A 53,874-nucleotide genomic window follows, 5' to 3' on the forward strand; every position below is an offset into this window, starting at 1 on the left:
GCAGCCAAAGGGTCTCCAGCGAGGGGTGGTACATCGTGACCTCCCTCGAAGGCGCCTTAGTAACGATGCGCATGCCCAGTGAGAAGTCCTGCAAGGCCGACTTAGCCCACACCTGCGTGCCGGGCTACGAGCTGAGAGCACAGCAACGTTGAGCGTAATGAGCGCGATGGCGGTGGGTAATCCAAAGATGAGATTGCGAAATGGAACTCACCGACGTCGGCTCATAAAAACCACTTTAGAAAATTAGGAGACCACATGAGCTCAGTGATGCTGAGCAGCGTATTCGGGCTTGTGATGGGTAAGTTTTTTACAGGATCAGTCTATGAATTCGCCGTGCTGTTCATCGTAAGCATTGGCGTGTCGTTGCTGACCTTTCATCTGCTCAATCAAAGGCGGGCCAGGCTACAAGCCCAGACTGCGTACTGCTGCTCCGTGATGGTTGCGTCAAACCAAATGCTGGAGCTTTTCCAGATGGCAAAGGAAGGGCAGTTCATGCCCTTGGTGGGAGAGATTCCTGAACTAATTATTGGAGGCTTCTTGGTTCCCGCAATTGCGGTGTCGGCAGTGCAGCTGTTCAGGATACTCATGGAGAGCTGACGTCCGACATAGAGGTCTCTCAACGGATTCACGTGGTTAATGACGTTCCCGAATCGTTCCTTGGAGAAGATCAATGAAAACGCAAATCCAGGCTATTCATGCACGTGAAATTCTCGATTCACGCGGTAACCCTACCGTTGAAGTCGACGTCACCTTGGAGTGCGGAGCCCTGGGCCGGGCTTCTGTACCGTCCGGTGCATCTACAGGCGCTCACGAAGCAGTTGAGTTGCGTGACCAAGATATACAGCGGTATTCCGGCAAAGGAGTTTTAAAGGCCGTTAGCAATGTAAATACCGAAATACTTGAGTCTTTGAAAGGCCTGGATGCGGCTGACCAGGAACAGATTGATCATCTGATGATTAAGCTGGATGGAACCTCTGATAAATCCAGGCTTGGAGGAAACGCGATCTTGGGCGTGAGCCTCGCCGTTGCCAGAGCGGCGGCTTCTGCGCTGAACTTGCCCTTGTTCCAATATCTGGGCGGCGAGCAAGCAGCAAGAATGCCCGTCCCGATGTTCAATATTCTCAATGGCGGTGTTCACGCCAACTGGCAAGGCCCTGACTTTCAGGAGTTCATGATTGCACCTACAGGAGCTGGCAATTTCAAGGAGGCCTTGCGATGGGGTGCTGAGGTGTACCACGAGCTAAAAGCGGTGCTTAAGGACGCCGGCTACTCGACAGCGGTTGGAGATGAGGGCGGCTTTGCGCCGGCACTCAAGAAAAACTCAGATGCTATTGAGCTGATCATTCAAGCCATCGAAAGGGCCGGTTACAAACCTGGATCTCAGATCGAGATCGCTATCGATCCAGCATCCAGCGGTTTCTATGAAAACGGCCTTTACCATCTGCGTTCGGAAGGTCGCAAGGTAGATGCCCAAGAGTTGATTAGCCTCTATTCCTCCTGGGTCGACAAGTACCCGATTGCGGTACTAGAAGATGGACTCGCGGAAGACGATTGGTCGGGCTGGAAGCTATTAAATACTGCGCTGGGTGACCGGATCGAGTTGGTGGGAGATGACCTGTTTGTCACCAACGTCGAACGGATTCAGCGAGGCATCACAGAAAACGTCGCCAATGCCGTACTGATCAAACCCAATCAAATCGGAACCCTGACTGAGACCAAAGCCGCCATCGAAATGGCCTACGGGGCAAATTGGGGGGCGATGGTTTCTCATCGTAGCGGGGAAACTGTAGACAGCTTCATCGCAGATCTGACCGTCGCGATGGGAACTGGCCATCTCAAAACCGGAGCTCCATGCCGAGGGGAGCGGGTCGAGAAATACAATCAGTTTCTGCGAATAGAAGAGCATCTGGGAAGCCGTGCCATTTATGCAGGACATGATGCGTTGGTGCGGTGATATCCACCGATTTGAGGCCAACCAGTTTGAAACGAGAGATACGTAATGACCCCGTCAGAGAAGCTAGTCGACTGGAACAAGAGATGGAGAATCCAGAGCGGCATTGTCATTTGTCGAAAGTGCGCGGCGCAGCAGCCCGAGACATTGAGTCATCAACCGTTCGCCCACGGCTCAGGCTGTGGTGAGGTCAGCTCGCAATTTTTGCAACCTTGGACTGACTTGGATGCGATCAGAAAGTCATTCGTCTTATAGCCGGTAAATCTGTTGGTTTGGTCAGCGAAAAAAATCGAATCACGTGTATCCGTTGGCAAAAACGTCAGCGGCCTTAGCCTTTCATAGAAGCTTGGAGATATGAGCATGAGCTACACGGACATTCCAGCTGGTAACGCCATCCCCGATGACTTTTTCACCGTTATCGAGATTCCCGCAAACCACTCTCCGATCAAGTACGAGGTGGACAAGCCAAGCGGGCAGATTTTCGTCGACCGCTTCCTCAGTACGCCGATGTTCTACCCGGCCAACTACGGGTTCATTCCAAATACGCTGAGCGATGACGGCGATCCTCTCGACGTTCTGGTGATTTGCCCTTACCCGGTATCGCCTGGCGTTGTCATCCGCAGTCGCCCGGTTGGTGTGATGTACATGACTGACGAAGCCGGAGCGGATGCCAAAGTGATCGCAGTACCTCATGAAAAACTCAGCTCGATGTACAGCGACGTCAAGGAATGCTCAGACCTCCCTGCGTTACTCCTCGCACAGATCCAGCACTTCTTCGAAAACTACAAGGCATTGGAGCCGGGCAAGTGGGTGAAGATGGGCCGTTGGGGGAGCGCGGACGAAGCGCGGGAAGAGATTCGCAAGTCGGTCGCGGCGTACATTCCGAAATAAGTCATCCGCCAAATTGACTGCGTCAGCCGGGAGTAGGTACTGAGGGGCAAGTGATTTGCGATTGGCCTCTCAGTCGCTCGCAACATCAAATGTTCAGGGAAACACTCGCATGGAAAAATGGGTGGCTTATGCCTTCATCTCAATGTTTTTTGCCGGGTTTACTTCTGTGATCGCCAAGATGGGACTCGCAGGGATTTCAGCTGAGCTTGGTCTAACAGTTCGCACCCTGTTCGTGTGTGCCTTTGTACTCGTATTCGCAGCCTGGGCTGTTCCGACACAGGAAGTGACCAGCATCACAAGCCGAAATCTGTATTGGCTAGGACTGTCTGGCGTTACCACTGCCTTGTCGTGGATCTTCTACTACAAGGCACTCAAGGTCGGGGATGTCGCCACCGTGGCACTGATCGATAAAGGTAGCGTGGTCGTTGCCATGCTGCTCGCCGGTCTGGTGCTTCGAGAGGTCATCACAGTTCGCATGATCGCCGGTGCAGGTCTGATCGTAGCAGGGCTGCTGGTCATCGCCAAAAAGCCGTAGGTTCTCAAGCATTCAATTTTGGGCTGTCAGACACAGCGCGCGCTCCAGTCACGCGAGATCCCAAGCGCTGAGGATGGAAACCATCCATACGAAGTCCAGCGAGTAAAAAATTTGGGTAATGAGTCGCAGGTGTCACGGCTCTGTGGGCGGGTGTACCGCCATGGATCACTCATCAATTTTGAATCGGTACTAGTTTCGTACGCCTCGGAATGACTGCTTCTGGCCGATTTTTGCCTGTCGCCACCGTTTGCTTTAGGTCGAGTCTAGCCAGTCATGGAGCTCATGTGCACTGGTCAAGTCGAATGCAAACGACTGGTCAAGTCGAATGCAAATGGGTGGTCAAGTCCATGCAATTACTCAGGGCCGCTGTTCGGTGTGCCTAGCTGATCATAAGTGGCAAATTCGAGTCTCTCCACTGCCAAAGTTCGCACCTGGCAGGCTTGGTTGAGAGGCTTTCAGCGAACAGCAGCGTTGTTGATATTGTTTGCAAGCCAATCAATCGCGGACAGCAGCGTGACCCCGTCTGCCGGCCCCTCAAGCTTCACTGACTTGCCAGTTGTGTTGTCTCTGATCATCAAACTCGGGGTCGCTTCCACACCAAGTGAGCTTGCTTCTCGGGCTTGCTGGTCAATGTGCAAGGCGACCTGCATGTCATTGACCGAACAGGACTCCAGCTCGCTGCTGTTGATACCGGCGACGTCAAGATGGCCATCGAGTCCCTGGCCATTGCTGCGTGTCCGCTCGAAGGTCTGATCCACGGCCTGCCAGAATGCTGCCGGCCCGCCCAGTTTTCCGGCGCATTCGACACGTCGTGCCTCGCGTAAAGCAGCAGGGCCGTGAAACCCCAGTGGCAGGTGGTGCCACTTGAGGTTTACGTCTTTTTGCTGTTGCACCCATGACTTCAGGCTTGGGGTGTAAGTTTTGCAGTAAGGACACTCCAGATCTGCAAACTCTGTAATGGTCCACCGGGCCTCCGCAGGGCCGTAAACCCACGGCCCTTCATGAGTTGGTGTCTGCACCAGGTTCCTGATTAAGGGGACGCTCGCGACCATCAGCCCTGCAAGAACAGCGACCGGAATGATTATGCGGGAGGGAAGCTGCCTCATGCCGGCGCCCTGACGCATTTCGTCGGCGGTAGCAGTGCGTGTTTGCGCAAAGCTTCAATCAGCGAGGTCTCTGCCAGTTCGGGCTGGGGGTGGTGTCTGAACCATTCGTCCAGCACGAGCTTGAGTTGAGATTCGATATCACGCCGGTCCACGGCCCTCACCAATACCTGCTCCAGCTGCTCGATCAGCACAGGCGCACACACTTTAAGGGTCTGCAGAGCGTCCTCCCCAGGCGTTTGAAGCAACTGGGTCAGGTTTTCAATCAAGTTCTGAGTCAGGGTATTCAGTGTTCTCATACTTGGCGCTCCATGGCCGTCGTTTGCTCGGGGAAAGTGATGGTGTACGGCTCGATTCCGCGCATCCGATCGAGGTCGGCTGCGATCTTGATGGCGGCGCCCAACTCGTCGACGCCCAGCTCTTGCATCACGTCGTATCGTTGTTTTTTCTCTTCGGGCTCGGTCATGGCCAGGGCGAGATACAGGCTCGGAGGAACTGCTCGGAACAGCACTTCCATGCTCTTCGATAGGATCACTCCCTCGGTGTATTTGCCGCTCTCCTTGCGGGCCGACAACATCAAGGACTTCTGAGCGGGTGTCAGTTCGCGGAACTTGGCAATTTTCTCCACTTCATCTGGAGGCATGTTCAAACAGATCCACCACTCGATCATGTTCAGCATCGGCGCCGCGGCCGGCGGAAGGTCGTCGACGTTCTGCGTGGCCAACCAGAACCACGCACCGAGCTTTCGCCACATCTTGGTGATCTTGACTGCGTAGGGTGATAGCAGTGGGTTCTTGGTGATGATGTGTCCTTCGTCAGTGAGCTTGACGATCGGACGCCCCTTGTACTGATCACGTTCGGCGATGTTATTCACTGTATTCAGCAGTGAGATGTAGGCGATCGACAACTGCGCGTTGTAGCCCTCTCGGGCATAGGTGGCCAGGTCAACAATGGTGATATCGGCCTCGGGCCACGGCGTGCCCTCTCGGTTGAAAATTTCACCATCGGCGCCCATACAGAACATTTCCATGGCTTCGGCCATTTCCAACATGCGGTTCCGACGCGCTTCAGGCATCCCCTCTGTCATACCCGCCGCCTGCAGCGCATCGCGAATATCTTGCGTTAAAACCGTACGCTCAGCCGCCACACAAGTTTTCGCAGCCGCGAGGATGCAGTGGCGGATAGCACTTCGATCCGCTCGGGTGAGGCGTGCCTCTTCCTTTTCTTCGCCGCCAGTAATCATCAGGCGCGCAGCGATCTCCAGTTCGCCCAGGATGTCGCGTTGATCATCCTCCTGGCTCCCGTCTTGACTGGTGGTGTGCGCGTCTGAGGAGTCCACATCATCCGCGTCGAGGACTTTGATCTGATCCGGTGCTTGAACCAGGCGCGCTGCGTCCGCAAAAGGAGCCAGGCTGACGCCCGAGCCGGGTGAGAGCTTGATGCGATTGACTGTCAGGCCCAGGCGCTGCGCGAACTCACCGGTCAATCCGAAGCTGTTGCCGGCTTCAACGATGAAAAGGCGCGGCCGGTAAATAGCGATCAATTGGTTGATCAAATTATTCAAACTGGCGGACTTGCCAGAACCGGTCGGGCCGAACACGAATAGGTGTGCGTTCATCTGCCGATCCAGCTTGTTCAGTGGGTCGAAAGTCAGTGGGGCTCCGCCGCGGTTGAAAAAGGTGAGTCCTGGATGTCCCGTTCCTGTCGATCGTCCCCATACCGGCGCCAGGTTGGCGATATGCTGGGCAAACATCAGCTGGGTATACCACTGAAGTGCTCGGCGTTCATTGGGGTCAAAATTTCCTGGAAGCCACCGCAGATAGGAGTTCAGGGGGGCGACTTCATTGATCGGGTCCACTGGCTCCATACCTGCACCCAGTAGTGCGTTGGCGAGCTGCAAGCTCCGTTCTTGCAGTTGAGCGTGATCCTGCCCCCGCAGATAGAAGGCTACGCTGCCCCGGTACAGCTTGTGCTTTCGCCCAAGGAACTCTCGTGCGGTCTTCACGTCTTCGCGGGTCAGGCTCGATGCTTGAGTATCACCGACGGCCTTGCGCGCCAAATTTTCCAGATGGCTCTCCAGTGTGTCCTGGGGGGTGATGATCAGTGTGATGCAGAGGATGGTGTCTTCCGGCATCTTGTCGAACAGCGCATTGAGTGCATCCCCACCCTTGCGGGTCTCTCCGGTGATGTGCCCGGTCTTGGGGGGCTCTCTCAATCGATCAAGCATGACTACCCGGTGTGGGAGACCGTCGAAGTACCAGAGCCCCGTGTCGGTGTCCGACAGTGGTTCGCGGTAGCACAGGTTTTGCGAGAAGTCTGTGCCGCTGGCCAGCGGCAGTTCGCCTTCCTCTGTCGCCGGGGCCTCTTTGCATACTGTCTCGTAGAACCGACGGATGTCTGCGTCTGAGGGGCCAAGATGGTCTGGACGAGGGTTGAACCAGTGGATAAGCCAATGGCGGATGGCATGACCATCCATGCGTTTGGTCCTGATGCCGGCGTTCGCCAGGCCGCCCACCAGGCGATCGCAAATTACCTTCAGGTAAGGACCTGGAGCCTGGCCGCGAACGTCTGCGTTATTGCCCTTGGTGCGTCGATAGACGACGAGTCGCACGCGGCGCTGCTGGCCTCTCCAGGGGAGCTGACTGACCTTTGTGTCTTCGAACAGACCACCAGGTTTGGAAATGGCCTCCAGGTGCTGTTTCATCAGCTTCAAGTAGAGCTCAGTAAATGCGCTGCCCCTGGCCCGTGGATGAATGTAGTTGTGCAATTGCTGCAGGTAATCGTCCCAACTGGTCTCGTCCTGGGCGTAGAGTTGCACGACCCACGGTGAGGTCTCCAGCTCATCACATGAGTCCTGCAGGGCGTTCTCCAACGCATCGCGGGCCTTGCGTAACCAGGCGGGATCTCGTCCTTCGGTCCCGATGGGTGTCAGCTCGAAGAATGCGGCGCGGGAAACACCGTCCTCGAGGAGCATGGCTTTTTCCTCGGGTAGGTAGTCTACCCAGGGCAGCAGGTCCACGAACGAGGGATTGACCTCATACATCCGAGCCACATCGGCGGTCGTCGCCGGCTTTTTTTTCGGATTCCGCCAGTCATCTGGAGATGGGATGCCCAGGGCGGAGAGACGCTTAAAGTAGCGTTCGGTGATGGCTTCAAACGACTCCGCCGCTGGCGTCTCGTGAGCCGCCTCTTCATTGGTGGCGAATGGGATCTCATGGCTGTCGGTTTCACCCGATTGAAGGCCAGGCTCTACTCGGTTTTGGCCCCGGTGTGCTTTGTAGCGTTCGAACAGCCCCATTCAGTATTCCTCCGTCCGTTCGCCTGGCATGGCGTACTGCACGCGTTGGTAAAGTGGAAATACGGTGGTGTATCCCGGCACGGGGGCAGGGTCTGAACCTGCGAGGTGGGGAAAGATGTACATCACCAGGTCTGGATTGGGCAGGCGCTTGAACTGGCTGTAGATCTCGTTCTGCGCCGTGCGGGTGAATGTGGCGTTCTCTTCCATCGGACGCGCCTGGCTGGGCTCCAGTGGCCTGCGTAGGGATTGCCGAGCGTCTAGCAGTTGGCGACTGCTGGCACTACCTGCCGATCCGCTACTACCCTGATTCCAGACGTCCATCATGTTGTTGTCCCCGTGAGGGAGCATTTCTTCCTTGCTTGTGGAGCACCCTGTGGCCAAGACAAAGGCCAGGCAGGCGCCAACCCTCAGACAGCACTCAGTCGAGATTTTCAGAGGCATGACTGGCTCCAGTGTTGTAGTTGACCTTGCGGCCCTTGAGTTCGTAGTCGATGGTCAGTTGCTGATCCAGATGCACCGCGACCTTTGCCCCGGGCTGGACGTACACGGCGGCGAAGGCTTGGCCATAGAGTTTGTTCACCCAGCTGGAGACGTCGTTGACACCCTGGCCAATGATCTTGCCCATGGCTTCACCGCCCGACAGCCCAACGGTCCCTACTGCGCCGGTTTGTGTGTTCGTGAACGAGCTGCCATTCGGGTCCGACTTGATCAGAGACGCGGCGCCGGCGCCGGCGGCGGTGATCAGGACTTGAGAGCCGATGTACTGGGTGGCGTTGCTTTTACGTTCACCGCTGATGCAGGGAATGCCATACGCATCGCTGATCCAGCCGAGGCCCCCCTGGATTGATTGCTGATTGTTGTTCTGGTTGCTCTGGCCGTTCTGGTTACCATTGGTTTCTTCGGGCGGTGCCGGCAGCGTGCGGATGGTGCCGTCGTTGAAAACGAAGGTCAGGCTCCGGATCTGCCCGCGCACGCAAGAGAGTGTCCAGTCGCCAGAGGCGGTACCACTTGCCACGGCACCGGCGACATCGGGCAGGTCGATGCCGTTGGCTGTCAGGTTGTCCGGGCCGATCAGCACCTTGAATGGATACGGATCGTTGACGGTGCCATCAATCGGCACCCGGCCGATCAAGGCGGACATGGCCACCGACCCCATCAATGTTGAGTTCTGGGGCAGGGTGTAGACCTTGCGGACTTGCTTACGGGCATCCTGAGGCGAGATCTCGTTCGCCACGTTCTGTGCTCCGGTGCTCAGGGCATTCTGACCACGGTCCAGGGTTGGGCCGAAGGACGTGGGGAAGTTGAATCCATTTGCGGTCTGATTTGACCCCGCTGGAATCGGTTTGCCGCTGACGTCGACCGGGGTTGCGTCCTGAGGTTCAATCCAGACGATGTCGAGACTGTGCGCTCCTTGAAAGTTTTGGCCATCACCAGGTTGTACCCCAAAACCGATGGGCAGGTCCGAGGCGCCCCCGGGAGTACCTTCGGTGTTTTGCTTGTTGCTGAGTGCGTTGAGTTGCTTTTGCAACGTTTCCACGATGCTTTGGTTTTGCCGCTGCGACTCCTGTTTGAGCGACTCTCGTGCGCTATCCAGCTTGCTGTCCATGTTTTTGTCGATGTTTTGCAGGCGTTTTTGCAGTTCATCGTTTTGTTGTTTTAAATCATTATTGTTCGTGAGGGACTTGGCGACCTCAGCTTTAAGCTGCTTGCTCTCGGCAACAATTGTCCGCAGCGTGTCAGTTGGGGTGTCCCCGTCGACACCCAGCGTCTTGCCCTGGCCTTGGGTCAGCGGTGCTGGACCCACTGGACCTTCCTGTTTCGAGCTTCCGCCACTGAACATCTTGACCAGGATGATAATGGCGAGAATTGAGAATGGGATGACCAGGTACTTGAGAACCGGATTATTCTTCACGGCGCCCTCCTTTTGGGTCGATCTGTCCGACGGCCGATGGCAGCAACGACTCTGCTAACCCATGCCCACGGGTGACCAGGTAGACCGTCGTCGTATCACTTGCATCGCCCATTGCTCCGAGGTAAGGATGCTGGAATGTGGCGGTCACGAAGTTGCCCATGAGATCTCTGGGGTCCATCGTCATGTGCTGGGCGCTGGTGTTGCGCAGTTTCACTGCCGTGACCCAGTAGCCGTCCAACCGCCATGCGCCCAAGGCTGTCGCTTCTACGGGAAGTGTGGGTAATAAGGTGGCGAGATCCAGGCGGTGGTTGATGTTGACCTGGGATATACCCTCCACGGCTTCTACCGTGCGCAGTGGGGCGTACAGCATCTGGGCTGCATATCGAGTGATCACCACGGGTATTGGCGTCTCACGTCGAGCAGGTGGAGGATCCTCGCTCGTATCCTGTTCGCTGGCGGTAGGAGATGGGGCGGTGCGGTTGCCTGCAGCCTTGACCGGGGTGTTGCCTTGTCCATACCGCGTGGCTGGACTCTCGCCGGCGACGATCTTGGCCGGTTCCAGAACCGGTTGATTTGCGCCTCCCGCTGTCGCGGCGATATCGACCAGCATGATCTCTCCAGAGGTCATGTTCTGCAGTTGCAGGCGGGTGGGCTCGATCGGCTCCTTGGCAAGTAGATACACGGCTCCTCCGGTACTTTGCACCCGCAGTTTGTCGGCCAGGCTGCGCGGGATTCCCACGCGAACATTCTGATCGACGAAGACGATCCGTTCTTGACCGACTATCAATGGCACGGCCAGTGGGATGCGCTCCCAGCGCAGAATTTCCACCGCCGAGGCTGGCTGCGCATATCCAGCAATGAGTACGCCGGCAATCAATAAGGCTCGGATAATCACTTGCGGCCCCCTGGAGCTGGTTCGGCGGAGGTTTCGATGCGTTGCGGGTTGCTGCTGTAGCAGTCCCAGGCCAGGCCGAAGGGGTTCTTCTCGGGATCGACGTCCGACCGGATGATATGCAGGGGGTAACGTGCTACGGCACGCTTCACCAGCTCGCCGCCGTAATGTTCATCTGCGCTGATATCGAGATTTATCGTCCAGTCGTTGAAACTGTTCTGCATAACATGCTGTTCTTGTTTGTCGTCGAGACCGCGACCAGGGATCTCGAAGACACCGCGCTCGCGTTTTCGCAGCTCCCCGCTATTACGGCGCAACTCGAAGTCCTTCTGCAGATAGGCCTTGCAACTAGGCGTCAGATAGCCTGTCAGACGAGCGATGTTGTCCTCGTAGTCCGTTTCACCGTCCGTTGGCCAACGGTTCATCTGCTGAAAGATGTACAGCCCAAACGAGTACACCGACTCCGGCGGGATATCCCACCATTTACGGGTGCTACCCGATCGGAGATCAGGCGGGACGTGGATTGTCAGGTCGTGCGGTGCGCTCTGCCATCCGTACGCCATCCACAAGCCGAGTACGATCTGCAGGCCAATGACCAGGCGCAGGCTGTAGATGTGAGCCTGTTGCGAATCAACTTTCTTACGATAGCTCATGCACCTGCACCCTCCGTGCGATGGCAGGTCCACGTGCCATCGCGTGTGATGAGTCGGGAGGCATTCAAGGTTGGGAAGTGTCGGGCGATGTTCAGTTCGAACTGGCGATATACCCAGGTCTCAGGTCGACCGCGCTTTATGTTGCGCAGGAAGCGACTGGCAACGGTCAGCCCGAGGACACCGCCAATCAGAGCCCCAGCGATGATGAGTGCCCAAATATGGGTCAGGATCGTCAGGGGAATACCTAGGATGAATCCGGCAATGCCACTGAAGAAAACGGTTGCCCACATTTCGTCGGCTGTGAGGCCACCCATCACCACTGGCTGGTTGTTGAGCCTGCCGGGCAGGAAACTCAAAGTGCCATCATCAAGTATGTCTGCCATATCCAGCTCCCGTTACAAGATGCTGGTGGCTTGGGTGACTAGGTAGACACCTATTCCTAGGATCGCAGCCCCGACGCAGGCGGTGGCCCCGAGGTCCCGCCACTTCTTCTTGCCGTCGTGAATATCGTGATAAACACCGAATGCATGCCATGCAACACCGAGGAACATCACGCCTAGGAGTGCCAAACCGATCAGCATGAAACCGTCAAAACCATAGTTCTGCATTGTTTGTAGAATGCTGCCGCCTTGGCCGCGGGTGGGTGGCTGAGCTTGCGGCAGGGCCGCTAGGGCCAGTTGTGGGAGCGTAATCAACCCTGCAACGGCATAGAGTGTTTGTTTGAGTCGAGACATGGTTGAACTCCAATAGGGTTAGCTGAGTAGAAAAAAAGTGATGATCATGCAGAGCAGCAGGATGCGAACAACTGAGGCGGCGGCGATGGATTTATCAAGGTTGTTTGTTGCCCAGCCCCGATAGCAGCTATAGATCGCCCAGGCGCCCCAAAGAAACGTTACGGCCACGGCACATCCAACGAAGAACACGTAGCTGACAGACGCAGGGAATCCTCCAGCAGCCAGAAAGGCCGTGGTTTGGGCTCCGCTCATGCTCACGGTTTACGTCCTTGCTTCAGGGTGTAATCGCCAGAAATCTCGGCGGGGTCGCGTGGCTGGGCTCGACTCGGGGTCAAGTAGCCCTCCAGGCCGTGGCGGATGTGTTCGATGTCACCGGCGAAGCGCTGATAATCGAAGAAGTAGCGCTTTCCTGGTTCATCGGCGACTGCCGCGCTGCGGCGGGCGGTGTCCTCCAGCGCGTTCAACTGGCGGATCATCACTTCCAAGTTCGCCTGTTCGGATGCCGAGGCTGCCGACGCATGGGGGACGTGCAAGCCGCAGCCAAGCAGTGCGATCAGGCCTGTTCGGGCAAGGCGGTAAGTGAGTGCAGTGAGGGACTGATACGGGTTCACGGCTAGGCTCTGGTAATTCCTGTTACCAACAGCTTGCCGGGTTCAGCCAGGCGCTCGCCGCAAGAAATCCATAATCGGCTCGTTATGGATTTCTTCCGGCTCCGTCGAGTCCATCAATCGCTGGGGATTAGACGTTTGAAGAACAGCAGGTAGCCGGTGGGCAGAGCGATCCCATACGCCCACCCTTGTGCATTGTGGTTGCCGATCTTGATTTCGCCCTTGACCACCGGCTGGACGCTGACGAGCTCCCAGCCCTCGCGGCCCAGTCGGGCAAGACGTTCCTTGTGCTCCGAGTCTTGCAGAAAGGCCTGAATGTCCGGCTCGGTTGTCGGCTCTTCAGTTTTGAACACCAGGTAGTTTTTGGTATTCACGCGGTAGAGAAGGGGGGCGAATTCAGAGTGGTATTCGAATGCCTGCTGGCTCATGTCAACAACCTCGATGTTCGGAGTTGACAGACTTTCAGTTCGGCGCGCGCGTGGGCAATCGAAAATAGGTGGTCTCTATGCGCGGGATTTCTGCGGAGTAGTACGAGCATCGACGTAGCGCTGCAGGATCGACAAGACCATGGAGTTCAATGCCAGGATCTTCATTGCCCGGGTGACCCCCACGTAGAGTAGGTTCAATTCGTCGTCACGACGGCCCCGATCGAGGTCAGGGGAGAGCGGGTCAGCGGTGAAGTCGTCATAGAGGCTAACGAAGTCCCATTCCAGGCCCTTGGCCTTGTGCCCAGTAGTCAGCGTGACAGTGGCGTCCAGCTCGTTGCTCACAGAGCGGGAGCGCAGCGTCTGGATGCGTTCAGGCAAGTCAGGATAAGCCGCGATGATCTTGATCGATCGGAGCATCTCGCTGTCCTGGCTGACTTCCGCGATCTCTTCGTACTGGGCGAAGTCCCGGTAATCGCGCAACAGTTTCCGATTCTGGACTTCCTGATTGCTGCCTCGGCTGAAGAAGTACAGGTCCTCGAGGTCGCGTATCGAGTAACTGTCGATTCCCCCGACCCAAAAGATTTTCGGCTGGTTGGTGACCAGCCGTAACGCGTTCTCGATCACACCTGTGACCGTGCGATGGATGAAAGTGCGGTGGGGGAGATCCTCCGGAAGTGCACGTTTGATCCGCGTGTTGGGGCCAAGGCCCTCCAGTTTTCGGGTTTCCCCCTTGTAAGAGAGGATGACGTTGGCCACGTGGGCAACCCCAGGGCCGAAGCGGAAACTCTGGGTCAGGTAATGGCGTTCAGCACCGGCCATCCAGTCACTGTTGAGCGCGTCTTCGGCGCCGCGGAAACGGTAGATCTGCTGATGAGGATCTCCGACCGTCACTTTGCGGATGCGCTGCGTTTTTACCAGGTCTGCAATCACCGGGTTCACGTCCTGCCCTTCGTCCAGGAGCACTGCCTGAAAGCGTTCACTCAGGTCTGGCCGGCTCAACTGGTATAGCTTCAGGTAGCCGTCGTGTGTGATCGAGACGCTGGTGTCCTGCAGGTCAATCATCCGGCTCCAGATTGACTGGGCAACGCCCAGAGCGCTGGTCAGAAAACGCTGCTGGGCGCTGGTCAGCATTCGCTGTCCCTGGAATCGAGGGAAGTGTGCGCTGCTCAGTTCCATGTCGGCGCTGGCCATAAAGTTGTTCAGCGTGCTGAGCACATCGCGAACCAATTCCCAGTCCTGGCTGTTGATTGCCCGGGCAATATCGGTGAGGCGCAGGTTATTCGCCTGTTTGGCCGCGTATTGGCTGCCATAGACTGCATAGGCCAGACCATGGGCGGTCTTGCAGACGACGTTGCGTGGAAAACGCCCCTTAGCTGCGAGCTCGACGGACTTGTTGTAGCAGAGGTACAGCATTTTCACTGACGCATGGTGATTGGCATAACCCACCAGTGTGGTGGTTTTCCCGGTGCCCGCAAATGCCTGGACCAGCAGCTTGTCGCTGTTCGAATGAATGATGGGCTGCTGCTCTTGAGTCCACTGCATTTGCAACTCCTAAAGGTATTTCTTGAAGCTTGAAACAGTGATGTAGATGGACACGCCCAGAAGGACGGCGCATGGCAATAAGACCAGCAGTGGGCTGATGCTAACGGGGATGGCCAAGTAGATCGTCCATGGCACGATGGCCATCGGAATGATCGTTCCCCGTGCTTTGTGATAGAGGTAGCTGGACTCTCGCCCTGAGCCGAATTTACGTAGGTCCCGCCTGACCAGTCCGTCTACCAGGCCGGTAAATGCTGCCATTAAAAAGAGCGGGATCGTGAGCGTCAGGATCACCATGCGAACGCAGAATGTCAGCACGGTATAAAGCGCTGCGAGGCCGTAGTCTTGGAACTTGATCATCGCCCAGCCGATTTCGTAGCGGAGATTGAAGTAGCCTACCTTCTGCGGAGAAGTGGTGCGGGCATACTGTGTCAGCGCATTGATGCTGTCCTGCAGGCCAGTTTTCACCATCAGCCAGTCATACACCCGCTGAGCCAGCCAGGTTGCTGTTCGGCCAGGCTCTTGGACGACGACGCTGTGCAGCAAGTCCTGGGACAGCCAGCTCAGTTCATGCTCGAACATCTGCTGTGCATGCTGCCAGCCGGCATCTGGCCAGAACAGGTAGAGGCATATCCATTCGACCAGGATCGCGCCGATCAGTGAGCCGAACATGACCCCGATGAACTGGAAGGGCAACGAGAACAACATGCCCAGGAGGGTTTTCTGACCTTCCTGCTGCTGTTGGGCTTTCTCGGCGATGTCGGCCATGGCTTTTCCTATCTACTTCCGACTGGCTTTGAAGATGGCCCACAGCCCGAGGCAAACAGCGCACAACAGCACCCATGCTCCTTCCTGTTTGGCAACCACATCAAGGGCAACTCCGTGGTACAGATTCCGTCCTCCAACGCTCAGTGTTGCGAACACACATGCGAACACAACATCCCAAAACGTCAATTTCATCGCGTTACTCCTAGAGTCGTTTGCTTGCTTATGCGGCTCGCTCGCCGTTGGCCATATGCCGGAAGTCGTCCAACAGGTCATCGGGTAGCGACTCGTTCAGCGACTGAAACCCTGGCGCCTGCCACCAGTCGCTATTGGTTCCAGCTCCTTTGTTGCGCATGCCTTCGACCAAGGCCTGGAGGTCCTTGGGCATGACTTCATCAGGGTCGTTCGCAGGCAACGGCATGCGGATTTTCCAAAGGTTGCCACCTTCGATAAGCGCAAAGCATTGCCCCTTGGGCAGCCCCACGACGTGCGCGGGTTCGAGCATCGGGACGCTGACGCTCTGGACCTGGTCGTGTGTATTTGAAGTGAAGGCCGCCTTCCCGTTGATCGCGTCGTTGGCGCTGCTTGCCAGCGTGCTGGTGAACACCTGAACTTTCGGCAACTGATTGGTCAGCAGCTCGGCGGTGGCGGTCTCCCTAACCCTGAGCATGAACAGGTTGTTGAAGTTACCGATCACCTGGCCTGCCTTCGCGCGGCTGCCGATCTTCGCCTCGATGTCGCTCATGGTCTGTGTATACGCAGTGACCTGCATGCCAGCACCACCGCCCTTGTTGATCATCGGGATGAATTCCTCGCCCATGAGCTCGTTGAACTCGTCTGCATGGACGTTGATCGCCACCTTGCCGCTTTTGGCCCCGGGCAGGCCGTCGTCAATACCGAATTTGTAGATGTGACCGGCGACCGACACCAGGTCACTGAACATTGAGTTGCCCACGGCAGCGGCCACCTCGGTGTCGGAGAGAGCGTCCAGGCCGATATAGACCACTGCGCGTTTGCGGATGACTTGCATCCAATCGAAGATCGGTCGCGGATCCTCCAGGTCCATGTAGTCGGGAGACAGCAGTTCCGCAATACGGCCAGTGGTCAGCTTCTCTAGTAGAGGCAGCAGACTCGCGACGATCTTGTCGAAGTAGGTCTTGTCGTACCGAACTGCCGAGCGCAGGCCTTCCATGACAGGGTCGGCGATACGCTTTTGCGTGATGTACATGTCGATTGCGATCACGCGAAACGGCCGATCTTTCATTGCGAAGCTGAGTTGCTTGCGATCGATCTTTCCCTCAAGCGCAACAATGGTTTCCCAGGCCTTGGGATCGTGCTCAGCGAAGTATTGCTGGGCGTACTCTTCGAACAACGCGTCGATATTGATTACGTGCTGGCGGATCTGCTCGTAGTCCGGCCGGCGCCCGAGGGCCACCAAGGCGCGGGCGATGATGTTCACGAACCGCCATGCGAATTCGCGGAAAGCTGCAGAGTTACCTTCGCCCGAGAGCTGACCTGCGATCCGTGTCGCAACCTCGGAAATCCGACCGAAGCGGCCGACGGCGTTGTAGCGCGCGGAGTGATCCGGCCATCCGAGGTGGAACACGTAGAACTCGTCAAGTCGGCCAGCGCGCTTGCACTCGATGTACATGCGTTTCAGGAGATCGGCATCGCCCTTGGGGTCGAAGACAATCACCACCTCGCGATCGAGGTTCATTTCCGTGCTCTGCTTCGTTCTTCGATGAACAGGCTGTACGCGGCGTCCCATCCGGACGCGTGGTCTTGATCGCTGCCGAGTGCGTCGAATGTCCTGGGTGATGAAGAGTTCCGCTAGACGGGTTTTACCCACCCTTGTAGTACCCAGCACGAGGGAATGCCCGACACGCTCGCCCAGAGGCAGGCTGACGTCTGCTTCGTAGGGTTCAATACCGTGCAGGCGGGGCAGTCCGCCAACCGGCGGGAGCGGGCGGACAGGGTTCAGCGCAACATCCCACGCGGTGGCCTTGGTCAGCAGCTTGAGTGGGAAGGGCGCGAACTCAAGCCGCTCTTCAATACGACGAGCCATCTGGTACAGCGGTGTCGGTTCTACGTACTCGGCGTATTTGGGCAGATAGGTGTCCATCAACCGCTGGGTATGTTTCTGTGTCCAGCGGAAGCCCTTACCTATGAACAGGCGCTCGTTGCTGACCGGTATGTCTTTGCTTGTCATCGTGTAGTGCGGCAGGCGACGGATGTTTCTTCTATAGCGCAGCACAAGCAGGGCCTGTCTCAGACGGACGTAGCCCAGCATCAGAAACCCCGCGGCGGCGATCGCACCGAACAAAGGCGTCAGGGCGATCGCCCAGGGCGCAAAGACGCACAGTAGGGCCGCAGTAACACAGACCAGTACCGTGTAGAGCTCAACGGCAGGTCTAAGCAGCGCTTCGATGGTGAAGGTGCTGGCCATGGTTCTACATCCTTACGGCTGTCGAATTCGTTTAGGGAACTGGTTGGCCAGCTCCTGCCTGGCCTGTTCGGCCTCATGGGCTGGTAGCTTCTCAGTCAGCTTCAGACGTAGCGCGATGGCATCTCCGTGCTCTGTCGAGGTCACACGACCACCGTAGAGCCAGACCACGTGAGCCACCTGCTCTAGGAGAAGCTGGCAGGCTCGCGGATCTTCCGGTTGTCTGATCACCAGGGTGAGAGACTGGGGGGGCATCTCGTCCTCCCTTAACTTGCGGCCGGCTGCCGGGACAGTTCGTAACCGTCGAAGTAACCGGTGGTAGCTCCCATTGCTCTCCATTCAGCGAAGGGCAGGTGCAAATCAGCCAGTTGCTCGTTCGCCGCCAGGTCGTCAGCGAAAATCGCGAACTCTTCGGCAGGCATGAAGGCGGTGAGCAAAGGGCGACCCTCAGAGTCATTGGCCATGCTTTGAAGCGTTTCCTCGATCCGTGCACTCCATTTATGGTTTGCCCTTAGCCAGCTCAAAATCAACTCAACTTTTACAGGATCATCAATCACCACAGGAGGTGCACCGTCCAAGGGAACATCGCACATGAGGAAATTGGGCATCTGCATACGCTCTGCCAAGGCAACCATTTCTGGGTCAGTGATTGTCTCGTTGACGCAGGCATAGAAGTTAAGAGGCATTTTGGTATCGATCTGGCTGAGTTTGCTCATGTCGTCTTCCTACTGTTGAATGGCTGTGGCAGTAATCAGGAGCGGGTAATGACGGATACCGAGGCGTCCAGCCAGGTCATCCGCCGGCGTCGGTACCACCTGGAGATCGCCTGCCCAGCGGCGTACCTCGGCAAAGCGCTCGGCGCTCTCTACGTTGACCACAAGTCCCACGGCCTGCATTTGCTGCAGTTGATTGTGTCGCTGCGAGAGCCAGGCCTTGGAGCGCTCGTCGTCACCCACAACAAACATGGGTTGAAGCCCCGGGGCATTGATCACGCGTCCCTGCGCTACGCCGGGGAGCAGTTGAGGGGAGCGCACGGGAAAGGCACCGGCACCTCGGATGCCAGGGTTTGGTGGTGGCGCGGATTGGGTATCGGGCTCTGGTACCAGGTCCTGGTAGTAGGGCAGGGCGGAAACACCGCCTCGATCTTCGACAACGGTCAGAGAGCCCGCATTTGCCGCCAAGGGCGAGGCCAGGCATAGCAAAATTGTGAGGTTCAGCAGTCGCTTCATCATGGGTTGTTCGCCATAAGGTTGATGCCGGTAACGCGGCTGAGGTGTTTGGCAAATTCACGGCGGTACCGTGCTGCAGGTTCGCCGCCGGCAGGGCGGTGATAGCGCCCGGCCGCAGTGATCCAGTCGCCGCCTTTGGATTTTTGCTCGGCGAGGATCTGCGCGGTTACGGAGAGGTTTTTGTATGGATCGAGCCCCTCGCAGGGGCTGCTATAGCGGTGGCCGTTGGCTCCTACGTTGGTTTGCCCGAGGCCGACGTCGACCCGGGCAGGGCCGGCGGTCTGGATGGCAATGATTAGCGCTCGGCAGGCGTCACTCCGGGTGGCGAAGCGGTAGCCGGCGCCGGCGACGTTCAGTGTCCAAGGCCAGGGGACGATCTGGCCACGGATGCGAGTACCGCTTTCCTGGAGTGCAACCGAGTACAGAACCTCAGAAGGCACGCCAGCCGGCCGGGCAATCAGCTGATAGGCCGGTGGCGGAATCTCGGACGCACTGGCGAGTGCGCTGGCCAGCAGCAGACTGCCGGCCATTGCCGCCCGGGCTACTGTCGTTGCCATTGCCCATTCACCTCGCGAACTACTGCAGGAAGATCGCCGCCGAGGCCGAGGCCGAGCCAACGACCGGCATCATGATTCAGGGTGATCTGTCGATTACGGACGTTGGTCGGTTCGACGCCGGCGAGGATCGCCCAGCGACGAATCCGCTCGTCATCTCCCTGGCTGCCGACGAAGTAGAGGTCGAAAGTCTGCTTCTGTGTCTGGAGATCTTTTACTCGTGCGATACATGCCGTGCAGTTGTCTTGGACAAAGACGGCAAGGCGGCCATCGCTCTTCAGCGTCTGTTGGCCACCAGCAGGAGCTGTTTTTGGAGATGAGGAGATTTGGATGACCTTCTCGCTGGGGTACAGCCGTGCGAATGCTTGGTCATAGGCCCGCTGGTAGGCCAACTCCTTGTCGATCCGCTGGCGCTCTGCCCGTACCTGCAGCTCTGCATATCGTCGACGCTCTTCAGCGCTGGTGGCTTCTATACCGAGAGCTGTCAGCGGGTCGAGGCCGGGCGAGTAAATACCGCGCGGGCCATCCATCACGGTCTGGTAACGGGTCCACTCCTGAGGTGTCAGGCCCCACTCGCGGGCCAGCTCGGTCTGGTTACTGCTTTCGGATGTGCTCTTGGACTCGACGGAGGCCTGCACAGTGGACGTTGTAGGGGCTGGAGCAGCAAGGCAGCCATAGGTAAATGCAAGCGTGACCAAGCCGGTAAAGAACCGTGTCGCGGTCAGGTGATTCATCTTTCTGTGGGCAGTGGGGGAGGTGTGCATGTCGAGGTCCTATTGCGCAACGGTTACGGTTTGCGGAGTGCCGGCGACGTCGAAGCGCGCGGATGTGCCGTCCAGGGCGTTGAGCCGCCATGCAGTGCCCGCCACGGCATCGCCTGGCCGAATCAGATAGATCTGACTCAACTGCGTGCTACCTGGTGGGGCAACGGACAGAAAGCGTTCGCCCCCCCGGTATTCGATGCCGACAACGGTGAAAGGCGGAGCCTGTGGCGTGATGGCGCTGGAGCTAGGCTTTGGCGCTGGAGGTGCTTTCCGAGCAACGGCCTTCGGTTTAGGGGCTGCTTCGAGGGACGGCTTGACCTGGGACTTGCTCAGTTCCTGAAGGCGACTGTCGACGGTTTCGATACTGGCCTTGAGCATGACCAGCTCGCCCACAGATGCCGTGTTCCGGGATAGATCCTGGGTGGTCTCGACCGCTTGTTTTGCATAAGCCTGAACGGCGTCGAGGCGGTTGGAGAGCGCCTGTTGACCGGAACGGAAATCATCGTTGGAGACCAGGTGCTTGCCGTCAACGGTGTCCAGTCGTTCATCGACCTTGCCCAGTCGCGTCAGGATGGCATCGAGCGAATCCTTGTCGGCGGTGGCGGCCAGGCTGTGGCTGAGGTTGGAAAGCTGATGATGCTCGTAGCCCAGCAAGCCCGCCAGGACAACAAGGCAGAGGCTGAGAGTCAGGGTCGTACGAGTGGGGCGTGGTAGGTTCATGGGGGTCCTCGCGCGGAAACGGGGACACCCTCTCAAACCCTTTTAAATGATGCAGTAGGAAATACTTTTTCCAGTCGGTCTGCTTTTTTATCCGGCCGTCGAGGCCATTGCGATGGGGATGCGAGCATCCCGAAGAAGCCGTTCTGGAACGACACCTACTGACAGGAAACTGACCTCCAGTGCCCTGGAAGCCAGCCTCCTGTACTACTTATTCGTTGAAAGTTGAGGCTTGTATGTTTTTTGCCCAAGTTACCACTTTGAACATTCCCTTCAACTGCTCATTGCCTGCATCGACAAGATGGTTGTCATCAAAATATAGAGATACCCCATTTTTTGATCCCATGCATTCCCCTGCCGGACAAAGGTATGGGGTAGGGTCGATAATCTGAACATTGCATTGTTTGGCTGAGGCTTCGATGGCATTGTTGGCGATTCGGTTTCGCTTCAGATAATCTGCCAGAGGGATCGTAATATCAGATGTGCTCTGGAAAATTCGCTTGTGTAGATTCAAACCTTTGTAAATGCTGAATGGCATCTCTGGAATTGGTTTAACGATATAGACCGGGTGGTTGACGGCGATAGCGCACACTGTATTGACGTACTCGGTCGTATAGTTTTCCTCTAGCGAGCGTTGGTTTTGATTTGGATCGCTATTGAAAGATACTTGATATTTATTGTCTCTATTCGAATCTGAGTACATTGCAGCTCGGCTGAATAGGATGACTGGTACACCATGGTATGCTGTTCTTAGTGTTTCTAGTTTCTCTTTGTTAAAGTCGCGGCATGTCCGTTCCAATTCTTTATCCTTCATTTCGAAGTTTTTCAGGGTTGGACATCCGCCTCGAGCCCACTCTAAAGCTGCTTGCTGGTTTTCCAATTGCACAGCTGCGGCTGTTGACTGTGCATGACTATCTCCGAAGAGAATCGCCGAGACCTCGCCAGTGCCGAGCTTGCAGTCAGCCGCACCATATGGATTGGCGAAGCACTCCTGCTTGTACAGTTTGCTGGTGTACTCAGGTTGTCCCAATTCCACGAAGGCAAATCGTATGCCGGGATGGTCTTTAACTACTGCTGCAATAATTGCTGATGCGCCGACTGATAGAATGACAATGGATGAGTAATTGAAGATGACTCGCGAAGCTGAAGGAACTTGTTTGGATCTTTTTTCAAACAGATAAAATGATAGTGTGCCGAGTAAAAGTGTGCCGAAAATTGCTGCTGTGACATATGGCCAGCTATTCAATAGTCCGCACATGTAAAGGAGTACCACTAGCGGCCAATGCCAGAGGTAAACTGAATAGGATACCTTGCCCGTGAACTGAAAGACCTTATTAACGCTGAAGGCCGACAGCGTATTACCATAAATAACCAATGCGGTGCCAAGTACTGGTAAGAGCGCTAGGTACCCTGGCCAGAGGTCCTGCTCGGAAAAGCAGAAAATGCTTGCCAGGATGGCAAACAGTCCAAGGCTCTCGCTTGCATAGCCGACACGCTTATTGAGTGATAGAGGAAACAGAAATACTAACCCGCCGGCGAACAGCTCCCATGCCCTTGTAGGCAACATATAGAAAGCGAACACTGGGTTGGTTTTTGTCAGGTAGATGGATGCTCCCAGTGAGATGAAAGTCAGCAGTATTAGGGCGATTTTTGTTCGTTGCTCTCCAAGGGATTTATAAAAGGCTATTAATAATACCGGATAAAGCATGTAGAATTGCCACTCTACCGAAAGCGACCAAGTGTGTAATAGCCAGTTTTCGTGCAGGGGGGCATCGAAATAATTACCGCTCGTTGCAAAAAAGAAATTTGAACTGAATACTAGAGTGCTCTTGATTGTTTTTATCGAGTCTCTAAAGTCATCTAAAGGTAGGAAGATGAAGCCAAAAACCATGATGGCGACACAAAGAGCCAGAAGCGCGGGAATGATTCGGCGCGCTCTCGATGCATAAAATTCAAGTAAAGAGAAGTGTTTCTCCCGCAGGCCTTTGAAAATAATTCCCGTCATCAGATAGCCTGATATCACGAAGAAAATGTCAACGCCAGCAAACCCACCGGAAAAACCTGCTACTTTGAAGTGAAAGAGCACTACTGATATGACCGCAAGGGCCCGTAATGCGTTTATATTTTTCCTGAAAGTCATCAAGTGTCCCTAATTAAAACCCAAGCATGTGTTCGCGGATAGTCAGCTTCTAAGCGCGGATGTGGTTGATGCCCTGATTTGTCGTTGCTGATGGCCGCTACCAAAATTTTTGGATCCACAGGTTTTTCGGCAGGGGAGGCGAAATCTCTAGCTGCTTTGATGAAATTTGTTGGGCACAAAAAAAGGCCACCCGTAAGTGGCCTGGTTGTCATGCAGTCATGAGTTGTCTTGCCAGCGCCATCTCAACCGAATCCCCATCCTGGTTCAACGAATCAAGCCCAGATTCCGGCACGTCTCCTGACGTGCTTTGAGCCACGGCGATCTTCTTGGCCATCAGCTGCAGGCAGGTAATCTGCGAACTGCCGGCATAGCCAAAGAACACCACCCGAACCGGTTGCTTCTGCCCGATCCGCCACGACCGCCGCGCTGCTTGCTGAAGGGTGTAAACGTTGTACCCCGTCTGCAGGAATGCAATGGTCGGAAAGTCGAGCAGATCCAAGCCGGTCTTTACCAGCTCCGGGTTGGTGATCAGCACGTCGATCCCACGATCAACCTGGTCGAGAATCCAATCCTCGCGCCGTTGGGTGTCCACTGAAGCCCTCAACACCGCCACCTTCAAACCGGCCTGGTCCAGCAACCGTTTCAAGCGTGAGGTGGTGTCGCGGGTTCCGCTGTAGACGGTGTAGGCCAGTACCTTGCGACCTTTGGCTTTCTCCGCTAGGCACAGTTCAACCAGCGCCTGTTCTTTGGGCATCAGATCGTCATCTCCGAAAATCGGAGGGACGAGCGCCAATGTTTCCCTGGAGCGCGGGTGCTTGACCATCTCCGGTCGGAAGCAGCAATCCGGCCAGGCCAGCAGCACATTGAGCACCACGCCCATCAGCGTGGTGTCTCGCCGCGCCAGAGCCTGGCGCAGCGCCTGTGTCAGTTTCCCGGCCAGTTGCTGATAGGCCGAGGCCTGTTCAGCAGACATGGCGATGTCGACGAACTCTTCCTGGTACGCCGGCAGCACGTTGCCGCCGATATCCTTGAGTTTGAGGAACACGGTGTAGGGCAGCACGAAACGATGAATGCCTTTCGGGCCGAAGCCCGGGGCCTTTACCGTCCGTACCGAGAGCTTCTTGCCCTTGGCGGTTTTGTGCGACTCGTTGTCCCTCTCGGTGTAGATGTCCTTCAGTACGCCGTGATCGCGCATGAACGACATGGCCGCCGGAGCCATGCTGCCCCGGGCGTTCGGTCGGTAGCCATCCTCGATCATGCTTCGAGTGAGGATCCGGAACAGGAGGTAAAACAGATCATCGGCGTAGCCGCCCATCAAGGTGCCGGTCAGCAGCACGGTTTTCCGCGCCTTCGCTGCCAACACCCCCATGGCCTGGCCCTGGGCCGATCCACTGTTCTTGTACTCATGCCCTTCGTCCACCACCAGCAGGTCGAAAAAACCATCAGGCAGGTAGCGTTTGATGAACTCGGTGGGTTGATAGCCACCTTCGCCAAAGCCAAACTCGATGTTGGCAGTGGCGCGCTCCATGCGCTTGGCTTGGCGGTCGGTGAAGATGAAGTTGCCCGTGGCGTCCATAAGGTTGATGAACTCGCTGACGTTATCCATCAGCATCGATGCGAGGAAGTCCTCCCCGAAGTCGCTCAGCAACCGTTCTGCACGGACTGGGCCGATGGTCGGGATCCGACACATGGACTTCAGGATAGTGGAGCGCCGGGAACCGGTGTCCGCTTTCCCGGGGCGTATCAGCGTCCAGAGCGGGCCGGCGCAGCGTGGACAGCTTCGCCGGCGTTCTTCTCTGTGAAATTCATCCAGGGTGATCAGATTGCCCTCCAGGTCCTCCAGGACCTGGCCGCAATCGGGGCAGCCAGCCAGTAGGCGTCCGCCGGCAGACCGACGTGGCCAGCACGCCAGGCGCCAGTGAAACCCCATCCGCATGCGCACGCGCCCAAGAATGAAGAATTCAGGTCGTCCGTCATAGGCATCGCCTAGTTGGTCACGCAGCTTCAGCAATTTGACCAGGGTGTCAGGTCCGTTGAGCACCCAGACACGGGCGTTCGGTAAGGTTTCGAGGATCTCGCGTCGCCATTTGTAGACCAGGTGCGGCGGTGATATGACCAAAGTTCGGCGGTAGCCGGCATTGTGCATGACCGCCGCCACGGCGATGGCCATCATGGTTTTCCCGGTGCCCATCTCGGCGTTGATGATCGCGGCCTGTTCGTTGCGATCGAGCAGTAACGCGCAGACCGCTTGCACGACATCGGCCTGTGCTGGGAATGGACGGCGTTTGAGTCCGTCCATTCCCAGCTGGCGATTGGCGTTTATGTTGCCGGCATAAACCGGTGGATTTGAGCGGTTGAGGGAGTCCAGCAGCTCGTCGCCGAACTCATCAATGAATTCAGTCAGGCCGATGGTCAGGGATGAAAGAGGGGCTTGAGAGCCCTGGGACAGGTCGTTCATGGTGTTTCTCCTGGGAGGCAGAAACAGGGCACGCACGACACCCCTGCGGGTATGTGCATACCCTGCGGGTTGGTAGAGAAAACGCCTCGGCGGCGTGTGGGTGATTTAGTAGTCGGACGGCAGCAGGATGGTGGTCACGCTGCGATCTGACTCGGTGATGATCCAGAGCCTGTTTTCATCGGGGGTGTCGATGTCATAGGCGGAGAGCAGTCGATCGCCTGTGTTCAGTGCTCGTTGGTTGCTGTTCCGGTCGTCGTCGCTCAATTCCCCCCAGTCCCCCGACAGATGACGCCGAAGGTAGACGGTAGGATCGAGTGCGCCGTGCTCCACAAGATGTTGCACGGAATGGGTCAGTGCCAATTGGCCTGGGGCGAACAGAGAGCCGGAGTCGGCTTGAGGTACTGGAGCCACTGCCGACGTATCCGGATCGGCCATGGTGGTCGGGGACGAGCTGATGGTCAGCACGCGCCCGTGATCACGGGAGCCTGGCGTCATATCCCATGCCCGAATAATGGGCACAAAACGGTCGGTCAGGATCCGTACCTCGGAGACGTTGCCGTTCTCATCCTCGGTGAACTCGGTCTTGTGGACCTTATCCTTGTAGGTGTCGCCCTTCAGTACCAGGGTTCGTCCGGCCTTCGACCGCACTACACCGGATATCGCGCCGGCAGCCAGCGCCAAGGCCAGGTGCCAACGTGATAGGGCTCGCACGGGAGGCCTGGATGGGACTCCGTTTTGACCGAAATGCAAGGTGAAGTCGGGCCAAAGACCTTTCAACCGTGTGACCTCCAGCTGGAACTGGCCCGGTTCGAGCGTCATTCGGTAGAAGTGCTCGAGGTCGGTCGCTGCTGGCAGCACCCGATACGGTTCCCATGGCCAATTGACCGGGAGCGTCTCGGCGTTCTGCAGGTCGGCGCCGATCGTCAGAAGACGTTCACGCACCGGGGTAACCTCCCGCGGCCGGGCCAGATCCTGGCGTCGGACACGGATACCGAAGATCACCACCTGCTTGAAGGTCGGGTCTGATCCAGCATAGATCCGCAGTTCAGTGAAGTGATTGCATAGCCATCCACAGAGCTCATCGTCCAGGACATAGTGCGGAATGATGAACACCAGGACACCGCCGTACTGCAACAGGGGAAGTGCCCGTTGGTAGAAGGCTTTCTCCAGTCGACGACGACCGTTGCCCTGATACTGCGAAGCACCAGCGTGGTCGGCCACCAGGTCCCCATAGGGTGGGTTGAGCCAGAGCAGGCCGAAGGCCTGGCGAGAGATCATGGTGTCCATCAGATCGCTGTGCAGTACGCGATTCAACAGTGTCCTGGAGTGATCGGCACGCTCTCGGTCGTATTCGACAGCGAAGGTCTCCACATTGTCACGCCCGAGGGCATGCGCGGCTTCGGCCAGGGCCACGCCTTCGCCGGCACAGGGATCGAAGATCCGCATTCTGCCGGTGGGAGAGGGGACCAGGGCCTGCAGCGTTCGCTCCAGGGTGATTTCGTCGGTGGGGTAGTAGCCATTGCGGGCAAAGTTGCGCGCGAGGCGCGGGAACATCAAAGCCATACAGGCCTCCTTGAGTCAGGTGTGATCCGGGATTAATCCCGGGCTTCGGTGGTGAGTTGTCCTTGGCGAATCAGATCGCCCAGGGCGGGTTCGAGCACGTCGAGTTTCAGCGACAGGCGCCAGGCCCTGATCGAGCCCTGGCCTTTGGGCAGCGGTTGCAACATGCCGTATTGATTCAAGACCTCCAGCACGGGCTCGCGCCAATGCTGGAGCAGGGGTAATGGGCAGGTTTCGGTGACCAGTGGCCAGAGCCGCTGTTGAGGTGCCTGGCCGTCCTCGAGGAGGGCGTAGGCGAAGTGATTGGCACGATCGGGTTGAGCGCAGCGCCGGTCGAACAGCCAAAGGTGCAAGAGGCTGCCGAATAACGTCCCGCGGAATTGGCGGGTGGTGCGCTTTTCCAGCAGCTCGGTGTTGGGAAAGACCGGAAGACTTCGACCGTCGACAACGATGTGGAACTGATCCAGACCGTTTTCGGCTGAGCCGAGGGTCAGCCTGGCCAGGAACTCCTGCAGGGCCGTGTCGCGGCCCCAGGCGGAGAAGAAGACCAGGTTGCGCTGTTCATCGCAGATGCAGGCATCGACATACAGGTCAGGACATTCGTCGACCTGATACAGCCGTGTGGGTGATGGGGGGGACATTGAGCAGCCTCCAGGTCGGAGGGCAGCCCAGCCCTGGAAGGGCAGGACGCTGCCCTTCGGGGTGAATGGATGGTGGGTTATCGATCGCGCTTGAATGAGCGGGTATGTGGGTCAAAGCAAGTGGTCGTGTCGCCCTGGAACAGAGGCGACTGACCAATCATGTAGAGGTTGACCTGATAAAGGGCGCGCAGTTGCAAGGCAGCGTCAGCCTGCGCTTCGGTCAGCCCGATTTCGATGAAGTGCTCGCGCATCTCGTCATCATCGGACACTTCGTTGTTGGTCAGTTGGTCTTCGACGGTCAGCAGGATGTGCTCGCCGATATCGGTGAAAATCGGATTCATGGAGTGCTTCCTTGGTGCTGGGGCTTCTGTGCAGAGAGCCCCTGACGATTAAGTCTTTGATACAGCCGGAAGGCTGTTTCATTTGCGAACTGCCCGTCATCAGCGTTTGAGGCGTTCTTAACGAGCATTTGCAGTGCCTCCAGCGCCGGATCTACGAGTTGACGATCAAAGAGTGCTTCTCGGAAAAGATCAGCCACTTCATCAAATCCAACTTCCCGCAGAGCAGAGCAAGTCAGCAAGAGTGCCTCAGATACATCAGGGTCGTGGTAGCGATTACTCATGAGGATTCCTCTACGTGTGAGATTGACAGTTCCAGATTTGTTGCTTGAAGTCATGGGCGTAGCCCAGTTCTCCCAGGCGGATGCATTGGGCGCGCAGGCGCTGGCGATCTACGGTGGTGTCCAGCCTGACGGTTTTCCCGAGCGGCCAGATGGTGCCGAAGAGCTCGGCGTCGTCGTTGGAGGTCGTGCGGGACGACTCCATACCGAATGGCGCGTCATCTGCTGATGGTTGAATGCTTGTGGCCTGTGCGGCCGGGCGGTGTTTTCGAGGTTGTTGTGTTGTGCTGGAGCGCGGTGTCTCTTCGTCCAGTGGGTCCGGTTCATTGGTGGTCAGTCGAGTGGTGTCTTCAACCGTCAGCTTGTCCACATCGTCAAGTGACATGCTTGCGAGCTCTGCTCGTATCTCAACAACCAGGCGACCGCCTGCTGAGTAGTGCGTGGACCGAATTCCTGTGATCGCGAAATTGCCCCGGTACTTGCCTTTGTTGTACTGCTCCAGGAGCGCGTCTTTGATGACGAACTCGCCGATGGAGGTTGAGAGGCGCCCGACGTTGAAGTCTCCGTTGCGACCGGTGATGGTCTGGATGGCCAACTGGCCCGGGATATTGATCATGGGTTACTCCGTACTACAGCGAGCAACTGCCGCGAGGCTGGTACTCGCAGGGAGAAAAAAGCCCGACGATGTCGGGCTCAGGGTTGGGGAGTGGGTTGTGGATTCAAAGCCAGAACTCTGACTTTTCGTCCTTGAGTGCGATGTGCAGATAGATCATGCCCGGCGTTGCGACGACCAGGCGCAGTGTGAGATCCAACCAGACCCTTTCAAAGCGATCGCCTTTTGGGGGAAACCGATACAAACCGAAATTGATCAGCTCTGCACCGGGCTGCAGGTGTAATTCCCTGTAAGCCGCCATGACCACCTCTGCGAGCCGGCTGGTGCTTTCGGAGTCGTGACGCGGTTCTTCGACGTGTACCGATTCGAGCCATGCAGCTGGGGTCAGAACGACAGGGAACTTGTAGTAGCTTGCGGATTGCGTAGGTGCGTTCGACATGAGTTTTCTCCAGGGGCGGGAAAGCACCTGGCCCGTCCGGGAGGTGGTTCCCCGATACGGTTTGTCAGTTATGTGATTGTTGTTGCCCAACATTTAAGGCAGCAAAAGTTAGAAGTTACGTGATCAAAACCGCTCACAATCTTCGGGTTCAGGATCGTAGCGGCCTCGTAAAACCCAGTATTCCTGCCACAATCCATACTCGATTAAGAGAGGACTGGTGAAGGCGTCGGGAGAAAAGTTATTTTTGTGATCCATCAGCGCCAGATCAGAGAGCAGACTAAGAGCTGATTCCCAAAGCTCCTGTATTAGGAAGTAGTGTGGGTTATCATCTGGGTTATCCCCTATGATAGGGAATTTTACGTGCAGCTTGCTGTGAACGGTTGCTTGTGCAACTAAGAGGCCGATATTAATAAGCAACGGCAAGCGATGTGGATTATGCAGCATGGTGAGTCTCCAAAAAAATGAAAGCCACCAGCCTCTGAAGGGTGGTGTTCCCTTCGTAAGTTGTGAAAGGCACCCGGAGGTGCCTTGCAGTTTGTTGAAGTAAATCAGGAAGCTTTGCGCTGCCGTTTGGCAGGGGCCGGTTTGACTGGCTCTTCTGCGACCGACTCAGGAGCATTGCTGCTTTCGAGCGGTGCTTCGAACGGTGCTTCAGGAGTGGCTTGTTCCTGACCTTGTTCAGCAGCGGTTGCTACTTCACGAGGTTTGGCTTCGTAGACTGTTCCACCATCAACCTTGACCCAGCCGATAAAAAGCAGGCGTCCCTTGAGGGATACTCCTGTTTTTCCTATTTTATCGCCCTTGTCGTAAGTGAAGGTGTCAGGCCAGATATCTCCGATACGAAAGCTCACGAGGACCTTTTTGCCTTTATTGTTAACTGCATCTTGGCAACGGCGAATTAGCCTTTCTGCTTCTTCACCGACCACGTTACAGTCAATATAGGTATATTCCACTTCATCAGAGGAACCCCGCAAGGCTGCAACAGTGACAGCCATGAATGGCTTACCTTTTCGAACCGACACTTCACGAATCCGGTTGAGATAACCGATGCCAGTGGTGTGCAGGTCGAAATATTTGGTTTCGTTGGTTTGGTTGCTCATGGTGAATCTCCAATTTCGAAAAAGCAGAAAGCGGAGAAACACTTCGCCCTTGGGGGAAAGTATTCCCCGCGAGGGTGGGTAGAGCTTGAGTGTGTTACTTAGTGAATGAGCTTCATTGCAGCGATCAGCACGCCAACGGCAGCAGACAGCATGACGCCCATACGCAGAGTCAGTTTGACTTCGAGTGCCGCAATATCAGCCTTGGTTGCGAGTAGCGAATGCATGTCGGTCTCCAAAGCATCAATGACTGCGTTAGCTTTCTGCTCCGGAACATTGATCGAGATCAATGCCTGGTAGAGAGCCAGTTCGGTTTTCATCAGACCTCCAAAAAAGCTGAGAGGCCTGCCCAGACGGGAAAGGCCCGTCGTGGGTGGGATAAGGTGCTTCCATCGACTGAATTCGACTGATCGCGCTACCGGAAGCTGTGGCGATCTAAGGGCAGATCAATGCGGTAAACCGCATCGTAGTCTTTAGGATCCTGACTACCTGGGCATGTTGCTGACGACGTCAGCGATACATGTACACAGAATGGAAATGCCGCTATCGATTGTCAAGCCTTTGCAGCAAAAAAACTGCCAGGGAAGCCTCCCCAGCGGGAAGGTTCCCGGCTGGGGTGAGTAGCACCAACTCAGCAAGCAGCTGGTGTCAGTGAGCCGACGAGAGCTGTATTTACTTGGTCAGCATCTGTTTTCCTGGGACGGCGTTTACGGGTGGGCTTTTGGACCACTCGGGTGTTCTCCTCATACCAGAGATTTAGATCGAATTCACAGTCAAATGCTCGAAGTATTGCCGGCTGACGATCCAAGTTGCGCAGCACGTCGTCTGGAACACAAGGCGGCGGTAGTTGAACGTGAGGTACAACCTTGGCCTTGGGTACGGGCGATGCGCTGGTTGTTTTCACTGCACGCAGGAATTCCCGGGTGACAGTTCCGAGTGCGAAGCCGAGGGTGTAGGTGAGTTTGGACATGGTGTTTCTCCAGCAGGTTGAGATGCGGAGAAAGCACTGGCCCTTTCGGGGAAGTGATTCCCCGCGAGGTGAGTTGTATCAGATGCTTCTATCGACGATTGTCGACTGGTCGCGCTACCAGAAGCTAAGCGGCCTTGGGCGGATCAAACACAAACATCGTGTCACAGTCTTTAAGGTCCTGACTGTCTGGGCATGTTGCTGACGACGTCAGCAGGGCACGTCCATATACTCAAATAGGGAAGGGGATGTGTCAAGCCGGGGAGGGGAATTACGGGGGGATGATGCAGAAATAAGCGAGAAGGAGGATCTACCGAGGCAACTGGGTCAGCAGTCACTCTCGGCTTTAGTCGTATTTAAAATGCAGAGAAAAATGCCACCTGTGAGTTTGAAGCGTCATTGATCCCTGGGCTGTGATCTGGACGTCTCTTTCTTCACCTGGCCGATTATCGTGGCTGGGGCCAGCAAACATAAGGCACGCATCCGCGCACAAAAGGAGCCCTTTTTATCGCCGGCGGGCCACCGGCAGGGAAAAGCGGCTACCAAAAGGTAGCCTGATGATCCTGGAGCAAGACCATCAGGCTACCCATTGTGTGAGCTTTAAAAAGTATGGGCCACAACACCAGTGTGGCCCTTGGATTACGGTGCTTCGAACCTACAGAGAACCCTATGTGCCTTTGAACTCGCAATTCACGAGTTGACGGCTGCGTGTCTGGCTTGGAACAGGGAGACACAGGGAGAATCCTCAACAGGTCCGCACGCCCTTCCCGGAGCTAAGCGTGCTTTGGGGTTGGTGACGGGACGAATCGCATCACCGGGCGCTACTGATGACCGCCAGTAGCCAACGGGGTATTGCGGACATTGTGGCACAACGTGTTTCTCGCTGCCAGAGAGCTTGCGAAAGGCGGGGTACGGCTATCTGTAGGCCACTGCAGCGCCGTCGGGGATGGTGGGTGGAATCACGATCGCCGTGGCACCGGTAGCGGGGCTGATCAAGCGTCCTGCCGAAACATAGCCCACAGAGGTTGAGGCATCTGTCAGCATTGCAAGCTCCGCAACCAGGCCTGCAGGTGGGGATGCATAGAATGCGTAGCTGTTGCCGGCGACGATGTAGCCACCGACACCCGGTAAGTGCATGAACCAGGGGGGGAGCGATAGAGAGGCGTCGGCAACTGGGCCGGTAACTCCAGTATTAGCTTGAGCATATTTCGCCAGCGCATTCCTGTACACCAGCAGGTTGTGGGCGATGGCCGAAGCATCACCCACAATGGAGGACTCTTCGGACCTGCGTGATATGTCGTCAAGAGTGCTTATCGCAATGCCCAGTACCAATAGTAGAGCCCAGAAGAGGGGCATGATGGAAGTCTCGAATTTATGAGCGTTTAACCATAGTTAAGTAAGTCTAATTGAGTCCGTAAGTTCCTACGTAACTGCAAGAAAACCATTGACTATTTGGCGACTCTACAGTTATACAAGCCGGCTGGTTCGTAATTTGCCCCGTGCAGCCATAAAAACCCCAATCGCCACCTCCCAAAGTTCCGCCATATAGGGTCGGGCATTGATATACAGGGATTTGGACTCGGGCACTACCGGCTTTCCAAACACTATCTTGGCAAGTAAGTTGTGATCCATTCGGCATTCGGCCAACCAGTCCGTTGGGTGCGCAGGCAGTGTTCTCCACTGCAAGGCCATCCAGTTGCAGGTATTCCCCCACCTCTGTGCGGCCTTCAGATGCCAACGACCCCGCTCGGCTTTGTCCCGGTGTATAGACACTTTTGTCCCCATAGGCGCGAATCCAGTCTGAATCTGACATGTACCAGCCGCCGCCCCATTTCGTGCTGTACCAGCCGCTATCACCTTGAGTACGCAGCCAGTTACCAGCCGTGACGTTATTAGTGGCGTTGACATCCACACCGGCAGTCACAGTCCCAGAGGCTGTAACATTCCCTGCGTTGTTGATGTCGTTGGTCGCCATGTCGATTGCTGTGTTCATGCGGTTGAGCTCTGGTTTGTTGGGTACCGCATTTCGGTAGAGATAGTCGTTGGCCAACGAGCCATCCTGTAGAAACAGCGCACTCGCGGTGTGCCCGACACCTGGGTTCATTCCGTAGTTACTGAGAGTGATCTGCCATCCGCCTCGCACGCCTTGGACTATGCTCGCGTTGCTGATGGGGATGAATCCTCCCGTTCCACCCAGATTCTCAGCGATCTCGCGAGTGCCGATTTCATCGATCGTTTGGCCACCGGTGGTGATGACGATTGATTCGAGTTGGTTAGCGGCAGGGCTTCGAGCGAGTACCAGGAAGCTTTGTCCGAAAGCGTTTGTGTCGCTAAAGCCAACCGGCAGGTAGTTCGTGTTACGTAGCATTGCGACGGTTATTTGGGCCGGAACCGTGGGGGCGGCCAAGGCGAGTACGGCACTGAAGTTGTCCTTCAGGTATTTCGCGCCGGCGTCGGTCACTGCCTGCTGCTGCTGAGCTGCGATCTGATAGTTCTGCGAGTCCATCTGTTGGCTAAGCAGATTGGTGCCGATCGCGACCAACAAGCTGAAAGCGATGATCGCGAATAGGAGTTCAATTGCAACAAAGCCACGTTGGTCCTGGTGAAAATTCTGGTATTCGCTCATCTCCCCCATACTCCTCTCTGAGATTGGTTCTCCACGTCCTGGTCGACCTGATTTACGTGGCCCGTTCGAATTTTTTCGCGAATCCCCGGGCCATCTTCACCAGTGAATAGAAGGCTCTCGACCTTGAGTATCTTCTGCGCACCAACCTTCTCCAGGCTCTGGCAGATGATGGCCAGTAACCCTTGAGCCAGGATCTCGCGCGCATTGTTGATCTGGGGTTGAGCCAGTGCGGCAATCCGCTCGATTGCTTGGGACGCAGAGCCAGAGTGGGATGTCGTGACGATAAAGTGACCGTTGATTGAGGCGCGCACTGCTTCAGCAGCAGTACGGCTGTCACGGATTTCACCAATGAATAGGATGTCAGCGCGTGTACGTAGCGCTCGAAGGAGTGCTTCTTCGTACCCACCGGTACGACGAGATACCTGCAACTGGATGCAACGGCCTTGACCATGTGCGCCATTGAGCTTGGTTTCCTGTGGATCCTCCATTGACAGGGCGATCCCTCCACAAGTCTGCAGGCGCGCAACTACCAGCGATGCAGCGCTTGATGTCTTGCCGGTTCCCATCTTGCCGCAGATGATCACCAAACCTCTGGCTGTATCATCGAGCAGGGCGTTGGCCAGGTCAGTTGGGAAGCCGAGCATGTGGAAGGGGCGGATATCTGGAGTCGACTTGCTTATCACAAAGACTTCCTCCCCGAAGGTATCTACGACCTGTGTGACACGCAGCACTACACCGTCTTCAATGAGTGTGAACTCTGGATCGTGGTCCTCTGCAAAATGCGCTTTGCATTGAGCTCTCAAACGAACGAGATCGTCAGCCCAGTCCGCAGGTGCTTCGACCCTTTTGGTACCTGCACCGTGCAGTCCCTTGACGTCGCTGAAGCCGTCGCCGAGGTAAAGGTCACCGAAGTCTGCCTCAGTGATCCGACTCATTTAGAATACGGTCCAGGCCAGGGTGTTGCTGCTCGAGTCAATACAGCTGGTTGAAGCAGTTGCAGAGGTGACTTCACCTGTTACAGCTGATCCACCATTGATCGACGTTGTTACCTTCTGGCCTCGGCTGAGTTTGGTTGCCAGGCTCATACAAGCGTCCTGGGGCAGGCCGTTTTCGGTAATGACAAAGGTCATGCCTCCGGATAAAACGGTGACTGCACCGTTCCAGGAGTTGTACAACGTGGCGCCTGAAAAGCTCATGTTGGGCAGCCCTTTGCTGGCAACGAGCTGGGCGACCAGGTCGGTACCGGAAGTGCCATAGCCACCGCTGCCTTTCAGTTTCCGTGTATTTGCGATCAGTTGGCTGATGTTCGACTGTTCGTTGCTGACATCTGAACTGGCGAGTAACGAACCGCCGTTGTAGATGGCGTAACCGATGCCGATAGCGATGACGATCAAGACGAACAGCATCGAAAGATCGATGAAGCCGCGTTGCTGTTGTGGGTTGCGAGTACGGTGTTGCATGGGAAGGACCTCGTGATGGATCAGCGTTGGATCGTGTTGGTGACGTCGGCTTGCATGCTGTATGTCCCGATCAACACCAGGATCATCAGCACACCTATGGCCATTGAAGAGAGGATCAGCAGGCCCTTGGAGTAACGCTCGACGTTCTTGAGTGAGTTATCGAGCCACCGGTTACTGAAGCGGTGGATCGACTCTGAGAACCCCTTTCGCGTGGCGAGGACGCAGAGAAACTGCACCGCCTGTTTGTCTGGGAAGTCATGTCCGGCCAGTTTCAATGCCATGCCAAAGTTCTTGCCCATCCGGACGCCGTAACGCGCAGCGGCCAAACGTTCACGCAGCCAGGGTTTGGCATTGAGCTTCAGGGCGTCCAGGGCTTCGATCTGATTGACGTTCGAGCGCAGCATCACGGCGATATTCAGAAGGAACGTGGAGCCGTGTAGGGCCTTGTAGATTGACCACGGAGGGAAGCGCTCCAGCTGCACACGTATTGGCCCGCAGAAGTAAGGTAGGGTCACTATCGAGGTAACAACGAACAGTACGAAGCCGATCAGCGTAACCAGCCCCCAGTTGTTGACGAATGTAGACATTGAATACAGCAGGGAGGGAATGCCGGTCCAAGACTCGGGATCCGACCTGCGGGCCATTGCCGGAACCATCCTGGTCGCGATCACGTGTAGCAGGTAGGCCATCAATGCCCAAAGCAGCGACGGATAGAGTGTTGAGGAAAGGACCAGTGAAGTGATTTTCTGCCTGACCTCGATGATGCGGACACATTCGGAAAACGCCTGTACCAGGTTGCCTGACTTCTCTCCGGCGGCGATGATGGCGACCTCTTGATAGGGCATCCAAGCCTGGCAGGTATCGGCCAATTTCTTACCGTTACTGACACTTAAACTCATTGACGAGCAGGCTAACGCGATCGGGTGATTCGGGTTCTTGCCTTCATCGCTGTAGGCTTTCGCTACTTCGACCAAACCGTCATTGATGCCTACACCGTTTTCCAGCAGAGCGACCATGCTCTCGAAGAACTGGATACGCTCCTTGCCGCCGAACTGCTTGCTGTACCAGAGCTCGGACAGCATCGACCAGTAGTCAACGATGCTAGCCAGCATGTTTCTGCTCCAGGATGTAATGATCAAAGTCGAGAGGGCCTACGATGGTTTCTGCCATGCGTGGATCGATGAGACCGGCCCTGACTTTGATTAATGTGTGGGCTGTCTTTGTGATGCCTCCCATCTGCTGGACCCAGTAATTGCGGGCTTCACTGGCACCTTGTTCGTTGAAGACTTTCATGAAGCCGTGAGTGCTGACCAGCACCTCGGCCACCACGGTTCGAGTCGTGACACCGAGCATGCGACAGTGCTTGCAGCCGTCGCCCTGCAGATAGATCTCTTCGAGGTTTGTCAGCAAATACAGGCGAGCCAACAGGTCCGAGTCCAGTTCGTCCAGGTGGTCCTTCGCCGGCTTGCGGCAGTGTTCGCACAGCACGGGAAGAAGCGACTGATTCACTATGCCGGTCAGCAGCGCCGGGTCCGTGACGAGGCTGATATCCATCCCCATATCGATCAAGCGCTGGATCGAGGCGACGGCGTTGTTTGTGTGTAATGTCGACAGCACCAGGTGCCCGGTCAGTCCGCCGGAGACAGCTGCGATACAGGAAGCCAGGTCACGTACTTCGCCGTACATAAGGATGTCTGGATCCAGGCGCACGGAGTTGGCAATGGCCTGCTCCCAGGTCTCCTCGGGGCTTTTGGGCGATTGGTTGGCCAGCAATGGATACTCGGGCGGATCCTCGACTGTCAGGATGTGTCGGGTGCCACGGGTCTCCTTGGACAGCAGGTTGATGTTGACCTGCAGCGTTTTTGACTTGCCGGAACCGGTTGGACCGGTGATGAAGTTGACGCCGTAGGGCAGACGACACAAACGCCGGATTTGCCCAGTCTGAACGGGTAAGAAGCCCAGCTCCTCCATTGTCTGTTTAGACTTATCGTCGGATAGAAGTCTCAACACCATCAGTGGTCCATCGACCAGTGGCCGAGTGGAAACCCGGGCGCCGAACAGGCCTAGTTGCTCGACGAACTTACGGCTCACGCGTGCGTCCTGGCTGACCTCCGGCTGGTAGTGATCCTTGCGCACATCGCACATGCTGTTATAAAGCGCCGAGCAGAGTTCGATCCCCTTGGAGCTGGGGATTTCGCCGGCATTGGTGAGCAGGCCGTGCACTCGGAAGGCAATGCGAGTGATCTCATGGCCAACAACGAAGTGAATATCACTTGCACCAGCTTTGTGAGCGCGGCCCATTAGGGCTATCACTTCCTGCTGTCGCTGGGTGCTACTGGAGGCTGAGGTCGGAGAGTCATCGTCCATTGACTGCGCTTGGTAGATCGCGAGGATCTCACTCATGCTCGACCGTTTTACTTCGAAGTTGACATCGGCCCGTTCAAGACGGTCCATGAACGCCATCACATAGTGGTCCGTGAGGTGCTGGCCGGAGACGTACAGGTTTCCATCGTCAGTCAATGCGCAGAGTTGACGCAGCTCAGGCTTGATCTCCCAGACTTCACCGACGGCTGTCAGGACTCGTCCAATGGCAATGGGAAAGTCGGCGATTAGTTCCTGGTTGATTGCCGGATTCTCCGGGGCTGCCAGTGCCAGGCGCTGCGCTGTCGGTTGTGCCGGCACGATCTGATGCTGTGACAGGGGTGTCATGATGAAGGTGCCTCAATTTTGTCCGGAAAGGGTGACAGGAGACGGTTGCCCCATTGGGATTCCTGCTCCAGGTAGTCCTGAAACAGGCATGCGACCTGACTCAAAGCTGGCCGATGGCGCTCTGGAGGAGAAACCGAGTGGATAGCGTTTCCCAGCACGAGAGAGGACCACACTGTCCAGACTGATGCTTTCCACCCGGTAGCCACCGGGCAGCTCCTGGCCACTGCGCTGTGCGTCAACCTCGTAACCGCCGCTGTAAAGCAACGTTGCACGCAGAGCTCGGCTTGAACCTGACACCAGCTTCACTACAGGCAACTGGTCCCCTGAGCCAGAACCAAGCTGAGGCGATTCGGGCGGGCGTGTCTGATAGGCTGAGGCTGGCGATCCAGTGCTCTGCGGGCTATCTCCATCGATGGATCGGATGGCCCTGGCTCGTTCGCCCTGTGCCTTGTACAAAAAGGTCTCGCTTTGCACTGCTGAGAGCTCGCCTACGCTGATACCGGAGGAAGTCGATGTAGGAGTGGGGCTTTCTGATGCCAGGCTCATCTCCGACAAACAGGCGATGGCCAACAGCGCTGGTAGGAACAAGTATTTAGTTTGCATAGAGGTCTCCAGTCACCGACCAGGTCAGATGGTTGCTCTTAAGGTCGCTCTGCAGTTGGGTCTTGATTTCGCGTAACCGAAGCCCTGCAGCTGGTGCGTTTTGCAGGACAATGGCGGGAGGCATTGAGCTGCTGAATTGCAGTTCGAAATGCTTCCACGTCGGGAGAGGTGGTGCCGGAGGCGCTTTACCGCCTGGTAGAGCCGCAGGCGCTGGTGCCTGCACTGGCAGCTCTTTTAGCGTTGGCTCCAGACCTTGGCCGTGCAACCAGGAGGTCGTGAGTGCGAGTGCTTCGCTTGCTTCCAGCAACGGCTCGTCACCGGTGAGATCCAGTTTGAGGCTGATTTTCAATGCGGCGCTGTTACCGCCGTCGAAGAACGCTGGTTCATCAGCGAAGTGACCGCGAGTAGCTGTGATGAACCCTTTGGCGGTGCTGTTGCCTGTGCGTTTGAACGTGGCAGAGACAAGGTCGCCATCACACTGGGCCGAGGTGAAGGTCCAGCCCGAGATACTCAGGGGAATGCGATCAATGGCGCCGTTGCACCCCAAGATGAAGCTCGCGATGCCGGGTCTTTTAGCCCAGGGATGTTCCAGCGCCTGCAGCGTTTGTTGCTGATTGGAGCGTGCATTCAGCGCTTCGAGCTCGGCCTGGCGCTGCTTTTGAAGGGCAATGGCGGCTTCCCGGTCCAGGCGCGCTTTGTGCGCTTCCCATTGTTGCCAGCCGATTAGAGCTCCGACGATCAGTGCCCCTGTCAACGATAGGCGAATCAGCTCGCCCCGGGATAACCCGAAAGCAAGGGGGCGTAGTCGATACTCTCGGCGGAGATTCCGCGGCTGGAGCAGTGATTCAACATCAAAGGCGTCGCCACCGCGACCGAACTCCGGAGGCAGATAGGTATCTTTGAACACGATCGAGCTGCTGAGCAGCTGGGCGACTTTGCGTTGGATGTCTGCAGTGGTACCAACCTGGTCGCAACCTGGAAGAACGGCGCCCTGATCGACCGCGACCAGAGCGTATCGATCCTCTTCACGCGATACCCGCCACGCCGCGATCCAAGAGTCGCCCAGTTGGCCGGCGAGCGTCGAGGCGAGCGAGTACATGCCTTTGACGGCACCGGCACTGTGGGATACGAAACCCGCCTGTATGACCGATTGGGTGGCCCTTATGGCCACGATGTCCATCTTCTCTACTCGCCCGAACTGGCGGGCCTCGCGCATGTAGCCGGTCAGACTGCCCAAGGGATGCCACAGCAAGCCGATGACAAACGAGTTGCCGTGGTACGACAGGACCTGGACCTTCGTCAGCTTGGCGGGGGGGGACGTAATCGCCATGGCTTACGCGACCCACGCCGTGATCGCTGGCGACGATGTGGCGATTCGACTGAAGACTTCGTCATTCACAGCCTGGCCCAACAGGATCGGTGTGATCAGAACAACCAGGACGGTGTGCGTCGAGGTGCGAACCTGTGAGCCACCGAGACCAAAGAAGCCAGGGTTTTCAACGCCGCTCTTGGTGGCGTCTTCGCTCAATTCGTCGAAGCCGGAAAGGATCAGCGTCTGGCCACTGCGGAGCTTGACCTTGGGGCTCAGGCTCTTCGCATCGAAGTCGGGAACTTGTGCGCTGGATCCGTTACTGGTGAAAAGCTGAAAGGTGGGTTTGGAGCTCATGTTGATCGAGATCATGACCAACAGATCGTCGTCCCCGGTTATCCGTGGAAGCAGTGTCATGTTGAATCCTGAAGTGATGGTGGCAGCGTTCAGGCTTGTACTTGAGCCGACGGTGGGTGTGGTCGTGGTCGAGCTTGAAGGGATGTAGCCTTGGACGTTGCCTATCTGCAGCGGGGCCGGCTGCAGGTTGAGCGTTGTCACCGAAGGCGAGCGGACGTTGGAAACGCGACCTTGCTCTGACAATGCCTGGATGATGGCCGTCGAGCCGGCCCAGGCCGATTTGGATGAGTCAACGATCCCGACTGAACCGGACACGGCATTGCTGCTGATGCCCGACGCGGTGTTGTTGAGGGTGAAGCCCCACTTGTTGGAGAGCGATTTGTAGACCGCCGACCAGTTCAGGCCAAGCTGATCCTGGTCCGTCAAGGTGACCTCGAACACCTTCACGTTGAACAGTACCTGGCGGGTGATTTCTTTATTGGTCTTGTTCAAGTAGGCCTCAACGCGAGCCAATACGTCCGGCCGGTCTGTGACCGTAAGGGTTCCGGTCGATGGGGCCAGGTACAGTCTTCCTGGTGGAGACTGGCTGAGCATCGAACGAACGTTATTCTGGATATCGTTGAGGATCGAGGTGTTCAGCGTGACCTTGGTACTTTGATTACTGCCCGATTCTCCACTGGCCCCAGAGTTGGAGCTTGAACCACTGTTGCTGCTCGATCCGGTGCCTGTGGTGGTGGTCATGCCCGATTTCACAGTGCTCTCGATTTCCTGCCTGTCACCGAAGGCGTAAATGTCGAACGTCTTGGTTTCGAAGTAGTTGACGCGAACAGCACGCTCGATGCGTGAGTAGTGCCAGGAAAGACCCAGGCGGGAGGTCACGAGGTCCAGCAGCGCCGAAATTCGACCATTGAACTTGATGCCGCTGACGGTGGTTGGCATGGAGAATCCCGACAGATCCATGCCACGGGAATTTGCTCCTCCCAGTTGGCTCGGACCAGGCGTCAAGCCGGCTGGAAAGAGACCGGCAAGACTTTCGGAGTTAGCAGGGTTCGGTGTGGAGACGACGGCAGTTCCCTGTTGTTGGCTGGCCCCAGTAGTCATGGCGTTCAACCCGGGGTTGACCGCATCAGGGGACACCAACACAGGAAGACCACACTCGTTGCTTATGAACTGCGCCACGTCATTGATGGTTACGCTGCCGCCAGGCCTGAAAGCGCGTTCGCAGTCGAGCGCTGCGGGTAAGCCCTGCTTGGCAACGACAGGCTGGGTAGAAACCCAGGGCTTGTCGCTGAAGATCACCGTCTCACGTTTTGGCTCCGGCTGCTGATTGTGGGCGATGGCCGCGTAGCCGGCGGCTTCGGCGCCGGTTTGCTCGGCCCGTTGAGATGATTCATTCACCCGCTGGAGCGAGCAACTGGTGCAGAGCAGCAATGTGATGGCTACACCGCTCATCCTGAAGAACGACTTCATCACTATTTCCTCTCTGTCACGTAAAGGATCCGCTGGCTTGAGCTGGAGCTTGAATTGCCATCGACGATGAAGCTGCGAGGCGCACCGTCGTACAGCGGAAAAATCTGGGCGATCGCTTCAGCAAAGGTGCCTTTGAAGCTCAGGGATGCCTCGATTGGGTAATCAAGGTCTTCCTGAGGCCAGATCAATTGCCACCCGGCTCGTTTGCACCAGTCCGCGATGGTCTGATGCAGGGTGCTGCCAACTGGCGCAGTCCAGCTCATGAGTTGAGGGGCTGGTTCAGGGGCGCGCACAGGGTGGGCTGGTTCAGGGCGCGCGACAGCGGCGACTGTTGATACGGATATCGGCGCAGCGAGCGGTTTTGCCGCGGGAGCCGCTTGGGCGACTGCTGTCGCCGGTTTGCTCTGCGATGTAGGGCCATCCTTGGCGGGTACCACTGGGGTGGTGACGGGGTGGGACATTGCTCCGGAGATCGGGGGCACAGTCGAAACAGGGGCTGGAGATGCTGTGATGGCTGGTTGTGCCGGTACCGCTGCTACGGTGACTGCTCCGCTGGTGATTGAACTGGCAGCCAGGTCCTTGCTTACTGGGGGGGCCTGGGTAACTGCCCTCGATCCTACCGACATTTCCGCGTTCTGTTTGGCCACGAGGGCGGTGGCAACACGAGGCGACTCTGGCAGTTGATAGCCTGGGCGCAGGACATAGCAGACCTGACGATTCACTTCATCGACCTTCACCTGCCAGGCTGGGCCGGCCAGCACCTGTAGGGTGTTGCGCAAGGTCATGGGGCCGAGCTTGTACTGCGCTGCCGGCAGTGGTCGGGTGTACAGGATATTGACGTGGTCGGTATCTGGAGAGCACAGCGAGTAGCCCGAGCGATCCACGACGTACTGCATGGCGTCGCGAACATTCGGGTGCATGTTGGCCGGAATGTTCACGTCGATGATCTGGGCCATGAGGTCGCGCTGGCCAGAGTCGGGCAGGGTGCTGACCAGGGTGTATCGGCCATAGCGAACGACGGGCTCCTTCTCAGGAACGGCGCCGCTCGGGTAGAGGTCCGGCGCAAGCATGTCCGGATTGCGGCTGCTATCGAACGCTGGCTTGGGCGCCGGCGCTGTCTGGGTTGTGCAGCTGGCGACAAGCGCGAGCAGGGAGAGTGTGGTGAAGTGCCTGATCATGTGCCGAGAGGCCCCCTTTGATGATGGGGTCACGTTGGCAGGCAAGGTGCCATGACGCAGTAGGAAATAGATTCTTCAGCTTGGGATCATTTTATGGCGCCGTTCTGTAACCGTCTGGGCAACACGTCTTTTCCTTCTGGTCATGGTGTGCGAACAACTGGGCGGATCAACTCAGTTGCCAGTGAGTCACCGGGTGTGTGGCAGGGGTGGGGCGAGTTATGTGGCTGATACGATGGGATGCCGATTGATGGCACACTATCGCGATATCGACAGCCGCTACCGGGGTAAAAATGGATATTTGGCAAACCGACAAACTGTTTCTGTTCATCACATTCGTCATACCAGGCTTCATCAGCATCAAGTGCTATCAGCTCTTCCATCCGGGAGTAGTGCGCAATGCGGCGGATCAGGTCGTCGATGCCATCGCCTACAGTTGCATCAATTACGCACTTTTCCTGTGGTTGATTTTTGCGGTTGAAGCGAGCGCGCTGCGAGCGGTTCACCCATTACTCTACGGAATGTTCTATGTAATGGTGCTGCTGGTAGGCCCTGTAATCTGGGCGGTGGTGTGGAAGTGGATGAGATCGTGGCAGGTCTTTCAGAAGAATGCTCCTCACCCCACTGCCAAACCTTGGGATTTCGTCTTTCAGCAGCGCAAACCCTACTGGATCATCGTGCATCTCAAAGGGGGACGTACGCTTGGTGGGCTTTATGGGACTCGCTCGTTCGCATCAAGCACCCCAGCGCTAGAGCAGATTTACCTTGAGCAAGAATGGATAGTTGAGGATGGTGCGCTGACCCGTGCTGTAGAATCCAGCGCAGGTCTACTTGTCAGCGGTTCTGAGATAGCTCACATTGAGTTTCGCCAATGCCAATATTGAGGGTAGTAATATGACTGATCCGAAGCAGGTCACAGGGAACGAAGGGTATCAGCCTCAGCCGCTCCACAAAGGATATCAGCCCGTAGAGAATGTGCCGTTCAATCGCCCCGAGCCTGGGGCCGGATACCAGCCGACCAGCCAGGGTGAAAGCCCCACGAACCCTCCAACCCCGCCCAAAGGGCGTTGATCGATACAACTGTTACCTGACGGCCAAGCTGTCGATCTTGGCCTCCAGGATCGATAGCAGGCCGGTCATTCTGCGCTGAGCTCTCGGCAACTTCTCCACCGCTTCGTAAGCCGCCGGTGATCACAGCTTGCGCAACGGCACCCAGTTATGCGGCAACAACTCCCCGATCTGGCTCATCTTCTGCGTCGGCAGCCGTTCCAGCAAGTCCTTGAGATAGGCATACGGATCATGCCCGTTGACCTTGGCCGACTGGATCAGACTCATCAGCGCCGCCGCGCGCTCGCCGCTGCGCTGGGAGCCGGCGAACAACCAGTTGGAACGACCAATCGCGTAACACTGGTTACCTGGATGTTCTGACTACAGGCAGGCAGTAAGCTCTGCCCTGTTCGCAGCAGCGGCGTCAGGCTCAATCAAGTCCTGCGTTATCTGTCGCTTGTCGAGCAGCATCTGCCACAGCATCTGGTCAATGGTGTTCTCCACGAGAGGGATTTTCACAACGACCAATCGAAGCTGGCCGTTACGATATGCTCGATCTTCGGCTTGGTCCTGCATGCCAGGCGTCCAGGGCAACCCGAGGAACATGACGTAGTTTGCCGCCGTCAGATTGTTGCCGGTACCGGCGGCGGATGTCGTTGCGGCGAAGACTCTGGTATCGGGATCTCCTTGGAATTTGTCGATCGCTTTCTGCCGTTTCGTGACGGAGTCACTCCCTATGACGGTTACGCAGCCATAGCCGGCCTCTTCGCACTGAGCACGTAAAGTCCCGACCGTGTCCTTGAACTCGCAGAACAGAATCACCTTGTCCTCGATGTCGAGCTCGGAAACCAGCTCCATCACGATCCGGACTTTCACTTGCTCCAGCAATTGACGCAGTGAGCCCAGTCTGGCCAGGCTGGGCCTGTCTTCAAGGCGAATCCGATCATATTCCTTACGCTCCTCGACGGAGAGCTCGACCGACAGGGTCTGCCGCTGCTTCCCCTTCAGCCCGGGCAGTACATCCTTGCGCCGGCGCAGCATCCAGTCGCCGATCGCCTCGCGCAAGTTTTTGCGAAAGTCCTGGTTGCCGGCGAACTGTTCGCAGAACTCCTTGAGCGGCAACTGACCAACAGGGTGGCCGGATAAGCGCAACAGAGTATGCAGCTCAGATTCACGGTTGAGCACCGGGGTGCCGGTCAGCAGGTAGCGGTTGGAAACCTTGGCGGCAATGTCGAAGCCGTGGCGTGTCCACGCGGCGGTCGGTTCCTTCAGCCGATGGGCCTCGTCGATGATCATCACGTTGAAATGGGCCGCCTGCAGGACAAAATCACCCAGGCGTTCATAGTTGGTGATGACCCATTGCGCGGCAGGGTCGAAGGCCTGCAGGCCAATACGGGCCTGCGGATACACCATCTGGATCTCGCGTTGCCAGTTGATGATCAGCGTCGACAGGGTAATGACCAGGATGGGACGTTCAGCGGCGCGGATGGCGGCAGCGATAATGGCCTGGCGTGTTTTCCCAAGCCCCATATCATCCGCAAGCAGGGCACTGGTGCGCTGTAGCAAGTGCTGGATGCCTGCTGGCTGATGGTCCAGAAGCGAGTAGCCGACCAGGGCTTGAGCAATATGCTCGGCGGTGAATTCGGTTCGTTCTATCGAGGGTACGGCGGCGAGGTAGATGTCAGTCGATACGTCATCGTCGACTAGCAGTGCTGCGCGTTCCTGAGGCGGGCCGCCGAGGCTGATGCGAGTGATGGTTTCGGCGGGAACGACAGATCCATCGGTCAGCAGTTCCTGGACGGTATCGAGGATCTCGAATTGATCCTCTGACAGACCCATTTCAAGTATCAGGTTGCTGCGCAGCAGCTCGGCGCTGGCGTCGATACGCCAGGAGCGGGACTGCCCGAGGAAAACCCCTCGCATCCGCCTGGAGACTGCCACCACTCCAGGGTGATAGTCGCCTGACAGCAGCACTCCGCCTTGGGCGAGCGGGGCGATCCGGAAGACCAGGCCCCAGGTAAAAGCTTGTCGCTCGGGCGCGCGTTGTGCAGCCTCCAGTTTATCGCAGAAGGTCTGCCAGCTCTCACTGAATCGACTTTCGCTCAGTTCCATCAGGCGGTGAAAGACCAGATTCAGGTCTTCCAGCAACTTGCCTTTGGGTAGGCGCCAGTAGCGGTGGAGGGGATGTTCCGAGCGCCGTATGTAGAATCCTTCCCGCTCCAGGAGTAGGCGGTTTGCCCCTTCGACGAACTGGAGTTGCAAGCCAAAGTCATAGCCGTCGAACACTGCTCTGCCGAGTAGGGCGGGCGGCCGATTCATGAGACGCGGCCGGCTCATGCGTTATCCAAGCGCTGAACGATCCACTGGACGACCGCTTGAGCATGTCGGGACTTGTAACCGTTATCGCCAAAGCGTGGCATGGTCCTGGTCATGTCCAGCCAATCAAGGTTCACGGCAATGGTTTCTGTCTTAACCCGGAGCCAGAACCAATCGTAGGCCTTCTGCTCTGGCGAGTGCTGAGCGGGTAGGTCGTTCTGAAAACCCCGTAGTTGCTGTGTCACCAGATGACGGGGTATACGCTGGAGTGGCGTTGATGCTGAATGCTGGGGCTCATAGACCACCTCGGCTGTGGCCAAGGACTTACCGTTGTGCCGAACGGAAAGCAGGCGACAGCTGCCGTGATAGGCGCGGTAGTCGTAGGTGTCGACACAGTGGTCCAGTGCACAGTGTTCTGCCCACAGATCGGCTGGGCAGGTGAGTTCGACGATCTGTAGTCCGTTTGGGCAATCGATAGGTGTGTCGGTAACGAGAAACGTTGGCCAGCGGGTGTGCTCATCGGATTCCTTGCGAGCCCCCAACTCCCTGTCCATTTGCTCGCGGATATCATTCAGAGCTTGGTGGAAATCATCTACGAGCCGGCCGACCTGGTGATATGAGCTTCGGGACACGAAAGCTTGCAGGAGGTTTTTCGCATGTTCGCTTTCCGGAAACTCGGACTCTGAGAGAGGATTGAACAAGTCCTGGAGATCGGATAAGCGCGCTGCGATATGAGGCCAGGTGGGATCATTCCAGTCCGTCGGGCAACCCGTGAACAGATGATTTAGGTTGGAGACGCGCTGCGTGATTTGCCACGGCAGCTTGCTCCAGGTTGAAAAAAACGATTTCCATTGCGGTTTGGTCGAAGGTCGACGGTTTCCCAGGGCCGCACCGGACAGCAGCGCGTTCCAGCCGGTGTCTTTCCCTTCACGCTGAAAGTGGGTCAGTGCGCTGCCGGCGTGGAACGGGCGTTGCCTTCCCAGGTAGCGGATAGACGATTGCGGTACTCCGAACAGCCAGGCAATCACCTCGTTGAGAGGCAACCCAGCGTCAGCCGCGACGCCCAGTATTGTCTCCCCACCTACGCCAAATATGCCCTCTTCGGAGATATCTGGTTCACAGGCACTCAGCTCAGACCAGGGGGCGACGTCACAGCTTGGCCATGGAGTCGATTCTGCGAGAACCAGTAACGGAATCAATACTGGTTGTGCCTTCAGCGCCTGAAGTCGGCGTTGACGATCCCCATCAGCCAACCAGTTGTAAAGCTGGGCTGATGGACAGCTTGCCGAACGGACGGCGAATAACAACTCTTGGTCGAGATACCGGCAAAAGCGTTTCAACGCACCGCCGATCTGAGTCAGGTAGAACCTGTTTCGAGTCCCGAAATAGCGATTGTTTCGGCCAATAGGGTGGATGTGGTATTTGCGCTGGTATTTGCCGAGATCGGCAGTAGACATCATCAGCGCCAAGTCCCGTGCATCCTTGCTGAACGAAGTCAGAATCGCCTCTCCGCTACCGGGCCTGAAGCGGGAAATCAATTTGGCTGCGGCGGCCTGGGTGGGTTCGGTCAGTGAGATGCGGGTGCTATCGCTGATGCCGCTTGTCCAGATCGATTGGCCATCGAAGAGTTGAAGTCGGTTACCCAAACGGGCAAGAGCTGGACGTATCTGATCATCAGCTTTGCCCAGGGCAACGCACCAACAACGGGTTGTTGAGGTGGAGCGCAGGTAGTGCCGAATGAATGGTGCCCGATCTTGCTCATGCAATTCGAAGTGGTCGGCCCAGGTGCCCGCGACGGCAAGCTGCCGCTCGGAGTAGAACTGGAGGGTTGGATCAAGCAACGGTTGATTGGTTGTCGGTGTTTCCAGCGCAGTCGCCACGCATCATCTCCTCTGTCGACGGGCAGCACTGTCGGTCGTCAGAGGTGATGGGAGCTATGGCAAATACACATTGGAGAGAGGGTGAATTTCACACCGTGCAAGAAGGGGCGGAACGATTGCCTGCCCCTGTTGTGACTCACAACCCCCGTGGTTTGTTGAAGTCGGGCTTGCCATTCAGCGTGGGGTAGCTGATCTGGCATCCACTCGCTTTGTATGCGCTACAACCCCAGAAGTCATAACCGCCGTCCCCTTTCTTTTGCCGTCTCGCCAGGGGCTGACCGCACTTGCCGCAGTTGAACGTTGCACCCGTCTGGGCAGCCCTGGGCACCGATGCCATTGGGACGCTGGGCATGCCGCGCTGTTTCGATAGTTCGTCTTCCAGACGGCGGTGCATCCGGGCGACTACGGCACCGTAGGTGTCCTGCCCCTGGGCGATCTTGTCCAAGTCGCGTTCCAGTTCTCGTGTGAAGTCCAGCTCCACGAAACTGAAGATCCCTTCAAGCTTGGCGATCGTCTCTTCACCCAAGGGGGCGGGCACCAGCTTGCGGCTTTTCTCCTCGATCAGGCCTTTGCTGGTGATGTTCTTCATAATCGAGGCGAAGGTGCTGGGACGCCCGATGCCGCGGCGCTCCATTTCTTTGATGAGACTGGCCTTGGTGTAGCGCGCCGGTGGCTTGGTTTTCTTCTTCTGCAATTCGCTGTTGTGCACCGACAGGATCTGTCTAGGAGAGAGTGAGGGAACCGGGTTGTCTGCCTCGGACTCCTCTTCATCGTCGGTGTCGTCTCCCTGGAGCAGTTTCTGCCAGCCGGGGTAGCAGAGCGTTTTGCCTGTTGCGGTGAAGCGCAGCGGCTTGCCGCCAGGGCCGACGGCAATCAGTCTTGCAGTACGAACGTCGTAGATCGCGGCTTCAAGCTGGCTGGCCAGCGCGCGGATACGGATCAGTTTGTACAGCGCACGTTCGTCAGCATCCTCTCCGGCTGACTCTTCGGCCCAGTAAGTTGGGGTGATCGCCGGGTGGCCTTCCTGGGCGCCTTCGGCAGCCTTGAAGGTGCGTCGTTCATCAACTGCCTTCAGTCGCAGGGCGTTGGCCACATTGCGAATATCTTCCATGGCTTCATCTGGAACGTTGGGGTTGTCTGTCCGGTGGTAAGTGATGACACCTTGTTCGTAAAGGCGCTGAGCGACTTGCATTGTCTTGTCCGGGTCCCACTTCAAGGCGTTGCTGGCCGCTTGTTGCAGTGTCGATGAGATAAACGGGGGCGGTGGGTGGCTCTCGGCCTTACGGTCTTCACAGGCTTCGACCCCGACATTGCGTGTCCCCGTCACGAGTTGGGCTAGGTTGCCGTCCTGGACGTAGGGATGGTCTCTGGTCGCAAAATCCGGTACCGGTTGCCATTCGGCGTACCAGGTTTTGCCACTGTGTGGATCCGCGAAGTACAAGCGGACGCCGAAGTGGTTGATCACTTGGAAGTTGCGGATCTCGCGCTCGCGAAGCACCACCAGGTACACGGCAGGCGATTGCACGCGCCCGGCAGAAGTTGGTTTGCCCATCAGGCGACGGAGTTCCTGGGTCACCAGATAGCCCACCAGGCGGTCCAGAATTCGTCGGCATTCCTGTGAGGCGACCCTGTTCAGGTCAATTTTCCGAGGATTCGCCAGGGCCTCCTGAACGCGCTTCATCGTGATTTCGTTGAAGGTGATGCGCTTGTAGTCCGTGAGACCCAGTACCTGTTGCAAGTGCCAACTAATGCTTTCACCTTCGCGATCCGGGTCGGTGGCCAGATAAATCTCGGTGGCTTGCTTGGCAGCAGCTTTGATCGCTCGAACCGATCTGGCGCTCTTGTCCAGGATCTCATAGACCGCTGTGTAGTTCTTGCGCACGCCGGTTGTGATCATGGTGTCGTCCTGGCCTTTGGCCGGGAGATCACGAATGTGCCCACCACTGGCGATCACTTGCCAGTCCTCGCCCGGTCGCAGTTTCTTCATCATCGGCTGGAGCTTCTTCAGCTTACCAGGTGCCTCGATGATCATCAGCTTCATGGGGTGTCCCCTCTCGATTGTTCAGAGAGGGACTCTCGCTGCTGCGCGGGTGGAGCTTCAATGGGAAATGGTCAACCCGAGAGGAGGGCTTTCAGCGGCTAGAGGTCAAGCGTCAGCTGCTGTGCCTGGGCAAAGCCCTTTAGCCACGACGCACGCATAGCAGGGTGATGATAAGGGCAACTGCACACCCGTAGCCCTTTCCGGGCGGCGGCGGCACCGGCAGTGTGCACGGCAGCGTGGGGGTTATTGAACTGACGCCTGTCCACTGGCTTCGAAGGCATTGATGTTTGCTCCATTGGTCGAGTTCCCCGCTGAACAGATCAATAAAACAGCAGTGTCACGATTGGGCGATTTTTCTGCATCACTGCAAAAAATGGAATTCCAGAGCCATAGATTGTCGATAAAAGGGTAAATTCATCCAAAAACTACACGAGCAGCGCGATTTTTTCCAAGAGTAAAAGGTTCCTCAGTCGGTGATGCAAACGGCCGGTTCATCCAGCCACTCAGCCGTCCAGATCCAGCGAATGAAGTCCTCGGCAGATTGGCCGCTTTGCAAACGAAGCTCCTCAAGGGAACCTGTCAGATCTACAACGAATTGGTCCTTATCGTCAAAGTCGGTTCGGTACTCACTATCGAGCCTGGACTCATCCAGCAGCGTGTTGAGGAAACGATAGCCTTCAAAGGCATATAGATCTCTGTAACCACTCCCTCTGCTCAAATTTCTGTCATTTCTCCATCCCGCAGGAATACGTGCCGCATGCTCTGGGGACGTTGTCAGACCGTAGTAGTTCGGGGCGTTGACGTCGCTTTCATCGCAGTAACACCAGAAGATGGGACCCACAACTGGATGCTTCGCGCCCACGATAACGAACCTGTTTACGTCCCTCTGATCATTGTTCATCTGAGACTCCGACTTTAAGCAGTTTCTGAATGAAGTTGGGGGAGACGGTGAACCGCCTCCCCCAGCACCGACAGCCTCACGAATGGGCCGAATTTTTCGCTAGAACGGGACGTCCGGGTCTGGATACTCGTCCGGCCCAGGTGCTGGCTGCGACTGAGGCTGTGATTGCGGCTTCGACTGGGGGCTGCGAGTCTGCTGCGAGTTCTGACTTTGCGCAGGTGACAAGTCCACCATGTTTACGCGATGCGGGAGCATGCCTACACGGCTGGCCTGGATCTTCAGTGCTTCAAACTCGCCTTCGCTGTTATCCCAACGGTCCATAACCGCACGACCGCTGACCAGCACGCGCATGCCTTTCTGAAACAGTTTCGAGTAGTGTTCCGCGTCCTTGTGCCACCATTCCACGTTTGCCCAGAAGCCGCCACGGTCCTCGTAGCCGCCTTTACCGTCCGGGATCGAGTTGTCGAAGTAGACGTTGATCCGCAAGAGTCGACGTGGGTCCTTGTTGCCGTTCGGGAACTCCTTGAATTCCGGTGCGGTGCCGATGTTGCCTTCCCAGCCTTGTACAGGCGTACCCATGAGTAGTCTCCGAGGTTATTGGTGTTGCGATTGGTTGGTGTGCTGCTGCAGGCGGCTCATGTACACGGCCTCTGCCTGGCCCATCTTTTCTGCGCACTCGAAGGCCTGTTTGGCGATTGAGTGCAGCAAGCTCATTTGCATGTTCAGGGTGATGCGCTGCAGTTCCATGGCGTAGAGGTCATGCAGCAGCGATTCGGGTGTTCTTGAAGAGCTCATCATCTCCGCCCAGACACCGACGCCCATCCGGCGGTCCGTGACCTGTTGCCACCTGAGGAACTGGGTGCCGGCTTGAGTGTTTTGCTCGGTCAGTCGAACGGGCACGCGGGTGAAGGGATATCGCCGGGCCTGGACCAGCACTTCCTGGGCAAACGCTTTCAGCCCCGACTCCTGCTCTCGACATAGCTCGGCAAACTGGGTCAGCTCCCCCTTACCTTTAAAAGGCTTTAAAAGGCCTTTTAGTGAGGCCGCCTGTTGCAGGCGCTGGAAGGCTTCCTGTTGCAGTGGTCGGAAGGGAGCCTGTTGCAGCACTCCATCGTCGGTGTTGGACTGGCCCACGCCCATCACTCCTCGCCAGCGTCATCGAAGTGGTCTTCCACTTCGGTTTGCTGCTGGCCGCGAATGATGGGAGGGGCGAAGTTCGACCGGCGGGTGCCTTCCAAGATGTCCTGGGGCAGCTCGTCGTGGCGCTCGTACATCTTGCGGGCTGCTTCAGCCTTGGCATTGTTCGCGGCGAAGTCATCACGAGCGGCACCGGAGAAACGATAGTTCTGGGCCAGTGCAAACAGCTTGCGTAGCACGGACGCGCCCTCGTCAATCCAGGCTTCCATATCGCGGCGCCCGACGAGCCCCACGTGCTGGGCCAGCAAGATGCGACGAACGATCTCGTCATAGGCGGTCAGCAAGTAGACCGCCTGGAATCCGATGGGATTGGAGATATATAGAGGAAGGCTGACAGGTTGAATCGAGAGGTTTTCGCTGATGCTGATCGCAGCCGGCAAACTGGCCATCGCCGAGTCCAGGCGCTCTTCAATGACTTTCAGCGACTCCTTGGATTCGCCGATCTTTTCCTCTAGGAGGATCAGCCACCAATCTGAATAGGGGTCATCCTGTTGTGCGCCGCGGGCCATTTTGTTGACCACGTTGCAGAAGCCCGACAATCCGATGATGCCGGGTTTGAGATCGGACTTCTGTCGTCCCATCCAAATCCTGGCGGCGTGGTGCGTGTGAAGGGTGAGCTTCACATCGCTGCGCAGTGAGCCGATGTTTAGCCGGTAGGTGTCAACCATGGTGCAGTTTTTCCTTGGGGAGAGGAGTGACGTGCCCATGCTGCAATTCGGCTGTTATGGGTGCAGCAAGAAATAGATTGTCTGACGGAAGGGGATTTGTTGCGGTAGCTGCCTCTATATATAGAAGGGGTGATGCGGGCCGCATCACTCGAGCTATGCCGGGCGCATAGCTTTGATCTAGTCGGGTGATGTGGGCCACATCACTTGGCCGGCGGCCGGCACCGATGTCGGGTCCTGGCTGGGGTGCACTACCGATCTATGCGGGCCGTTGGCCGGGTGGTGTGGGCCGCATCAACAGATCTATGTGGCCCACATAGCTCCGACCTGGCCAGGTGTTGTGGGCCACACCACTTGCTGAGGTGATGCGGGCCGCATCACCAGAGCTATGCCGGGCGCATAGCTTGGACCTGGTCGTGTGTTGCGGGCCGCAACACCCAGCTCACTGCCGGTACCGGTGTCGGATCCTGGTCGGGTGGTGTGGGCCACACCACCGAGCTATGCCGGGCGCATAGCTTTGACCTGGTCAGGTGTTGCGCCATGCAACACCCCGTTCGCTGCCGGCGCC

56 protein-coding genes and 1 pseudogene (1 of these 57 cut by a window edge) are annotated in these 53,874 nt (G+C 57.0%); 6 read left to right on the top strand and 51 right to left on the bottom strand.

Annotation, left to right across the window (positions count from 1 at the left end):
* The 5 genes from HX866_RS34150 to HX866_RS03420 form a co-directional block, all read left to right on the top strand.
* A protein-coding gene (locus tag HX866_RS34150) for a hypothetical protein (protein WP_256344795.1) crosses the window boundary here: on the top strand, window positions 1-152 show its 3' portion. It extends 115 nt beyond the left edge of the window; 152 of the gene's 267 nt are visible here — the last part of the coding sequence; its start codon lies beyond the left edge, outside the window; it ends in the stop codon at window positions 150-152.
* A 103-nt stretch (window positions 153-255) separates the two neighbouring features.
* Window positions 256-597 carry a hypothetical protein gene (locus HX866_RS03405; protein WP_177095804.1) on the top strand — a complete coding sequence of 114 codons (342 nt, stop codon included), beginning with the start codon at window positions 256-258 and terminating at the stop codon, window positions 595-597.
* A gap of 73 nt (window positions 598-670) precedes the next feature.
* Window positions 671-1,954 (top strand): phosphopyruvate hydratase, encoded by a 1,284-nt coding sequence (gene eno, locus HX866_RS03410; RefSeq protein ID WP_177095805.1) that lies wholly within the window; start codon window positions 671-673, stop codon window positions 1,952-1,954.
* Between the two features lie 357 nt (window positions 1,955-2,311).
* Window positions 2,312-2,842, top strand: a complete 531-nt coding sequence (ppa, locus tag HX866_RS03415) for an inorganic diphosphatase (protein ID WP_065983817.1) — start codon at window positions 2,312-2,314, stop codon at window positions 2,840-2,842.
* A gap of 109 nt (window positions 2,843-2,951) precedes the next feature.
* Entirely contained in the window at window positions 2,952-3,377 is a 426-nt protein-coding gene (locus HX866_RS03420) for an EamA family transporter (protein WP_177095807.1), read from the top strand.
* Between the two features lie 455 nt (window positions 3,378-3,832).
* Here HX866_RS03420 and HX866_RS03425 read toward each other — a convergent pair whose 3' ends face one another.
* From HX866_RS03425 to pilL2, 42 genes are all read right to left on the bottom strand, one after another.
* Window positions 3,833-4,429, bottom strand: a complete 597-nt coding sequence (locus HX866_RS03425; RefSeq protein WP_371319213.1) for a DsbA family protein — start codon at window positions 4,427-4,429, stop codon at window positions 3,833-3,835.
* A gap of 50 nt (window positions 4,430-4,479) precedes the next feature.
* The gene (locus HX866_RS03430) at window positions 4,480-4,779 is read right to left on the bottom strand and encodes a hypothetical protein (protein WP_177137988.1); all 300 of its coding nucleotides are present in this window, start codon (window positions 4,777-4,779) and stop codon (window positions 4,480-4,482) included.
* Window positions 4,776-7,778, bottom strand: a complete 3,003-nt coding sequence (locus HX866_RS03435) for a conjugative transfer ATPase (protein WP_177137991.1) — start codon at window positions 7,776-7,778, stop codon at window positions 4,776-4,778. Before HX866_RS03435 ends, HX866_RS03430 begins: the two co-directional genes overlap by 4 nt.
* On the bottom strand, window positions 7,779-8,219 hold the full coding sequence (locus tag HX866_RS03440; protein WP_177137993.1) for a TIGR03751 family conjugal transfer lipoprotein: 441 nt from the start codon (window positions 8,217-8,219) through the stop codon (window positions 7,779-7,781).
* On the bottom strand, window positions 8,197-9,690 hold the full coding sequence (locus HX866_RS03445) for a TIGR03752 family integrating conjugative element protein (RefSeq protein ID WP_177137995.1): 1,494 nt from the start codon (window positions 9,688-9,690) through the stop codon (window positions 8,197-8,199). Before HX866_RS03445 ends, HX866_RS03440 begins: the two co-directional genes overlap by 23 nt.
* Window positions 9,680-10,582: a TIGR03749 family integrating conjugative element protein gene (locus HX866_RS03450; protein WP_177138078.1), complete on the bottom strand. Its 903-nt coding sequence runs from the start codon at window positions 10,580-10,582 to the stop codon at window positions 9,680-9,682. Before HX866_RS03450 ends, HX866_RS03445 begins: the two co-directional genes overlap by 11 nt.
* On the bottom strand, window positions 10,582-11,235 hold the full coding sequence (locus HX866_RS03455) for a PFL_4703 family integrating conjugative element protein (RefSeq protein ID WP_177137997.1): 654 nt from the start codon (window positions 11,233-11,235) through the stop codon (window positions 10,582-10,584). The genes HX866_RS03450 and HX866_RS03455 overlap by 1 nt, the downstream gene beginning before the upstream one ends.
* Window positions 11,232-11,618: a TIGR03750 family conjugal transfer protein gene (locus HX866_RS03460; RefSeq protein WP_177137998.1), complete on the bottom strand. Its 387-nt coding sequence runs from the start codon at window positions 11,616-11,618 to the stop codon at window positions 11,232-11,234. The genes HX866_RS03455 and HX866_RS03460 overlap by 4 nt, the downstream gene beginning before the upstream one ends.
* A 12-nt stretch (window positions 11,619-11,630) precedes the next feature.
* Entirely contained in the window at window positions 11,631-11,969 is a 339-nt protein-coding gene (locus HX866_RS03465; protein ID WP_177138000.1) for a TIGR03745 family integrating conjugative element membrane protein, read from the bottom strand.
* Window positions 11,970-11,987: 18 nt separating this feature from the next.
* Window positions 11,988-12,227: a TIGR03758 family integrating conjugative element protein gene (locus HX866_RS03470; RefSeq protein ID WP_177099887.1), complete on the bottom strand. Its 240-nt coding sequence runs from the start codon at window positions 12,225-12,227 to the stop codon at window positions 11,988-11,990.
* Window positions 12,224-12,526: an integrative conjugative element protein, RAQPRD family gene (locus HX866_RS03475; protein WP_218179635.1), complete on the bottom strand. Its 303-nt coding sequence runs from the start codon at window positions 12,524-12,526 to the stop codon at window positions 12,224-12,226. The genes HX866_RS03470 and HX866_RS03475 overlap by 4 nt, the downstream gene beginning before the upstream one ends.
* Before the next feature lie 167 nt (window positions 12,527-12,693).
* A complete protein-coding gene (locus tag HX866_RS03480) occupies window positions 12,694-13,005 on the bottom strand; it encodes a hypothetical protein (RefSeq protein WP_177138002.1) in 312 nt (103 codons plus the stop codon).
* 75 nt (window positions 13,006-13,080) lie between these two features.
* On the bottom strand, window positions 13,081-14,547 hold the full coding sequence (locus HX866_RS03485; protein WP_177138003.1) for a UvrD-helicase domain-containing protein: 1,467 nt from the start codon (window positions 14,545-14,547) through the stop codon (window positions 13,081-13,083).
* 9 nt (window positions 14,548-14,556) lie between these two features.
* Window positions 14,557-15,312 (bottom strand): TIGR03747 family integrating conjugative element membrane protein, encoded by a 756-nt coding sequence (locus tag HX866_RS03490; RefSeq protein ID WP_177138004.1) that lies wholly within the window; start codon window positions 15,310-15,312, stop codon window positions 14,557-14,559.
* 220 nt (window positions 15,313-15,532) lie between these two features.
* A complete protein-coding gene (gene traD / locus HX866_RS03495; protein ID WP_177138005.1) occupies window positions 15,533-17,755 on the bottom strand; it encodes a type IV conjugative transfer system coupling protein TraD in 2,223 nt (740 codons plus the stop codon).
* Window positions 17,756-18,018: 263 nt separating this feature from the next.
* Window positions 18,019-18,468: a hypothetical protein gene (locus tag HX866_RS03500; RefSeq protein ID WP_177138007.1), complete on the bottom strand. Its 450-nt coding sequence runs from the start codon at window positions 18,466-18,468 to the stop codon at window positions 18,019-18,021.
* Between the two features lie 9 nt (window positions 18,469-18,477).
* The gene (locus HX866_RS03505) at window positions 18,478-18,981 is read right to left on the bottom strand and encodes an integrating conjugative element protein (protein WP_177138079.1); all 504 of its coding nucleotides are present in this window, start codon (window positions 18,979-18,981) and stop codon (window positions 18,478-18,480) included.
* A complete protein-coding gene (locus HX866_RS03510) occupies window positions 18,981-19,538 on the bottom strand; it encodes a lytic transglycosylase domain-containing protein (RefSeq protein ID WP_177099909.1) in 558 nt (185 codons plus the stop codon). The genes HX866_RS03505 and HX866_RS03510 overlap by 1 nt, the downstream gene beginning before the upstream one ends.
* Window positions 19,523-20,299 carry a TIGR03759 family integrating conjugative element protein gene (locus HX866_RS03515; RefSeq protein ID WP_256344796.1) on the bottom strand — a complete coding sequence of 259 codons (777 nt, stop codon included), beginning with the start codon at window positions 20,297-20,299 and terminating at the stop codon, window positions 19,523-19,525. The genes HX866_RS03510 and HX866_RS03515 overlap by 16 nt, the downstream gene beginning before the upstream one ends.
* A gap of 9 nt (window positions 20,300-20,308) precedes the next feature.
* Window positions 20,309-21,019, bottom strand: a complete 711-nt coding sequence (locus HX866_RS03520; RefSeq protein WP_177138009.1) for a methyl-accepting chemotaxis protein — start codon at window positions 21,017-21,019, stop codon at window positions 20,309-20,311.
* 208 nt (window positions 21,020-21,227) lie between these two features.
* On the bottom strand, window positions 21,228-23,156 hold the full coding sequence (locus HX866_RS03525; RefSeq protein ID WP_177138011.1) for an acyltransferase family protein: 1,929 nt from the start codon (window positions 23,154-23,156) through the stop codon (window positions 21,228-21,230).
* Window positions 23,157-23,364: 208 nt separating this feature from the next.
* Window positions 23,365-25,614: an SNF2-related protein gene (locus HX866_RS03530; RefSeq protein WP_177138014.1), complete on the bottom strand. Its 2,250-nt coding sequence runs from the start codon at window positions 25,612-25,614 to the stop codon at window positions 23,365-23,367.
* A gap of 105 nt (window positions 25,615-25,719) precedes the next feature.
* Complete coding sequence (locus HX866_RS03535) at window positions 25,720-27,177, bottom strand: DUF6094 domain-containing protein (protein WP_177138016.1); 1,458 nt, start codon at window positions 27,175-27,177, stop codon at window positions 25,720-25,722.
* A gap of 32 nt (window positions 27,178-27,209) precedes the next feature.
* On the bottom strand, window positions 27,210-27,815 hold the full coding sequence (locus HX866_RS03540) for a hypothetical protein (RefSeq protein WP_177138018.1): 606 nt from the start codon (window positions 27,813-27,815) through the stop codon (window positions 27,210-27,212).
* Between the two features lie 77 nt (window positions 27,816-27,892).
* Complete coding sequence (locus HX866_RS03545) at window positions 27,893-28,156, bottom strand: hypothetical protein (protein WP_177138020.1); 264 nt, start codon at window positions 28,154-28,156, stop codon at window positions 27,893-27,895.
* Window positions 28,153-28,437, bottom strand: coding sequence for a hypothetical protein (locus HX866_RS03550; protein ID WP_177138022.1), 285 nt, complete (start codon window positions 28,435-28,437; stop codon window positions 28,153-28,155). The genes HX866_RS03545 and HX866_RS03550 overlap by 4 nt, the downstream gene beginning before the upstream one ends.
* Before the next feature lie 10 nt (window positions 28,438-28,447).
* The gene (locus HX866_RS03555; RefSeq protein WP_177138024.1) at window positions 28,448-29,050 is read right to left on the bottom strand and encodes a DUF3275 family protein; all 603 of its coding nucleotides are present in this window, start codon (window positions 29,048-29,050) and stop codon (window positions 28,448-28,450) included.
* Between the two features lie 103 nt (window positions 29,051-29,153).
* The gene (locus tag HX866_RS03560) at window positions 29,154-29,486 is read right to left on the bottom strand and encodes a hypothetical protein (protein WP_177138026.1); all 333 of its coding nucleotides are present in this window, start codon (window positions 29,484-29,486) and stop codon (window positions 29,154-29,156) included.
* Between the two features lie 123 nt (window positions 29,487-29,609).
* Window positions 29,610-29,930 carry a hypothetical protein gene (locus HX866_RS03565; RefSeq protein ID WP_177138028.1) on the bottom strand — a complete coding sequence of 107 codons (321 nt, stop codon included), beginning with the start codon at window positions 29,928-29,930 and terminating at the stop codon, window positions 29,610-29,612.
* Between the two features lie 104 nt (window positions 29,931-30,034).
* Complete coding sequence (locus HX866_RS03570; protein ID WP_177138030.1) at window positions 30,035-30,586, bottom strand: STY4534 family ICE replication protein; 552 nt, start codon at window positions 30,584-30,586, stop codon at window positions 30,035-30,037.
* A 98-nt stretch (window positions 30,587-30,684) separates the two neighbouring features.
* Complete coding sequence (locus HX866_RS03575) at window positions 30,685-30,903, bottom strand: hypothetical protein (RefSeq protein WP_177138032.1); 219 nt, start codon at window positions 30,901-30,903, stop codon at window positions 30,685-30,687.
* A 311-nt stretch (window positions 30,904-31,214) separates the two neighbouring features.
* Entirely contained in the window at window positions 31,215-31,553 is a 339-nt protein-coding gene (locus HX866_RS03580; protein ID WP_177138034.1) for a hypothetical protein, read from the bottom strand.
* 912 nt (window positions 31,554-32,465) lie between these two features.
* On the bottom strand, window positions 32,466-32,906 hold the full coding sequence (gene pilM, locus HX866_RS03585) for a type IV pilus biogenesis protein PilM (protein ID WP_177138036.1): 441 nt from the start codon (window positions 32,904-32,906) through the stop codon (window positions 32,466-32,468).
* A gap of 46 nt (window positions 32,907-32,952) precedes the next feature.
* Complete coding sequence (gene pilV / locus HX866_RS03590) at window positions 32,953-34,176, bottom strand: shufflon system plasmid conjugative transfer pilus tip adhesin PilV (protein WP_177138038.1); 1,224 nt, start codon at window positions 34,174-34,176, stop codon at window positions 32,953-32,955.
* Window positions 34,173-35,111, bottom strand: a complete 939-nt coding sequence (locus HX866_RS03595) for an ATPase, T2SS/T4P/T4SS family (RefSeq protein WP_177138040.1) — start codon at window positions 35,109-35,111, stop codon at window positions 34,173-34,175. The genes pilV and HX866_RS03595 overlap by 4 nt, the downstream gene beginning before the upstream one ends.
* Window positions 35,112-35,636: a type 4 pilus major pilin gene (locus HX866_RS03600; RefSeq protein WP_177138042.1), complete on the bottom strand. Its 525-nt coding sequence runs from the start codon at window positions 35,634-35,636 to the stop codon at window positions 35,112-35,114.
* Between the two features lie 20 nt (window positions 35,637-35,656).
* Window positions 35,657-36,748, bottom strand: a complete 1,092-nt coding sequence (locus tag HX866_RS03605; protein WP_177138044.1) for a type II secretion system F family protein — start codon at window positions 36,746-36,748, stop codon at window positions 35,657-35,659.
* A complete protein-coding gene (locus HX866_RS03610) occupies window positions 36,738-38,345 on the bottom strand; it encodes a GspE/PulE family protein (RefSeq protein WP_177138046.1) in 1,608 nt (535 codons plus the stop codon). The genes HX866_RS03605 and HX866_RS03610 overlap by 11 nt, the downstream gene beginning before the upstream one ends.
* Window positions 38,346-38,357: 12 nt before the next feature.
* Window positions 38,358-38,948, bottom strand: a complete 591-nt coding sequence (gene pilP / locus HX866_RS03615) for a type IV pilus biogenesis protein PilP (protein WP_371319208.1) — start codon at window positions 38,946-38,948, stop codon at window positions 38,358-38,360.
* On the bottom strand, window positions 38,938-40,278 hold the full coding sequence (gene pilO2 / locus HX866_RS03620) for a type 4b pilus protein PilO2 (protein WP_177138048.1): 1,341 nt from the start codon (window positions 40,276-40,278) through the stop codon (window positions 38,938-38,940). The genes pilP and pilO2 overlap by 11 nt, the downstream gene beginning before the upstream one ends.
* Before the next feature lie 3 nt (window positions 40,279-40,281).
* Window positions 40,282-42,087, bottom strand: a complete 1,806-nt coding sequence (gene pilN / locus HX866_RS03625; protein WP_371319209.1) for a PilN family type IVB pilus formation outer membrane protein — start codon at window positions 42,085-42,087, stop codon at window positions 40,282-40,284.
* The gene (gene pilL2 / locus HX866_RS03630; protein WP_177138051.1) at window positions 42,087-43,262 is read right to left on the bottom strand and encodes a PFGI-1 class ICE element type IV pilus protein PilL2; all 1,176 of its coding nucleotides are present in this window, start codon (window positions 43,260-43,262) and stop codon (window positions 42,087-42,089) included. The genes pilN and pilL2 overlap by 1 nt, the downstream gene beginning before the upstream one ends.
* A gap of 290 nt (window positions 43,263-43,552) precedes the next feature.
* On the opposite strand from pilL2, the gene HX866_RS03635 reads away from it, so the two are divergent.
* Window positions 43,553-44,143, top strand: a complete 591-nt coding sequence (locus HX866_RS03635) for a DUF6338 family protein (protein ID WP_177138052.1) — start codon at window positions 43,553-43,555, stop codon at window positions 44,141-44,143.
* Window positions 44,144-44,450: 307 nt separating this feature from the next.
* Here HX866_RS03635 and HX866_RS03640 read toward each other — a convergent pair.
* The 9 genes and pseudogenes from HX866_RS03640 to HX866_RS03680 form a co-directional block, all read right to left on the bottom strand.
* Window positions 44,451-44,663, bottom strand: a pseudogene (locus HX866_RS03640) (transposase domain-containing protein); the annotation flags it as partial.
* A gap of 24 nt (window positions 44,664-44,687) precedes the next feature.
* Window positions 44,688-46,643: a DEAD/DEAH box helicase gene (locus tag HX866_RS03645; RefSeq protein ID WP_177138053.1), complete on the bottom strand. Its 1,956-nt coding sequence runs from the start codon at window positions 46,641-46,643 to the stop codon at window positions 44,688-44,690.
* Complete coding sequence (locus tag HX866_RS03650; protein ID WP_371319210.1) at window positions 46,640-48,502, bottom strand: hypothetical protein; 1,863 nt, start codon at window positions 48,500-48,502, stop codon at window positions 46,640-46,642. Before HX866_RS03650 ends, HX866_RS03645 begins: the two co-directional genes overlap by 4 nt.
* Before the next feature lie 136 nt (window positions 48,503-48,638).
* Window positions 48,639-50,543, bottom strand: coding sequence for a type I DNA topoisomerase (gene topA / locus HX866_RS03655; RefSeq protein ID WP_177138054.1), 1,905 nt, complete (start codon window positions 50,541-50,543; stop codon window positions 48,639-48,641).
* Window positions 50,544-50,641: 98 nt separating this feature from the next.
* On the bottom strand, window positions 50,642-50,839 hold the full coding sequence (locus HX866_RS03660) for a CrpP family ICE-associated protein (protein ID WP_371319211.1): 198 nt from the start codon (window positions 50,837-50,839) through the stop codon (window positions 50,642-50,644).
* Window positions 50,840-51,009: 170 nt separating this feature from the next.
* Window positions 51,010-51,444 carry a hypothetical protein gene (locus HX866_RS03665; RefSeq protein ID WP_177138056.1) on the bottom strand — a complete coding sequence of 145 codons (435 nt, stop codon included), beginning with the start codon at window positions 51,442-51,444 and terminating at the stop codon, window positions 51,010-51,012.
* A gap of 99 nt (window positions 51,445-51,543) precedes the next feature.
* Window positions 51,544-52,023 (bottom strand): single-stranded DNA-binding protein, encoded by a 480-nt coding sequence (locus tag HX866_RS03670; protein WP_177138057.1) that lies wholly within the window; start codon window positions 52,021-52,023, stop codon window positions 51,544-51,546.
* Between the two features lie 15 nt (window positions 52,024-52,038).
* A complete protein-coding gene (locus HX866_RS03675) occupies window positions 52,039-52,584 on the bottom strand; it encodes a DUF3158 family protein (RefSeq protein WP_177138058.1) in 546 nt (181 codons plus the stop codon).
* Window positions 52,584-53,309: a PFL_4669 family integrating conjugative element protein gene (locus tag HX866_RS03680; protein ID WP_177138059.1), complete on the bottom strand. Its 726-nt coding sequence runs from the start codon at window positions 53,307-53,309 to the stop codon at window positions 52,584-52,586. Before HX866_RS03680 ends, HX866_RS03675 begins: the two co-directional genes overlap by 1 nt.
* Between the last annotated feature and the right edge of the window lie 565 nt (window positions 53,310-53,874).

This window comes from Pseudomonas gingeri (assembly GCF_013386165.1).
Lineage (GTDB): Bacteria > Pseudomonadota > Gammaproteobacteria > Pseudomonadales > Pseudomonadaceae > Aquipseudomonas > Aquipseudomonas gingeri_C.

What these genes read in the sequence shown, in the direction of transcription:
- HX866_RS03405 (WP_177095804.1), top strand. Translation starts at nt 256, where the DNA reads ATGAGCTCAGTGATGCTGAGCAGCGTATTCGGGCTTGTGATGGGTAAG.
- eno (WP_177095805.1), top strand. Translation starts at nt 671, where the DNA reads ATGAAAACGCAAATCCAGGCTATTCATGCACGTGAAATTCTCGATTCA.
- ppa (WP_065983817.1), top strand. Translation starts at nt 2,312, where the DNA reads ATGAGCTACACGGACATTCCAGCTGGTAACGCCATCCCCGATGACTTT.
- HX866_RS03420 (WP_177095807.1), top strand. Translation starts at nt 2,952, where the DNA reads ATGGAAAAATGGGTGGCTTATGCCTTCATCTCAATGTTTTTTGCCGGG.
- HX866_RS03425 (WP_371319213.1), bottom strand. Translation starts at nt 4,429, where the DNA reads ATGGTCGCGAGCGTCCCCTTAATCAGGAACCTGGTGCAGACACCAACT.
- HX866_RS03430 (WP_177137988.1), bottom strand. Translation starts at nt 4,779, where the DNA reads ATGAGAACACTGAATACCCTGACTCAGAACTTGATTGAAAACCTGACC.
- HX866_RS03435 (WP_177137991.1), bottom strand. Translation starts at nt 7,778, where the DNA reads ATGGGGCTGTTCGAACGCTACAAAGCACACCGGGGCCAAAACCGAGTA.
- HX866_RS03440 (WP_177137993.1), bottom strand. Translation starts at nt 8,219, where the DNA reads ATGCCTCTGAAAATCTCGACTGAGTGCTGTCTGAGGGTTGGCGCCTGC.
- HX866_RS03455 (WP_177137997.1), bottom strand. Translation starts at nt 11,235, where the DNA reads ATGAGCTATCGTAAGAAAGTTGATTCGCAACAGGCTCACATCTACAGC.
- HX866_RS03460 (WP_177137998.1), bottom strand. Translation starts at nt 11,618, where the DNA reads ATGGCAGACATACTTGATGATGGCACTTTGAGTTTCCTGCCCGGCAGG.
- HX866_RS03465 (WP_177138000.1), bottom strand. Translation starts at nt 11,969, where the DNA reads ATGTCTCGACTCAAACAAACACTCTATGCCGTTGCAGGGTTGATTACG.
- HX866_RS03480 (WP_177138002.1), bottom strand. Translation starts at nt 13,005, where the DNA reads ATGAGCCAGCAGGCATTCGAATACCACTCTGAATTCGCCCCCCTTCTC.
- HX866_RS03485 (WP_177138003.1), bottom strand. Translation starts at nt 14,547, where the DNA reads ATGCAGTGGACTCAAGAGCAGCAGCCCATCATTCATTCGAACAGCGAC.
- HX866_RS03490 (WP_177138004.1), bottom strand. Translation starts at nt 15,312, where the DNA reads ATGGCCGACATCGCCGAGAAAGCCCAACAGCAGCAGGAAGGTCAGAAA.
- traD (WP_177138005.1), bottom strand. Translation starts at nt 17,755, where the DNA reads ATGGCCAGCACCTTCACCATCGAAGCGCTGCTTAGACCTGCCGTTGAG.
- HX866_RS03500 (WP_177138007.1), bottom strand. Translation starts at nt 18,468, where the DNA reads ATGAGCAAACTCAGCCAGATCGATACCAAAATGCCTCTTAACTTCTAT.
- HX866_RS03505 (WP_177138079.1), bottom strand. Translation starts at nt 18,981, where the DNA reads ATGAAGCGACTGCTGAACCTCACAATTTTGCTATGCCTGGCCTCGCCC.
- HX866_RS03510 (WP_177099909.1), bottom strand. Translation starts at nt 19,538, where the DNA reads ATGGCAACGACAGTAGCCCGGGCGGCAATGGCCGGCAGTCTGCTGCTG.
- HX866_RS03515 (WP_256344796.1), bottom strand. Translation starts at nt 20,299, where the DNA reads ATGCACACCTCCCCCACTGCCCACAGAAAGATGAATCACCTGACCGCG.
- HX866_RS03520 (WP_177138009.1), bottom strand. Translation starts at nt 21,019, where the DNA reads ATGAACCTACCACGCCCCACTCGTACGACCCTGACTCTCAGCCTCTGC.
- HX866_RS03525 (WP_177138011.1), bottom strand. Translation starts at nt 23,156, where the DNA reads ATGACTTTCAGGAAAAATATAAACGCATTACGGGCCCTTGCGGTCATA.
- HX866_RS03530 (WP_177138014.1), bottom strand. Translation starts at nt 25,614, where the DNA reads ATGAACGACCTGTCCCAGGGCTCTCAAGCCCCTCTTTCATCCCTGACC.
- HX866_RS03535 (WP_177138016.1), bottom strand. Translation starts at nt 27,177, where the DNA reads ATGGCTTTGATGTTCCCGCGCCTCGCGCGCAACTTTGCCCGCAATGGC.
- HX866_RS03540 (WP_177138018.1), bottom strand. Translation starts at nt 27,815, where the DNA reads ATGTCCCCCCCATCACCCACACGGCTGTATCAGGTCGACGAATGTCCT.
- HX866_RS03545 (WP_177138020.1), bottom strand. Translation starts at nt 28,156, where the DNA reads ATGAATCCGATTTTCACCGATATCGGCGAGCACATCCTGCTGACCGTC.
- HX866_RS03550 (WP_177138022.1), bottom strand. Translation starts at nt 28,437, where the DNA reads ATGAGTAATCGCTACCACGACCCTGATGTATCTGAGGCACTCTTGCTG.
- HX866_RS03555 (WP_177138024.1), bottom strand. Translation starts at nt 29,050, where the DNA reads ATGATCAATATCCCGGGCCAGTTGGCCATCCAGACCATCACCGGTCGC.
- HX866_RS03560 (WP_177138026.1), bottom strand. Translation starts at nt 29,486, where the DNA reads ATGTCGAACGCACCTACGCAATCCGCAAGCTACTACAAGTTCCCTGTC.
- HX866_RS03565 (WP_177138028.1), bottom strand. Translation starts at nt 29,930, where the DNA reads ATGCTGCATAATCCACATCGCTTGCCGTTGCTTATTAATATCGGCCTC.
- HX866_RS03570 (WP_177138030.1), bottom strand. Translation starts at nt 30,586, where the DNA reads ATGAGCAACCAAACCAACGAAACCAAATATTTCGACCTGCACACCACT.
- HX866_RS03575 (WP_177138032.1), bottom strand. Translation starts at nt 30,903, where the DNA reads ATGAAAACCGAACTGGCTCTCTACCAGGCATTGATCTCGATCAATGTT.
- HX866_RS03580 (WP_177138034.1), bottom strand. Translation starts at nt 31,553, where the DNA reads ATGTCCAAACTCACCTACACCCTCGGCTTCGCACTCGGAACTGTCACC.
- pilM (WP_177138036.1), bottom strand. Translation starts at nt 32,906, where the DNA reads ATGCCCCTCTTCTGGGCTCTACTATTGGTACTGGGCATTGCGATAAGC.
- pilV (WP_177138038.1), bottom strand. Translation starts at nt 34,176, where the DNA reads ATGAGCGAATACCAGAATTTTCACCAGGACCAACGTGGCTTTGTTGCA.
- HX866_RS03595 (WP_177138040.1), bottom strand. Translation starts at nt 35,111, where the DNA reads ATGAGTCGGATCACTGAGGCAGACTTCGGTGACCTTTACCTCGGCGAC.
- HX866_RS03600 (WP_177138042.1), bottom strand. Translation starts at nt 35,636, where the DNA reads ATGCAACACCGTACTCGCAACCCACAACAGCAACGCGGCTTCATCGAT.
- HX866_RS03605 (WP_177138044.1), bottom strand. Translation starts at nt 36,748, where the DNA reads ATGCTGGCTAGCATCGTTGACTACTGGTCGATGCTGTCCGAGCTCTGG.
- HX866_RS03610 (WP_177138046.1), bottom strand. Translation starts at nt 38,345, where the DNA reads ATGACACCCCTGTCACAGCATCAGATCGTGCCGGCACAACCGACAGCG.
- pilP (WP_371319208.1), bottom strand. Translation starts at nt 38,948, where the DNA reads ATGCAAACTAAATACTTGTTCCTACCAGCGCTGTTGGCCATCGCCTGT.
- pilO2 (WP_177138048.1), bottom strand. Translation starts at nt 40,278, where the DNA reads ATGGCGATTACGTCCCCCCCCGCCAAGCTGACGAAGGTCCAGGTCCTG.
- pilL2 (WP_177138051.1), bottom strand. Translation starts at nt 43,262, where the DNA reads ATGATCAGGCACTTCACCACACTCTCCCTGCTCGCGCTTGTCGCCAGC.
- HX866_RS03635 (WP_177138052.1), top strand. Translation starts at nt 43,553, where the DNA reads ATGGATATTTGGCAAACCGACAAACTGTTTCTGTTCATCACATTCGTC.
- HX866_RS03645 (WP_177138053.1), bottom strand. Translation starts at nt 46,643, where the DNA reads ATGAGCCGGCCGCGTCTCATGAATCGGCCGCCCGCCCTACTCGGCAGA.
- topA (WP_177138054.1), bottom strand. Translation starts at nt 50,543, where the DNA reads ATGAAGCTGATGATCATCGAGGCACCTGGTAAGCTGAAGAAGCTCCAG.
- HX866_RS03660 (WP_371319211.1), bottom strand. Translation starts at nt 50,839, where the DNA reads ATGGAGCAAACATCAATGCCTTCGAAGCCAGTGGACAGGCGTCAGTTC.
- HX866_RS03665 (WP_177138056.1), bottom strand. Translation starts at nt 51,444, where the DNA reads ATGAACAATGATCAGAGGGACGTAAACAGGTTCGTTATCGTGGGCGCG.
- HX866_RS03670 (WP_177138057.1), bottom strand. Translation starts at nt 52,023, where the DNA reads ATGGGTACGCCTGTACAAGGCTGGGAAGGCAACATCGGCACCGCACCG.
- HX866_RS03675 (WP_177138058.1), bottom strand. Translation starts at nt 52,584, where the DNA reads ATGGGCGTGGGCCAGTCCAACACCGACGATGGAGTGCTGCAACAGGCT.
- HX866_RS03680 (WP_177138059.1), bottom strand. Translation starts at nt 53,309, where the DNA reads ATGGTTGACACCTACCGGCTAAACATCGGCTCACTGCGCAGCGATGTG.